Genomic DNA, 56457 nt, shown 5'->3' with positions numbered 1-56457 from the left:
GTGAGGTTGGAGACGATCTCGGGGACACCGAGTTTGCCGATCAGGGTGCCGTCGGGGTCGAAGCAGTGCAGGCCGTCGTGGGCGGCGACCCAGAGCCGTCCGGCGTTGTCCACCCGGAGGCCGTCGAAGACCCCCGCGTCACAGACGCCGAAGACCTCTCCACCAAAGAGGGTGCCGTCGTCGCGTACGTCGAAACGGCGGATGTGTTTTCCGGGGGTGTCGACGATGTAGAGGTGGCGTTCGTCGGCGGAGAAGGCCAGGCCGTTGGGACGGTCGAAGTCGTCGGCGACGACGCGCGCCCGGCTGGTGACGGGGTCGATCCGGTAGACGTGGCAGCCGTCGGTCTCACTGTCGCCCTGGTTGCCCTCGTAGTCACTGCTGATGCCGTAGTCGGGGTCGGTGAACCAGATGGAGCCGTCGGAACGCTCGACCACGTCGTTGGGGCTGTTGAACCGCCTGCCGTCGATGTGGTCGGCCAGGACGGTGATGGAGCCGTCGTGCTCGGTGCGGGTGAGGCGGCGGTTGCCCTGTTCACAGCTGATCAGGCGGCCTCGCCGGTCGACGGTGTGGCCGTTGGCGTATCCGGACGGTTGCCGGAAGACCCCGACCGCGCCGGTGGTCTCGTCCCAGCGCAGGACGCGTTCGCTGGGGATGTCGCTGAAGAGGAGGTAGCGACCCGCGGGGAAGTAGGCCGGGCCCTCGGTCCACCGGCAGCCCGTGTGAAGGCGCCGCATCCACCCGTCGCCGTTGCAACGGCGGAAACGGTCGTCCAATACCGTGAACTCTGTCTTGATACTGTCGATCATCGCGGCCTTTCGGGGGTTCACCGGTGTGCCCGGTCGTTTCCCGGGGGTGGGGTCGTCTCAGGTGGTGAACTCGTAGAGGTCGTAGGCGACCATGACCAACCGGCCGGGGGTGTCGTTCCAGCCGAGGGCGGATCCGAGCGGGCTGGTGACCTCGCGATAGCCGATGATGTCGAGTGTGGCGCCGGCGGTGCCCATCCAGAGCGCGCCCTCCTCGGTGGAGGCGAACCAGCAGGGGCCTCCGGAGTAGGCGCCCCAGATCGTGCTGAAGTTGAACGCCTGCGGTCGTCGACCGTCGACGATCAGATTGGCCTTGTCGCGCAGGGTGATCCGCCAGCTGGTCCTGTCGATCGAGTAGTACCAGAGGTTGTGGTCATCCGGCCCGACCGAGCAGTTGGCGACGAGCAGCGCGTCGCCACGGACGCTGAGGTGGTTGATGCCTCGCTGGGCCCGGGGGTTGAAGACCGTCTGCGACAGGATCCTTCCCGACGGGATCTCCACCACGGAGACGTAACCGTCCTCCGAGCCGGTGACCACCCGCGCGAGCTCGTTTGAGTCGGTCACCGTCTCGACCGAGTAGACGTCGTGCAGCCCCCACGGATTGACGGGGGTGGGGTTCCTGATGTCGACCGACCGCAGGAAGGAGAGCCTCTGGCGCCCCGGGTGATAGGTCCACACGGAGAGATGGCCTGTCGAATGCCCGACGACCAGGCTGCCGGGAGAGCCCGCCAGGACGCCCTGCCCGCCGGTGGCGACCCCGAGCGAGGCGTCGTAGGCGTAGGTCTTCGCCAGGCGCAGGTCCGACCATCTGCCGCTCGGCGAGACCCACAGCGCGATGGACCCGTCGTCGTTCGAGGTGACGATCGCCCGGCGCCCCAGGGGCGTGAGCATCCGTACCCCCTGAAAGGCCGGGCTGTTGACCGCCTCGCTGATGAGCGGGCCGGTCAGGTTGGAGGTGGTGAACCTGAAGATGGTCATCGACCCGTCCCAGCGCCCCACCGCGAAATGCTCGGAGTCCAGCCAGGCCAGGGTCTGTGCCATTTCGTAGGTGGTGCCGTTCGGGGTGATGGGCAGCGCCGTCGCGGGCACGGGGCGTGTGGGGAACCGCACCCCTCTGCGTGCGAGCTCCTCACTGGAGCGGACCACGGGAGGCGTCGGCGGGGACGTCGTTTCCACGGCCCCGGCGGCGCTCCTCGCCCTGTCGGCGAACGCCGGTGCCGCGCCGGACATCACTCCCGACGCGGCGATCCCCGACGCGACCCCCGCCGCGGTGAGGCCGCCTTTCAGAACCGATCGCCGGTGCACGTGATTTTCCTGACTTCTTTCAGAAGACTTCATGCGATATCACCTTTCGTCGGAATGCCTCTGTTGTCCTCGATGCGGTTGGGGCCTCTCAGAGCCGATCCATATCCTCACAGCCGTTCCTGTGAAACCGCGAATCATGGGGTCCGCCGGTGGGCCGCGGGAGAAATGAGGGGACTATCTGATTTTCTGGGATATCACCTGGACCAGATCCACCAGGCGAGGGCCCCAGCGAGATGCGATGTCGTCGTTGAGTGCGACGATCCTCTTGTCGCGCACCGCGGAGATTTTCTCCCATCCCGGACGGGCGGCGACGGTCGCGGCGTTCTGCCCGCAACAATTGGTGTCGGCGAGGAAGATGATGTCCGGATTCGCCGCGACGACGTTCTTGGCGGAGAGCTTGGGGTAGCCGGACCCCTCGGAGTCGAACTTGTCCGCTATGTTTCTGAGCCCGAACATGGCGTAGATCGATCCAATGAAGGTGTTGGAGGTAGCGGAGTAGTAGGTGTTGTCGAGTTCGTGATAATAACTCCGTACGGTGGCCGCCTTCGTGGTCCGCCGGACGATCTCGCCGATACGTTTCCGCATGGTCGACGCGAGTTTTTCCGCCCCCTCCTCCCGCCCGGTCTCCGCACCTATCTTCTGGATCTGCCGGTAAACGCCTTCGACGTCCTCCGGGGCCGGTTCGATCAGCACTTTGACGCCCTTCGCGGTGAGAGCGGGGCCGACGCTGTTCATGCCTGAGGCGGGAGCGCGCTCCGAGAGGATCACTATGCTGGGCCGGTAGCTCAGTATCTGATTCAGGTCCGGATTGAGACCGGAGAGCTTTGAATCCCTCCTGCTGCGGACCTCCGGCGGGTAGGTGGAGTGCTCGTCCACACCCACGACCTCGTCCCCCGCGCCGATCTGGAAGAGAATCTCCGTGGCGGAGGGGGAGAGCGAGACGATCTTCCCCGGCTTCGCCGTCGAGCAGCCGCCGGCGAGCGAGACGGCCAGAATGACGATGAGCGTGAGAACCGAGGCCGACACCCTCTTCAGGGAGGCCGCGCCGTGTGCCGAAACACCTTCGCCGGGGCCGGCGGGGGGATGGGGGGTCATTTTTTCTGCACTCCTCTCTCCGGGGTCCAGGTGAAACCAGGGGGAAGCCTCGTTTCCACGGTTATCCCTTTCGCTGATCTGAGCTGGCCGAGGGTGAGGTTCCGTGCGTCTGTCAGGTCTGCGGAGGAGAGATCCGCCTGCACCAGCGTGGCGTCCTTGAAGTTGGCCTCACTGAGGTCCGCGTTATGTAGTATCGCTCCGCTCAAATCGGTCCGGATGAATTTTCCGAGAGGGGCGGAGGCGTCCGACATCGTCGCTCCTCCGAGTTTCGCGTCGGTGAAGTCCGTACCGGGGAAACGGGCGTTCGACAGGATCGCACCCTGCAGTTGCGCCCGTATAAGTTTCGCTCTTCCGAACCGAGAGTTCGCCATCTTGGCACCGGTGAGAACGGCGTCCGTCAGGTCGGCCTTGGCAAGCACCGCGCTCTCGATCTCGGCCACGTCGAGGTTCGCTCCCACGAGCACCGCGTTGGGCAGGTTCGCCTCTGTCAGGATCGCCTTCTTGAGCTCGGAGAAGGAGAGGTCCGCCTTCGCGAGGTTCGCCTTCGCGAGGCGGGCGTAGGTCAAATCGGTGCCCACCAGGTGTGCTTTTCGGAGGTCGACCACTTCCGGCTGATCGCGTATCACCCGGCGGCCGATCACGCTCAGGGCCGCCTGCGTGTCGAGGCCGGGGTGAGTGGGAGATCCCTTCTCCGGTCCGGAGCGAAGCTCCTCCGTTTTGACGCGAACAAAGGCGCACAGGGCTTCGATGACCACCGGTTGATCACGTTCCGAGTCGCTGGCCACTCGCTCCAGGGTGTATATGCCGCTGAGCCGGACGGTGAGCGCTCGGGAGGAAAGCTGGTTCACCGCCTTGGTGAAGCGCTCTGTGATTTGACTGTCCTCCGCCTGTCTCAACTGCTCACGCGCGACTTTCACCGCGTCGGAAGAGGTCTGCACCGACCCTCCGGCGAAGATCAGGGCGCCGGCCGTCGCGAGGCCGCTTATCAGGGATCCGGTTGCGGTGAACCAGTCGAGGAACGCGCTGCGCCGGCGGTTTGACGGTGCGCCCGCCTCGTTTGGCTGAGGGGCGTCGGTGGGTGGCCCGGACTGGACTGCGGAAATAGGGCGGACGCCCGCCGGAGGCGGCTCCATTCTTCCGCGTAGAATCTGCTTAATCCGAGAAAAGGCTTTTTGGGGGGCTATGTCCACATTCTCACCGGGGGGCACCCTAGCGCATAAGATCAATTTATTTAGTTGTCTTTAATACTGGCACTTTCGGGAGCGCCTTGCGATGATGTCGAGAGTTTTCTATTTCATTTGAGGTCGTCCGAAAAGGCGGGGATCCGCTGACGTGCCGGCGTTCCCCTCCGGCGTTCCGGTCGCGGCCGGGGGCCGGGCGGCGCGCCCTCGTCCGATCGGCTATTCGACTTCCGGGCCGGGGACCGCGTAGCCCGGGACGGATGGCCAGCGGACGGTGAGCACCACCGATTCCTCTTCGGCGTACCAGGAGTGGTCGACGCCGTGTCCCCAGACCACGTAGTCGCCTCGTCTGGTCAACAGCACGCTGCGCCCCGGGAGCTCCACCCGGAAACGGCCACTGATCAGTATGAGCAGTGCGGTACGTTTCTCGCCGATGACCCATCGCGCCCGCTCATCGCCACGAGGATGCACACCCCATTTGATTTCGACGTCATCGCTGTGCCGGACGTCGTCGGCCGGCTTGAAGTGCCCGAGTAGCCAGCCGCGATCACCGGCCGCGTCCACGTCAGCGCTACCCACGTATACGTTCTCCGTCACGAACCGTGACGTTAACACGGTGCCCATCCGACCTCATCGCCTTCGCTCAGGAGGTACGGCGCCTCGGGTGACATGCCTTGTGGAGGTGGATGTGCCGTGGTGAGAACTATCTCCCGCCCTTGCGGTTCCCTGCCGGGATCAGTCAAGATCTTGCCCGTTGCGACGCGAAAGGCGGGGATTCACGTGAAACGTCTGTCTCTGGTGCTCGCGGTTGTGGTGGCGGGGGCGCTCGTTCCGGGAAAACTGCAGACGGGGGTCGGGGTCACCGGGGTCGATGTCAGCAACTGGACGGGAGAGGTCGACTGGGCGGCCGTCTCCGGAGACGGCGCCGCGTTCGCCTTCGTGCACGCCTCCGAGGGGCTGAACTACCGCAACCCTCTCTTCGCCGTCCAGTACGGCGGGGCCGCCGAGGCGGGGATGATCCGGGGCGCCTACCACTTCGCCCAGCCCCATGAGTCGGGCGGCGCGGAGCAGGCCGACTTCTTCGTCGACAACGGCGGCGGCTGGACCGCGGACGGCCAGACCCTGCCGGGCGTGCTGGACGTGGAGAACAATCCCTACCGGAACAGGAACGGTCTCAACCACTGCTACGGCCTGAATCGGCGGCAGACCATCGCCTGGGTGACCGATTTCACCCGGCGGTACCGGCTGCGGACGGGACGGGACGCGATCATCTACACCACCACGGACTGGTGGCGGACCTGTACCGGAAACTCGGCGGTCTTCGGCGGCAATCCCCTCTGGCTGGCGCGGTGGGGGGACGAGCCGGGCGAGCTTCCGGCCGGCTGGCCGCGGCAGAGCTTCTGGCAGTCCGCCGACAAGGGGGAGCTCCCCGGTGGGCAGAACAGCTTCAGCGGCACCCTGCCACAGCTCAAGATGCTCGCCCAGCCACCTCCGGAGATCGCCGCCGCGGGGAGGGCGGCAGGGAACACCTACGTCCTGACGGTCCTCAACACCGGGAAGGACCCCGCCACCGGGGTCACCGTGACCGGCAGGGTCTTCGGCGGGCAGAGAATCGCCAAGGCCGGGCCGTGGTGCCGGTCCAGTGGTACGGCGGTGCGGTGCACGATCGCGAGGCTGGCCTCGGGGGAGCGGCGCAGGCTGACGTTCGTCACCAAGCCCATCAAGCCCATCAAGGCGGGCAAACCGGGTAAATCGAGCAAGCCGGCCAGGTCATACCGTACGCGAGGTCTGACGATCAAAATCGGTACAGTGAACCTCACCATGATCCCTAAATCACGATAAATCCCCTTGGCGCCCCTAAGATCGTATTGATCATCATAAATACATAGATCGAAAGGCCTCGGCGCGCTGCTGAAGGTCGGGGTCGGCTCCTGGACGCCGTTCCTCTACCGCCCTTACCGGCCCTGGTGGGTGCAGACGGCGCTGAAGGCCCGGAAGGAGCCCCGGGTGGGCTGGGTGACCACCCATCTGCCCTTGATGATCTTTCCGCCGCCGACGGGGATGCTGCCGGTCCCGGCGAGTACGGTGGCCGCGGTCGCCTGGGCGGCCTCTGCGGGGCGTATCCACGCGGCGGCGGAGGCCACCAGGGCGGCGGTGCCCCCCGCCGGACTCCGGAAGATCATCGTGCGGCGGCTCGGAAACGGCACAGCGGTCCTCCTGGAGGACGAGGTCTCTTCAACGGACCACGTGTGGTTCATATCACAGGGAAACGGGCGCGTAGCCGTGCTCGCGAGGTCTCCGTGACGATGTTCACGCCGCAGCCGTGCCGTACCGCGTTGTCCACCAAAAGGTACGGCCCGCGCCGTCCGGCGCGGGCCGTACCTTCGACAGGTCAGGACAGTTCTGTGAGCGGGTCAGGACAGCTTCTTGGAAGCCTGATCCGCCTTGTGCTCTGCCTTGCGGCCCATCTGGTCGGCCTTGGAGTCGATCTTCGACTTGGCCTCGTCCGTCACGTCGGAGACCTTCTCCGCGCCGGCCCGCGCCTTCTCCGCCGCCCACTGCGACGCGTCGGACGCGTTCTCCTTCATCGTCTCGGCCCACTGGTCGGCGTTCTTGCGGTACAGCGCGAAGCCGGCCGCGCCGATCGCGATCCCGGTGAACAGCAGGAGCATCGGCCATTTCCGAGACCTGGCTCGCGGCGTGGGATCGATCTTGCTGGCCGCCTGTGACAGCAGCGCGCTCACCTTCGGCGCGATCTGCTCCTCGACCGAATGGGCGGCGGCGTCCAGCTTGGGCGCCGCCCACTCCCGGGCGATGAAGAGCCGGTCACCAGCCGTGCCACGGGCCTGGTGGGCCACTTCGCGGGCCTGTCCGGCCATCGGGCCGACCCGCTCGGAGGCGAGATCGGCGGCGCGGGCGACCTGAGCCCTCATGTGGCTCAGCCGTGTGTCCGGAACCACAATCACGTGGCGCTTTCTAAATAGTGCAAGAGGCACGTTAACCTCCCCAGTCGTCGGGGCCCCGTTGCCACCCCTTCCCGCTCGAAGGCGGCTCAATCATTACCGGTCGTGGGAGGATGCTAGGTGGACCGGCTACGGCCGCAGCCAGCAGAACACCATGAAACAGCACGTTGCAGAGGCTTTAGCCAGCGACCTGAAGGGGGAGCCCGATCGTGGCTGAGAAATTGATCGCCAACCTGAACACCAACCGCGGTAGCGTGAAGATACAGCTCTTTCCGGATCATGCGCCCAAGACCGTGCGCAACTTCGTCGAGCTCGCCGAGGGGACGCGCGAGTGGGTGCACCCGGAGACGGGGGAGAAGACCACCGCCAGGCTCTACGACGGCACGGTCTTCCACCGGGTCATCGACAACTTCATGATCCAGGGCGGTGACCCGCTGGGGCAGGGCATCGGCGGCCCCGGTTACAAGTTCGACGACGAGATCCACCCGGAGCTGTACTTCAACCGTCCGTACCTGTTCGCCATGGCCAACGCCGGCATCCAGGGCGGACGTGGCACCAACGGCTCGCAGTTCTTCATCACCGTGGTGCCCACGCCGCACCTGAACGGCAAGCACACCATCTTCGGCGAGGTCGTCGAGGGCCAGGACGTCATCGACGCCATCGCCAAGACCGACACCGACGCCCGTGACCGTCCCACCGACCCCGTCGTCCTGGAGTCGGTCACCGTCGAGCGCGTCCAGGGCTGATCGTTCCGGGCGGTGACCTCAGCGCGGAGGTCGCCGCCCGAGCGTGCCGTACCGTACCCGAACCTCGGCTCACCGGCGCGAATGCTCAGGATCATGAATAGGCTGGCAGTCTGTGGATAACAGCACGGTCGAAGGGGCCAGCGACACGCCATGACCACTCAGCCACCCAGCGAGTCCGAAACCGCTGCCGTTCCCACGTGTTACCGGCATCCGGGTCGTGAGACCTACGTGCGCTGCCAGCGCTGTGAGCGGCCCATCTGCCCCGACTGCATGCGTGACGCCTCGGTCGGCTTCCAGTGCCCCGAGTGCGTGGCCCAGGGCAACAGGACGGTACGACGGGCACAGGCGGTCTTCGGCGGCCGGGCGGTCACCACGCCCCGGGTCACCTGGGCCCTGCTGATCGTCAACATCCTGGCCTACGGCGCGGAGATCCTCAGCCCCGCCAGGGTGCTGGGCTACTTCATGATGGACTCCGGCTCGGTCGCCGTCGGCGAGTGGTGGCGCCTGATCAGCGGCGCCTTCCTGCACGCGCCGCCGGGCGGCAGTTTCTCGATCACCCACATCATCTTCAACATGTGGGCGCTGTACGCCATCGGCCCGGAGCTGGAGCGACGTCTCGGCTCCTCGCGCTTCCTGGCGCTCTATCTGCTCTCCGCGCTCGGCGGGTCCGTCGCGGTCTACCTGTTCGGCATCAACGCGGTGGGGGCCTCGGGGGCGATCTACGGTCTGTTCGGCGGGCTCTTCGTCGTCGCCAGGAAGCTGGGCTACGACGCCCGGGGCGTGCTCTGGCTGATCGGCATCAACGCGGTGCTCACCTTCGTGGTCCCCGGCATCAGCTGGCAGGGCCACCTGGGCGGTCTGCTGACCGGTGCCGTGGTCGCGGGGATCTTCGCCTACGCCCCGCCGAAGAACCGCGACGCGGTCCAGTGGGGAGGCTGCGTGGCGCTGCTCGTGGTGCTCGTCGCGCTGGTGGCGCTGCTGCCACCCTTCGCCTACCAGGCGTATCTCATGACCCGGGGGTGATCCACACCCTGATGCTTCCCCAGGGTGTGGATAAACGCTGTGGAAAAGCTAGCGCCAGCGGGTGGACAGCACCACGCCGAAGATGATGAAGACGAACCCGATCAGCAGGTTCCAGTTGTGCAGGGAGGCGATACCGGGCGCGGTGGGCGCGATGTAGTAGACGGCGATCCATAGGATCCCGACGATCCAGGAGGTCACCATGACCGGCGCCAGCCAGCGGGGGCTCATCTTGACCTGCTGGGACGTCTGCGGCGGCGTGTAAACCGCCTTCTTACGAGTCTTGGACTTGGGCACTGGGTTCTCCTGCGTCAACCCTGCGCGATCCGGATTGTGCGCAGGCCATGTCAGCTAGCGTAATCGCTGGTGAGCGAAGACCCGAGTAAGAATAGTCGGCACACCCCGGACATGGCGATCCCATAGGGGGCCATCACAGGGCAAACCTTGGATCAACGCCGCGATCCCTACCGGGGTGGAATGATTCATCGTCATTACCTTGAGCCCATGAGAGCCGCGCTGAGAGCTTTCGGGGAGCTGGGCGTCACAGCGGGGGTGATCCTCCTGCTCTTCTGCGCCTACCTGCTCTGGGGGACCGGCTCCTACACGGCACGGCAGCAGGCGTTGCTCCGCGAGCAGCTCCTCGTCGACCGCGAGCGGCCCCTCACCGAGCAGAGGCAGGGGCCGGCGGGGCCCGGCAGGGTCCGGCTGGGCGGGGCCCTGGCGCTGCTCAGGATCCCCAGGCTCGGCGCCGACTATCAGTACGCCGTCGTGGAGGGTGTCGGCCGGGAGCAGCTCAGGATGGGGCCCGGTCACTACCCCGGCACCGCCATGCCCGGAAAAATAGGAAATTTCGTGCTGTCTGGGCATCGGACCACCTACGCGGCGCCCTTCAACCGCATCGACGAGCTCCGCCGGGGCGACGAGATCGTGGTCGAGGCCCGCGAGGCCCGCTACACCTACCGGGTCACCGGCACGCGCGCCGTCGACCCCACCGAGCTGGACGTGGTCGCCCCCGTCCCCGGACAGCCCGGCCGCATGCCCACCGGCGCCTGGATCACGCTGTCCACCTGCCATCCGGAGTACTCGGCCGCCCAGCGGCTCATCGTCTCCGGCGAGCTGGCGAAACGCGAGGAGCGCGGCCAATGAGGACGAGGAGTTCCACCATGTACGGCTGGATCTGGCGGCTGCTTCCCGGTTCCCTCGCGGTCAGGGTTTTCGTCGCGCTGGTACTGGCCGGGCTGGCGGCGGCCGTACTCTGGTATGTCGTGTTCCCCTGGCTCGAACCCCGCGTCCCACTCGACCACGTCACCGTGACCCGATAGGTGACCCGGCAGGTGGCTCGATGAGAGTGGCCCGATGACCCGCGTCCTCGTCGTGGACAACCACGACAGCTTTGTCCACACCATCGTTCAGTATCTCCGCGAGCTGGGCGCCGCCTGTGACGTCCGCGATCGGGACCACGTCGTGGTCGGGGACACCGCCGGCTTCGACGGGGTCCTGATCAGCCCGGGGCCCGGCAGCCCGGAGGACGCCGGGGTGAGCCTCCCGCTCGTCGGCCACTGTGAGGCCCTCGGCCTGCCGCTGCTCGGCGTCTGCCTCGGCCACCAGGCCATCGCGGTCGCCCACGGTGCCACCGTGGCCCGGGCCCCCGAGCTGATGCACGGCCGTACCAGCCCGATCACCCACGACGGGCGCGGCGTCTTCGCCGGCGTGCCGTCCCCGGTGACCATGACGCGTTACCACTCGCTGGTGGTCATGCCCGAGACGGTTCCGGAGACTCTCCAGGTCACAGCGGTCAGCGACGATGGTGTGATCATGGGACTGCGGCACCGTACCGCGCCGGTGGAGGGCGTGCAGTTCCACCCCGAATCGGTGATCTCCGAATACGGCCGCCTGCTGCTCGGAAACTGGCTTGCCGGAATCGTGTAACGCCACCGCCGTCCTGGACGACTAACCAGTGAGCCCTTCCGCCACCGCCCCCGAGTGGCGGAGGGGCTCACCGCCGTGCCGTCCGCGCGGCCCCGGAGCGGAGGACCGCGCGAGAGCCCGGTGACCGGCGGTGGAGAGCCTGGAAAACGAGGAGGACCCCCACCCGTCCGGTGGGGGTCCTCCTCGTCGGGTCGGTGGCGCTCAGCCCATTTCGCCGTCACCGGGCGGGTTGTCGACGATCGGGCCGTCGGTCTCCGTCGGCTCCGGCTCGGGCTCCTCGGTGGCCGTCGGCTCCTCGGTCGGGTACGTCGGCTCCTCGGTCGGCTGCTGAGGCCGTCCGCTGGAGACGGTCAGCGTGATCGTGGTGTTCGGCTGGACCCTGGCACCCGCCCCCGGCGTCTGGTTGAGGACGATGCCCACCGGCATGTCGCTCTCCTGCTTGACGACGTTGGTCCTGAAACCCGCCTCCCGGAGCCTCTTCATGGCGTCCTGCACCGTGAGGTTGACCACACTGGGCACCTCCAGGGCCTCCGTGGGAATGTAGATCCGGACCGTACTGTCCTTGGCGGCCTTCTTGCCGGCGGCGGGATCGGTCTGGAACACCTTGCCCTGCGGGCCGCCGGACGGCTTGGTCTGCACGCTCACGTTGAAGCCCCGCTCCTTGAGCGCGGCGGTGGCCTCCTCCACGCTCATGTTGAGCACATTGGGCACCTCGACCTTCTCCGCGCCCTTGGAGACCTTGAGCGTGACCTCGCTCTTCTGCGGGACCTCGGTGCCGGCCGCCGGGTCGGTGTCGATCACCGTGTCCTTCGGCAGCTTTTCGTCGAACACCTCGACGATCTTGACCGTCAGTTTGAGGTCCTCAAGCGCCTTGGTCGCCGAGGCCACGGTCTGGGTGGCCAGCGAGGGGATCTTCACCTTCTCCCCGGCCGAGGTGTCGCCGGGCGAGCTCAGGAACATGTAGCCCACGCCGATGAAGGCGCCGATGATCAGAAGCGGAACCAGGATCCACGCGGCGGTCTTGACCGCGGTGTTGCCGTTCTGCTGCCGGCGACGGCCGCGCTCGCCCCGTCCGCCCTCCTGCCCGCCGTACTGGTAGGCGGGGACGGCGGTGGTGCGCTGGGTGGCCGGGCCGCCGGCGGCGTCCTGCTGCTGCATGGTGCGGGTGGCCGCGCCGTAGTTGTTGGCCAGCGCCATCGTCTGGGCGTCCATCGGCATACCCGACATCGCCCGCTGGATGTCGGCCCGCATCTCCCCGGCGTTCTGGTAGCGGTGCGCCGGGTCCTTGGCCATCGCCTTGAGCACGATGGCGTCGGCCCACTTGGGAATGTCGGGGTCGATCTGGGACGGCGGGATCGGGTCCTCGCGCACGTGCTGGTAGGCGATCGCGACGGGGGAGTCGCCGGTGAACGGCGGCTGCCCGGTCAGCAGCTCGTACAGCACGCAGCCGGTGGAGTAGATGTCGCTGCGGGCGTCCACCCGCTCGCCCCTGGCCTGCTCGGGAGAGAGGTACTGGGCGGTGCCGATCACCTGGGCGGTCTGTGTCATGGTCGCGGCCGAGTCGGCCATCGCGCGGGCGATGCCGAAGTCCATGACCTTCACGTCGCCGTTGCGGGTGATCATGATGTTCGCCGGTTTGATGTCCCGGTGGACGATGCCGCCGCGGTGGCTGTAGTCCAGCGCCCGCAGGATCCCGTCGACCAGCTCGGCCGCGCGTTCGGGCAGCAGCCGCCGGTCGGCGCGGAGCAGATCGCGCAGCGTGCGGCCGTCGACGTACTCCATCACGATGTACGGCACCGGCGCGCTCTCCGCCGTGTCCTCGCCCGTGTCGTAGACGGCGACGATGGACGGATGGTTCAGTGACGCGGCGGACTGCGCCTCTCGACGGAAACGGGCCTGGAAGATGTGATCCCTTGCCAGGTCCGCGCGGAGGGTCTTGATGGCGACGATCCGATCCAGCCGGATGTCTCGGGCGCGATAGACCTCGGCCATGCCGCCACGCCCGACGACGCCGTCAAGCTCGTAGCGATCGCCGAGGCGTCGGGGCTGAGTCATTTCCTGCACTGTCCCTTACCGTTCATCTTGGGTGCCGGTGAGCTCTTGGGCCACCGGTGTCCATCATCGACCCCTTGCCGCATCACGTCTCCTCGTTCGGCTGGTCCGTGTCGCCGGATGAGGGAGTGGTACTCGGTGTGAGGCTGGGTGTCGCCGACGGGGTGGTGGGCGTCGGGGTCGGAGTGGACGGACTGGGGCTGGGGCTGAGCGATGGCGACTTCGTCGGCTGGGCGCTGGGCGTGGCCGATGTGCTTACCGTAGCCGACGGCGTGGGCGTAGGGCGGAGTGACTTCGTCGGTGAGACAGGTGGTCTGGTCGTCACCGGCTTGGGCCGGCTCGGCCGGGCCGAGGGGGTCCTGCCGGCCGGGCTCACCGGTGTGACCGGTTCCCCCTGCCCGATGTCGCCGGTGCGGTCCGCCAGGTTCTGGAGCACCAGCGTGCCCAGACCGAGGGTGGCAGCGCACCCCGCGACCGCGGCGACGATCATCGTCGTCCGGCGGAGCCCGCGGCGCCGCGTGGCGCCCCGTACGGTTTCCGCCGATGCCGATGCCGATGCCGATGCCGATGCCGATGCCGATGCCGATGCCGATGCCGGGATCGGGGACATCGGGGTGATGGGGGGGATGGGGGTGATCGGGGCCGCGGGGATCGCCGGGGAGGGGCCCCGGCCCGGTCCCCCGGGCACCGCCAGGACCGGGGCGATCTCCGCGGGCCACTCGCCCGCGGGCTCCGCCCGCCACCCCGCGGGGTCGGTGAGCATGGCCAGGTCGGCGGCGTCCGCCGTGGTGAGGGAGGCGCGCAGCGCGTACGCCCTCGCCGACAGCTCCCCGGCGCCGCCCGGCCGTAGCCCGGGATCCTTCGACAGGCACGCCATGACCAGATCGCGCACCGGTCGCGGCACGTCCTCGGGCAGCGGCGGCGGGGGGTCGCCGATGTGCATGAGCGCGATCGCCACCTGCGTCTCGGCCCTGAACGGCGGGCGCCCGGCAAGGCACTCGTAGGCCACGACGCCGAGGGAGTAGATGTCGGTCGCGAAGGTCAGCCGCTCTCCGGAGGCCTGCTCGGGGCTGAGGTACTGGGCGGTGCCGAGCAGGACGCCCGTCTGGGTCACCGGCGCGGCCTCCAGCGCCCTGGCGATGCCGAAATCTGTGATCTTGATCACGCCGGCCTCGGTGACGAGCAGGTTGCCCGGCTTGATGTCCCGGTGGATGATCCCCGAACCGTGCGCGGCCCGCAGACCCCTGGCGGTCTGGTGGATCACGTCGAGGGTCACCTCGGCGCCCAGCCTGCCGTCGCGGGCCAGGATGCTCGCCAGCGACTCGCCGGGAACCAGCTCCATCACCAGGTAGGCGATGCCGTCGGCCTCGCCGTAGTCGAAGACCTGGGCGATGCCGGGGTCGGCGAGTCCCGCCGCGATCCTGGCCTCCATCCGGAACCGGTCGCGGAAGGCCGGATCGGCCGCCACATGCCGGCGCAGCAGCTTGACCGCCACCTCGCGGCCGAGCAGTTCGTCCCGGGCCCGCCAGACCTCACCCATGCCGCCCGTCGCGATCCGCCCCAGCGGGCGGTATCGGCCTCCGAGCAGGGCGGTCATCTGCCCAGCACCGCTTCCATCACGCTCTTGGCGATGGGGGCGGCGGTGTGACCGCCGGAGGCGTCGTCCCCGGCGCTGCCGGACTCGACGATGAGCGCGAGAGCGATCTTGGGGTCGTCGGCGGGGGCGAAGGAGATGAACCACGCGTGCGGGGCCTTGCCCCGGGCGGTCTCGGCGGTGCCGGTCTTGCCGCCGACGGACACCCCGGGGATCTGCGCCGCGCTCGCGGTGCCGTTGTTGACGACGTTGACCATCATCTCCTGGAGCTTGCGCGCGCTGTCCTCGCTCATCGCGGTGGAGAGCTCGGTGGGGTCGGCGCCGTCGATCTCGCCGCCCTCCGCGTCCGCGATCCTGTTCACCAGGTACGGCTTCATGACCACGCCGTTGTTGGCGATGCCCGCGGCGATCATGGCCATCTGCAGCGGTGTCATCTGGTTGCTGCGCTGCCCGATCGACGCCTGGGCGAGCGCGGCCTCGTCCTCGCGGGGGCCGAAGTCGCTGGCCGAGACCGACAGCGGGATCTCCAGCGCGTCACCGCCGATGCCGAACTTCTCGGCCTGGTCGTGCACGGCGTCGTAGCCCAGCTGCATGGCGATCTTGCCGAACGGTGTGTTGCACGACTTCTCCAGCGCGAACGACAGTGTCACCCGGCCGGAACCGCACGCCGCGCCGCCGTAGTTGGGCAGGTCGGCGCTGGTGTTGGGCAGGTCGAGGACCTGAGGGGCGTCCACCTCGGTCTGCGGGCCGACGGTGTCGTCACTCTCCAGATAGGCCGCCATGGTGACCACCTTGAAGGTCGACCCCGGAGGGTAGGTCCGTTCGATCGCCCGGTTCACCAGCGGCCGGTCCTCATCCTTGTCGAGCTTACGGTACGCCTTGTTGACGTCTTCCTTGCTCGGTTTGGAGAGCGGGTTGGGGTCGTAGGTGGGGATCGAGACCATCGCGAGGATCGCCCCGGTCTTCGGCTCGATCGCGACCAGCGCGCCCTTCTTGCCACTGGCGCCCAGCGCCCGGTAGGCGGCCTCCTGAGCCCTGGGGTTGATCGTCAGGTCGACGTTGGCGCCCTTGGACCGCTTGGCGGTGAACAGGTCGATGCTGCGCCGGATCAGCAGGTCGGCGCTGGTCCCGTTGAGCAGGCGGTTCTCCGCCCGCTCCATGTCGCGCTCGCTCTCCGGCGCGAAGAACCCGGTGACGGGCGCGTAGATCTTGCCCTCGGGGTACCGCCGCTGGAAACGGAACTTGTTGTCGCCGGTGTCGACCGACTCGGCGAGCACCTTGTTGCCCGCGGTGATCCGGCCGCGCTCGATCTCGTAGCGGGCGTAGAAGTTGCGAGGGTTGCGCGCGTCCGAGCGGAGGTCCTCCGCCCGGACGGCCTGCAGGTAGTTCACGTTGATCATGAGCAGGCCGAACATGAGCAGGCAGGCGAGGGCCGCGCGCTTGAGGGGACCGTTCATCGCTGGAACACCTGTGTCATTCCTTCGTCCTGAATGGCCTGGGGCGGCGGCCTTCTGGCCGCGTCCGACATCCGTACCAGCAGCGCGATAAGGATCCAGTTGGCCAGCAGCGCCGAACCGCCCTGGGACATGAACGGGGTGACCAGACCGGTCAGCGGGATCAGGTTGGTGACGCCGCCGACGATGATGAAGACCTGCCAGGCCAGGATGAACGACAGGCCGCCCGCCAGCAGCTTGGAGAACGGGTCGCGGGCCGCGATCGCGGTGCGCAGGCCGCGCTCCACCAGCAGGGCGTAGACCATCAGCAGGGCCATCAGCCCGGTCAGGCCGAGCTCCTCACCGGTGGCGGCGAAGATGAAGTCGGAGAAGGCCAGCGGGACCTTCTCGGGGTGCCCCTGGCCGAGGCCGGTGCCGAGCACGCCGCCCTGTCCCATGCCGAACAGGCCCTGCAGGAGCTGGTAGCTGCCGCCGGGCTTGTCGTAGAGGAGGGGGTCCTCGGGGTTCAGGTAGACCGTGAAGCGGTCCTGCACGTGGGTGAAGACCATCCCGGCCAGGATCGCGCCGCCGACGAAGAGCAGGATGCCGATCAGCACCCACGAGGTGCGCTGGGTGGCGATGTAGAGCATCGCGATGAACGTGCCGAAGATCAGCAGCGAGGAGCCGAGGTCCTTCTGCAGGACCAGCACGCCCAGGCTGAAACCCCAGGTGATGAGGACCGGGCCGAGGTCGCGGGCGCGGGGCAGGTCGATGAAGAGCAGCCGTCGCCCCGCCAGCGCCAGCACGTCGCGCTTGGCGACGAGGTAACCGGCGAAGAAGACGACCAGCGCGAGCTTGGCGAACTCGGCCGGTTGGAGGGTGGCGCCGCCCACCCCGATCCAGATGCGGGCGCCGTTGATCTCCTTGCCGAGGAAGGGCAGCAGCGGCGAGATCAGCAGGGCCAGGCCGACCGCGCCGGCGGTGTAGGTCAGACGCTGCAGCGCGCGGTGGTCGCGCAGCACGATCAGCGTCACGGAGAACAGCACGACCCCGACGCCGGTCCACAGCAGCTGGTTGCTGGCCGACGCCCCCGGCAGGGGGGCCGACTCCAGCCGGTAGATGACCACCAGCCCGAGGCCGTTGACCAGGGTGACCAGCGGGAGGATCAGCGGGTCCGCCCAGGGGGCGAACCTCGCCAGCACCAGGTAGGCGGCCAGCATGAGCCCGCCCAGGCCGAGGCCGTAGGTGAGCATGCCCGCGGGAACCTGTTTGTCGATCGCCAGCCCCACGTTGGCGTACGCGCCCATGACGATCACGACCGCGAAGGCGAGCATCGCCAACTGGGCCACCCGCCGTTTGGCGGGCAGGGGGACGGGCTCGGCGCTTGGGGTGCTCATGTGTCTACTTTGTAGGTTCCGGGGTCGCGGTGCCGGTCGGTTGAGGGGGCTGCTTGTCTTTCCCGTCGGGTTTCTGCGCGGGGGTCTTCAGTTCGGCGATCTTCTTCAGACCGGCCTCGACGCTCAGGACGGGGATGCCGTCGCGGACCTGCCCCTGCTGGAACGCGCCAAGGTCCGAGACCGACTCCGTGGTGCTCCGGGCGACGTTGAAGAGCTCGAAGGGACCGAGATTGGTTTTCACGCCCTGGAAAACCACTATCTCATCACCTTTCGCCCCCACAAAATATTGATCTTCGAGCCACTGGTTCCCGAAATACCACCCTAGGCCGCCACCGACGAGGACGACGCCCCCCACGGAGATCAGAAGCGGCCACAGCCGGCGGCGTCTGGCCGGCCGCCCCGTGGCCCTGGCGACCGGCCCCTGGAGTTCGTCGTCCGCGATGACGGGTTGCGGCATGGTGACCGCGCCCGCGTGCCCCGCCGGGGCGCCCGATGGCTGGGAGACCGTCCGGGTCGACCCCGCGGCGCCCACCACGGCCGCCTCGAAGGGGAGGGCGGCCGTCTCGTCCACCTCCAGGACGTCGGCGAGCACGCAGGTGATGTTGTCGGGGCCGCCGCCCTGGTTGGCCAGATCGATGAGTGTGCGGACCACGGCCTCGGGGTCGTCGATCGTGGAGAGCGTCTGGTGCATCGCCTCGGCGGTGACCACCCCCGACAGCCCGTCGGAGCAGAGCAGGTAGCGGTCGCCTATCTGCGCCTCGCGCAGGGACAGGTCGGGCTCGACCTCGCCGCTGCCGTCGAGCGCCCGCAGCAGGATCGACCGCTGCGGGTGGGTGGCGGCCTCCTCCTGGGTGATCCGGCCGTCGTCCACCAGGGACTGCACGAGGGTGTGGTCGTGGGTGATCTGGTAGAGCTCCCCGGCGCGCAGCAGGTACGCGCGCGAGTCGCCGACGTGGACCAGCGCCACCCTCGTCCCGGACCAGAGCATGGCGGTCAGGGTGGTGCCCATGCCCTTGAGGCCGGGGTCGCGCCCCACCATCTGGTGCAGGCGGCGATTGGCGTCGCGGACCGCGGCCTCGATGGCGCTGAGCAGGTCGGCTCCGGCTGTGTCCTCGTCGAGTGAGGACATCGCGGCGATGGCGACCGAGCTGGCCACCTCACCGTGTGCGTGACCGCCCATGCCGTCCGCGACGGCGAGCAGGCGGCCGCTGGCGTACGCCGAGTCCTCGTTGCCTTCGCGGAGGAGGCCGACGTCGGAGCGGGCGGCGTAACGGAGTGCGATGGTCATTTGCGCAATTCGATGACGGTCTTGCCGATGCGGATCGGAACACCGATCGGCACCGGCGTCGGACGGGTGACTTTAGAGCGGTCGAGGTATGTTCCGTTGGTAGAACCGAGATCTTCCACGATCCACTGACCGTCCTGGGGGAAGAGCCGGGCGTGCCGGCTGGATGCGTAGTCGTCGCTGACCACCAGCGTGGCGTCGGTCGCCCGGCCGATGGTGATGGGCGTCTCCGAGAGGGTAATGGTGGTGCCTTGCAGGGGGCCACCGGTGACGACCATCTGCCGGGGCTCCCCCTTTCTGGATTTGGCCGCGGGTTTGACGGGCTTGGGACCTTTACGGGCGGGGACGGCCGGGGCGGTACGGGATCCGAACAAGTCTGTCCGGATCACGCCGACCGCGGCAATCACGAAGAACCACAGCACCGCTAGGAACGCCAGGCGGATCAGCAGTAGCGTGAGCTCGGACATGGACCGTTTGTTTACCTTTAATCGCGCCGGAAAACCAGAGTCGTCCGCCCCAGCGTCACACGAGTGCCGTTCTGGAGCTCGACCTGGCGGACCGGCTGGCCGTTGACGAAGGTGCCGTTCGTGGAGCCGAGGTCGACGAGCATGACCTGTGGACCCTCCACCCGCAGCTCGGCGTGGTGCCGGGAGACTCCCGGGTCGACCAGCCGTAGATCACAGTCGGTGCCCCTGCCGAGCAGCGTCACCGGTGTGGTCAGGTCGTAGGACCGCTGCCCCTGCGGGTCGTCCTGGGTCGAGACCAGCAGCCGTGGACGGCCTCCGAAGGCGTGTGGCTTGGCCGCCGGCACGTCGCTCACCGGCTGGCGGATCTCGTCCTGCTCGACCGTCGCCCCGCGGATCACGCCGGAGCGGATCCTGAAGAGGCCGACCGCCAGGTCCTCCGCGATCTCAAAGCGCACCCGCACCGGTCCCACGAAGGAGTAGCCCTGTTCCTTGGCGTACTCCCTGGCGAGGTTGGCCAGCTCGTGGCCGATGCTGTCCGCGTAGACCGTGAGGCGGTCGTTGTCCGTCATGGACAGCTCGACCACGAAGTCGTTCGGCACGAGCGTGCGCCCCTGCGCGACGATCGCCGCCCTCTCGTCCATCTCCCGCTGAACCGCGCTGGCCACCTCGACCGGCTGAAGGTCGGATTTGAACGCCCGCGCAAAGGCCCCCTCAACCAGACCTTCGAGCCTTCGCTCGAAGCGCTGAAGGACTCCCACCGGGTCCCTCCCTTCTTCAGTCTGTGTAGGTCACGGCCGCTTGGGGCTTGCTCCTCGCTCTCTCGCACCCAGCTACTCCGCTCCGCGTCTAGGAGGATCGTATCCGGGTTCGTGGGCATCGGCTGATCCGTGCTAATCTTTCGAGCGCACCCAACAAGGGCGGGTGGCGGAACGGCAGACGCGCACGGTTCAGGTCCGTGTGTCCGAAAGGACGTGAGGGTTCAAATCCCTCCTCGCCCACTCATCGTGAGCCCTGGTCGCGCGCAGACGCACCGGGGCTCTGTCGTTTCCCCGAATATTTCGGATAATTCGGACGCCGCAGGGGTCGCGCGAGGTTCCGGCGCGGCATGGCCGATCGTCGGTCACGCTGGGCGTCCGCTCCGCCGTGGACCGGTCTCGGCCGCCGGGTCCCGGCTTCCCCGCCGGTGCGGTGGATCTCCGGGTTCGGATTCTCGCGAGAGATCGGTTCCCGGACGCCTGCCCGGCGGGCGGGCTCCCGGCCGCCGGTTACGCTGACAGAGAAACCGGGGCGGAAGGGGGTCCTCCCCTCCCGCCCCGCACGTCTCATCCGTCCAGCGCCTGGCGTCTGGCGAGGGCACGGACGTCCAGCAGCTCGCCGAGCAGGTCGGTGAGGCTCACCATGCCGACCACCGTGCCGACCACCTCGCCGTCACCCCCGGCGCCCCTGTCACTCCCGTCACTCCCGTCACTCCCGGCGCTCCCGCCGATGTCGTCGACGTCGGTGACGAGACCCACGTGGGCGTGGGCGTCCTGCAGGACGGAGACGGCCTCGGGGATCGTGGTGTCCCTCCGCAGCCGGGGCAGCGGACGGGCCAGCTCCGCCGGGCTCGCCCCCGGCCGGACCAGCGCGTCCCTGACGTGCAGCACGCCCAGGACGTCGCTCGGCCTGCCCGAGTTGACCAGCAGGCGCAGGTGCCCGCTGTCGGCGGCGGCCCTGCGCACCTGGGCCTCGCTGGCGTCCCCTGACACGCAGGTGACCTGCCCGATGGGCAGCATCAGCCGCTCGACCGGCTGCTGGTGCACCCGCAGCGCCCGGGTGAGCAGGTCGTGCTCGTCGCGGTCGAGCAGGCCCATCCGGCCCGACTCCCCGACCAGCATGGCCAGCTGGACCGGGGTCCTGGTGGTCGCCAGCTCGTCCCTGGGGTGCACGCCGAACAGCCCCAGCACCGCGTTGGTCAGGCCGTTGAGCGTGGCCAGCACCGGCCGGACCACCCAGGTGAAGCCGCGGAACGGCAGGGCCAGGCCCATCGCCGCGATCTCCGGGTGGGTGAGCGCCCAGGACTTGGGAGCCATCTCACCGACCACCATGTGCAGGAAGGTGACCAGCGCCAGCGCGATCACCAGCGAGACGGGGATCCGCAGCGACTCGGGCGCGCCGACCGCCGCGAAGACCGGCTCCAGCAGGTGCTCGATGGCCGGTTCGGTCACCATGCCCAGGCCGAGGGAGCAGAGCGTGATGCCGAGCTGAGCCCCGGCCAGCATCAGGGACAGCTCCCTGCCGCCGCGTACCGCGGCGCGGGCGGCGATCCGGGTCAGCCGCCCGCCCCGGCCCGCCAGCTCCTCCAGGCGGTGCCTGCGGGCCGAGATGACCGCGAACTCGGCGGCGACGAAGAAGGCGTTGCCGATCAGCAGGGCCACGCCCAGCAGCAGGGCTCCGGTCGTGCTCATCGTCCGTTCACCACGCTCCGCGCGGTCATCGCCGACTCCTTCTCCTCGTCCGGGCTCTCCTGGCCGGTCGCGGGAAGTGCCAGCCGTACCCACTCGGGGACCCTGCGGTGCACCGACAGCACGGTCAGCACCGCGTCCGCCTCGTCCTCGCCGTCGTTTTCGAGGGGGTCGGTCTCCAGGGTCAGCGTGACGGTGACCCGGTCGTCCGGCTCGGCCATCCTGCCGAGGGTGGCGAGGACCAGGCCGGCGACGGTGTCGTAGTCGTCGCTCTCGGGGAGCGACAGCTTCGTGGCACGCTCTATCTCGTCGAGCCTGAGCGTGCCGGGCAGGTCCCAGGTGCCGTCGTCGTTGGCGACGACCCCGGCGGGCTCCGGGTCGTTCTCGTCGATCAGCTCACCGACGAGTTCCTCCGCGAGGTCCTCGATGGTGACCACGCCGGCGAGGCCGCCGTACTCGTCGATGACGCACGCCAGGTCGTCGTGGGCGGCGCGCATCCGCTCCAGCACGACCGGCAGCGGCAGCGAGTCGGGCACCAGCAGCGCCGGGCGGGTGATCTGCTCCAGCGGGCCGTCGGTCAGGCCGGACCTGAGCAGCTCCCGCACGCCGGTGACGCCGACCACGTCCTCGCCGTCGTCGTCGCAGAGCACCGGGTAGCGGGAGTGGCCGTGCTGGCGGATGGCGCCGAGCAGGTCGGAGATCGGGCGCTCGGCGCGGAGCAGCACCACGCGGGGGCGCGGCACCATGACGTCCTCGGCGGTACGGTCGCCGAACTCCAGCGCGCGCTCCAGCAGCTCCGACAGCCTCGGGGGCAGGTCGCCGGCGGTGGCCGAGTCGGAGATGATCCGGGACAGCTCCTCGGGGCTCGCGCCGTGCTCGATCTCCTCCACCGGCTCGACGCCCACCCGGCGCAGCAGCCCGGTGGCCGCCGAGTCGAACAGGCGGATGATCGGACCCGCGACCTTGAGGTAGAGGATGGTCGAGCGGGACAGGAACTTGGCCACCGGTTCCGGGCGGGCGATGCCCAGGTTCTTGGGGGCGAGCTCGCCCAGCACCATCTGGATGACGGTGGCGATCGCGACGGCCAGTGCCACCGCGACGCCCGGCACCGCCGCGCCGGGTACTCCGGCCGACTCCAGCAGGGGGCGGATCACCGTGGCGATGGCGGGCTCGGAGATGAAGCCGACCAGCAGGGCGGTGACGGTGATACCGAGTTGCGCGCCCGACAGCATGAACGACAGACGCCCCGTCACCTCCAGCACCCGTACGGCCGCCGCGTCACCGGCGTCGGCCTGCTCACGCAGCACACCCCGGTCGGCGGCCACGAAGGCGAACTCCTGGGCGACGAAATAGCCGGTGGCGAGAGTGAGGAGAAGTACGGCCAGCAGGCCGAGAGCCGTGTTCACCGGGCGGCTCTCCCGGTCGGGTCAGTGGCTCCCGTGCGTTCGCACGGGCAGGTACTCCACGGGTCCGGAGTGGACACGATCATCCTTTCGGGCAGAGGTCGTCCTCTACCGTAACGATCCACGTGGGGGTCGATGTTTCCAGAACGGCCGACCGCCCCAATATTGGTTGGTACGCACCTATCTGTGTACTTTTCCCGGGGAAAACCTGGCGGACACCTCTACGGGCGACGGAACCACGACGTAGCGTCGATAATGACGGTCTCATTGTGAGTTCGAGAGGTGGCGGGGATACGACGTGGGTGACTGGACGGAAGACGACGATCGCACCCGCGCGCTGCGGTCGCCCACCCCGGGACCCGTCCCGTCGCGTGCGGCCGGACAGCCCTCCCACCCCGTGCGGGGCCGGGAGCGGCCCGCCGGCGAACCGTTCGCCGGGGAGCAGCCGGGTGAGGCGCGTCCCCGGGGGAGTTCGCGGGTCTACGGCAAGCCCAGGGAGGGGTCCCGCCCCGTCAAGCCGCTGCCCGGTTCGGCCCCCCGGTCCGCTGGATCCCCCGGCGGGCCGTCCGGCCCCTCGGGCGGCCCCCCGGGAGACAGAGGAGGGTTCCGGATGCCGAGCTGGCGGCCGAAGCGGCCCGGACGGCTGGCGGTGCGGATTCTCATCGGGCTGGTGGTCGTCCTGCTGGTGCTCGCCGTCGGCGGATACTTCGTGATCAACTCGCGGATGAAACGGATCGACGCCCTCGGCGAGTACGAGGGCCGCCCCGCCGACACCCCGGGCACGAACTGGCTGCTGGTCGGCTCCGACAGCCGGGCCGGTCTGACCAAGGCGCAGCGCAGGAAGTTCGCCACCGGCCAGGCCGTCGGCCGCAGGACCGACACGATGATGCTGCTGCACATCCCCGACAGCGGCGGCCGGCCGACCCTGGTCAGCCTCCCGCGCGACTCCTACGTGCCGATCGACGGCCACGGCCGCGGCAAGCTGAACGCCGCCTACGCCTTCCAGGACGGCGGCCCCAAGCTGCTCGCCAAGACCGTGGAGAAGGTCACCGGGCTCCGGATCGACCACTACATGGAGATCGGCTTCGGCGGCTTCGTGGGCATCGTGGACGCCATCGGCGGTGTCGAGATCGACGTCAAGCAGGACATCAAGGACCGTAAGGCCGGTATCAACCTGAAGAAGGGCAAGCAGGTGCTGGACGGCGGCACGGCCCTCGGCTACGTCCGCACCCGCGCCACCGGCGCCATCCCCGACTTCGAGCGGACCCAGCGCCAGCGCCAGTTCTTCTCGGCCGTGGTGAAGAAGGCCGCCAGCCCGGGGGTTCTGATCAACCCCTTCCGCTCCGTCCCGCTCGCCCTGAGCGCCACCGACTCGGTGGCGGTCGGCGAGGAGAGCGGCGCGCTCAACCTGCTCTCCCTCGGTCTGGCCATGGGGGACAACCCGGTGACCACCGTCGTCCCGGTCGGCTCCCTGCCGACCATCAACGGCGAGGCCGTCGTGCAGTGGGACCGTGCCAAGGCCCTGCGCATGTTCGAGGCCCTGGCCCAGGACAGACCGGTCCCCCCGGACGTCCTCGGCAAGTAGCCGTCCCGGCCGCCCCGCAGCCCGGAGGAGGGGGGCCGGCCCCGGCCTGCGCGCCGCCCGAGGCGCTCCCCGTCCCGCCGTGCGCGGGGAGGGGAGCGCGGGCATTCTGGTCAGAACCAGGGACCCGCCCCTGTCCCGCCGTGCGAGGGGAGGGGGCTCAGCCGGACGAGATGCTGCCCGCGACGGCTCCGGCCATCACCGCGGTCATGACGGCGGCGTTGACGGCGGCGATCGCCTTGGCGACGGCCTCACCGGCCCATTCGCCCTCGGTGATCTCCTTGATGCGCTCCTTGCTCGCGCCGGGGAACGCCTTGCGGTCGATCTTGGCCGCGTGCAGGACGGCGATCAGCACGGCGACCCGCTCGTCGGGCTCGGCCCCCGACAGCACGCTCTGGACGCGCTCGCGGATGCCCTGCTCGACGCTCGGATCGCGCTCCGGGTAGCGGGTGCTGGGGAAGACGCCGAGGATCTTGCGCTGCTCCTCGCCGAGCACCCCCCGTCCGGCCAGCCCGGACAGCAGGCGCTTGCGGAGCTTGGACGAGTGGAGCCGCTGCACCCACCAGTCGGGCTTGCGCTTCTTGGGATCCGCGGCGATCCGGGCGAGCGTGGCGTCCAGCTCCTCGTCTCCGAGGGGTGTGGGATCCAGGACGGTGACCTTCTTGCCGGCCAGGTCGATCCTGCCGTTGATGGCCAGCTCAGCCAGGAGGGAGCCGCCGAGCGCGGCGTCCAGCTCGGACGAGCCGACCAGTTGCCTGCCCTCGACCTCGCTGTAGGCGAGCAGCAGGACTTCCTCGGCGATGATGGTCGTCATCGCTCGACCCTATGTCGTGAGCGCTCGCGCGGCGCGGGTACTCGGGTAGGTCGGTGAGGCGTGGCCACCATGGGCCTTGAGAGAATGGTCCGTCATGAGCGTCTCCAAGGAACTCCACGCCATCGGCCGCCCCCTCGTCGACGTCCAGCTGGCTCATCCGACGGTGGCGGGCATCGCGAGGGGAGACCTGCCGGAGCCGGTGTTCCGATCGTGGCTGGAGCAGGACTACCTGTTCCTGCTGGACTACGTGCGGGTCTTCTCCCGGCTGGCCTGGCAGGCCCCCGACGGCCATCTGGGTGACCTGGTCGACCTGGCCCACGCCACCTTTCACGAGGAGCTGAACCTGCACCGCTCGCTGTCGGCCGAGTTCGGCGCCGACCTGGGCGGGGTGAGGAAGGGGCCGGCCTGCGCGGCCTACACCTCGTTCCTGCTCGACTCGGCGGCCGACTACGCCGACGGTCTGGCCGCGCTCTACCCCTGTATGTGGGGCTATTCCACCCTCGGCCGGGTTCTCGCCGAGAACCCCCCGGCCGAGCCGCGCTACCGGGCCTGGGTCGACACCTACGCCGCCCCGGGGTTCGCCGAGCTGACCGAGCGCATCGCCGTGATGATCGACGAGGCAGCCCCCGACCCCGCCCGGGCCGCCAAGCTGTTCGGCGAGGGAATGGCCCACGAGATCGCCTTCTGGGACGTGCCCTGACCCGGTCCCGCCCGGGTCCCCGGCTCTGCCGAGCCCCGGCCCACCGCGGTTCCGCCTACTGAGCCCACGGCGGCAGGATGGTCCGGCCGCCCTGGGCCGCCTTGATCCCGGCCGAGGTGCACACGGTGCCCTCGGCCCGCTCGGTCCGGGAGTCGTTGCGGAGCGAGAACGGGGTGTCCGGCGCGACGATCAGCGCGTCTCCCGCCCCGGCCACGTGCTCCACGCCGCCGAGGGTGCCCACGATCCGTCCGGACCGGACGACGAACACCTCCTCGCGATCCACGGTGTGCTCCTTGCCCGCCGCGCCGGGGGCCATGTCGAACGACCAGACGGCCAGTTGCGAGGAGCCTCGCGAGGGCACGGCCAGTGAGCGCAGGGTGATGCCGTCCATCTCGAAGGCCGGGGCGCCTGCCAGATCCGCGGTGGTCATGGACCCTCCAAATAGTAAATCTGATTGACTGTCCATCAAAAGGTAAACCATGTTGTCTTTATCGTCAACGGGGAGGCCGGGGAGGCGCGCTGACGGTTCCGGACCGGTGGCCGCTTGCGGACGGGGCGGGGGCGATCGGGCCGCTCCGTGCGCCGTCCACCGGTGGACTTGGAAGAATGGGGCCATGACTGTTCCTGAGGTGGAAGTACACGCGGTGCCTGAAGGCGCGTTCCTGCTCGACGTGCGCGAGGACGGCGAGTGGCGGGCCGGGCACGCGCCCGGGGCCGTCCACATTCCGCTCGGCGAGTTGCAGGCCCGGGTCGCCGAGGTTCCCAAGGACGCGCCGGTCTACGTGGTCTGCCGCAGCGGGGGCCGTTCGGCGAACGCCGCCGCCTGGCTCAACCACGTCGGCCGGGACGCGATCAACATCGGCGGCGGCATGCGGTCGTGGCACTTCGCGGGCCGGCCCATGGTGGGCGAAAACGGCCAGGATCCCTTCGTCGCCTGAGGAATATCTCGTCACATGGGCGACGCCTTGCCAAAAAAGGAATAAGTGACATAATCCTGACGAATTGTCTACCGCGGGAGCTCGGGCGGAACCGGGCTGAGAGGGCGGAACCACGCGGAGGGCCGACAGGGCCTCACTCGTGACGCGCCGCCGACCGCATGAACCTGTCCGGGTAATGCCGGCGTAGGGAGCGCGTCATGACGCCCGACGTCATCGATTCCAAGCATGCCGAGGCCCCCCTCACCCTCGACCAGGCCCCGCCGAAGACCCTGGGCACGCTCGACCAGGGCGCGTTCTGGGCCAACCTGGGGGTCAGCCTCCTCGGATTCTCCTTCGCGCTCTTCCTGATCAACCCACTGGGCGACGACAATCCGCTCACCCTCACCGCGGCGCTGGTCGCCGCCCTCGTCGGCAGCCTCGTCGGCACCGCGATGGTCGGCCTCGCCGCGGTGCCCGGAGTGCAGACCGGCAGGCCCGCGATGGTGCTGCTCCGCGGGCTGTTCGGCGCGAGGCTCTCCTACGTCCCGACCGTGCTCAACATCATCCAGATGATCGGCTGGGGCGCGTTCGAGCTCTGGGTCATCGCGATGGGCGCACAGGCGATCTTCGGACGGTCCGTCCCCTACGCGGTCTGGGCGATCGCGGCCGGGGCGCTGACGACGGCGCTCACCATCTACCCGCTGGGGGTCATCAGGCTGCTCCGGCGGTTCGTCACGGCCGGCGTGATCGTGTCGATGGCCTGGTTCGCGGTGGTCTTCCTGCGCGACACCCCCGTCCAGACCGGTGGCTCCTGGGACGCCTTCGCCCCGGCCGTGGACTTCGTGATCGCCCTGTCGGTCTCCTGGGTGCCGGTCGCGGCGGACTACGCCAGGCACTCGCGTTCCAGCCGCGCGGCCTTCACCGGCATCGTCGGCGGCTACACCGTCGCCCAGGTGGCCTGCCTGGCCGTGGGCGTCTACGCGGTGGCGCTCGCCGGTCACGGCGCGGTGCAGAGCCAGCCGACCGCGGTGTTCGCGCCGTTCGTCGCGGCTCCGCTCGGCGCGCTGTTCTTCGGCATCCTCGTGCTGCGCGAGACCGACCAGTCGTTCGCGAACGTCTACTCCACGGCGATGTCGCTGCAGAACCTCATGCCGAGGGTGGACCGCCGCGTCTTCTCCGTGGCCATCGGCGTGCTGACCACGGGCGTCGCCCTCGTCGTGGACGTGAACTCCTACGGCGCCTTCCTCAGCATCATCGGCGCGGTGTTCGTGCCGATGCTCGGCGTGCTGGCCGTCGACTACTTCCTGCTCGGCCGTGGCAGGAACTGGGACACCTCCCAGAACGCCCCCTCCCGCCGGCTCATGGTGATCCCGTGGGCGCTCGGCTTCGCCACCTGGTGGCTGCTCGCCGCCCCCTCCCAGGTGGCCTGGTGGGCGGCGATCTGGAACGGTGTCAGGCAGGCCGTGCACTTCACCCCGCAGCCGTGGATGAGCGCGGCCGTGGGCGCCTTCCTCGTCGCCGGCCTGGTCACGCTCGTCCTGGGGGCGTTCCGCCGCCGGTAGCCCCGGGCAGGGCGGCCGGGTCTCGGCCCGGTCACCGGGTGCCGGGGGAGGAGTTCCCGGTGGCCCCCTCGACCCGCAGCAGCCGCTCCTTGGCGGTCGCGCCTCCCGCGTAACCGCCGAGGACGGCCTCGCTCTCCACCACCCGGTGGCAGGGCACGATCACACAGACCGGGTTGCTGCCCAGCGCGTTGCCGACCGCCCGCAGCGCCCTCGGCCTGCCGATCCGCTCGGCGATCTCGCGGTAGGTGGTCACCGTCCCGTACGGCACCGCCAGCATCATCTGCAGCACGGTCCTGGCGAACGAGGTCGCCATCTGCAGGTCGACCGTGGTGGTGAAGGCGCGGAGCCTGCCGGAGAAGTAGGCGTCCAGTTCCCGGCGGACCGGGTCGAGCCGCCGGGGATCCGGCCCGATGAACGAGCCGATCTCCCTGCTGACCCGCTCGAACACGACGTTCTCGTCCTCGTAGCTGCAGGCCACCACGCCCCGGTGCGTCACCGCGAGGACCAGCCGTCCCACCGGTCCTTCGAGTGTGCCGAAGGCGATGTCGGGATGGGTTTTCCCTATGTAGGTGGGCGAGGTCACCCGTAGCAGTGCGTCGAGGTCGCCGGATGACATGGCCCCACCCTTCCGTGTCCAGGCGTGTGGTGACCGCAGCGTATCGGACGGATCCCTCAGGTGAGTGTCAGCACATGCGGACGAAGTGCCAAGATCAGGCCGGTTGACACGGCACTATGGGTGTGTGGGTGACGACAGAGCCGATGGTGACGAGGGCATCGCCCGTGCGGTCGTCGCCGGTGCGCCCAACGCGATGGTCGTCTTCGACCGTGATCAGGCGGTGCTGGTGTGGAACCCCGCGGCCGAACGCCTCTTCGGCTGGTCGGCCGACGAACTGCTCGGCCGTCGCGCCCCGGTGGTTCCCGAGGAGCTGACGGCCGAGCACAACGCGGTCCTGGAACGTGTCCGCACCGGCGGCCGGGTCTCGCTGCGGACCAAGCGGTTCCGCAGGGACGGCAGCCTGCTCGACGTGCGGGTGGACACCGGCGCTCTGCGCTCGGAGGCCGGGGTGCTGCTCGGCTACGTCAGCGTCTATCACCTGGTCCAGGACGACGAGTCCGCCCAGGACCGGGTCGTCCGGCGGGCGCGGCTCGTCCGCAGGCTCACCGACGTGGTCGCCGACATCAACGCCGCGCGGGAGCTGCCCGCCGTGCTCGACCGGATCGCGGCCAGCCTCACCGAGCTGACCGGGGCCGACGCGGGCGGTTTCGTGCTCATCGAGGGGGACCGGCTCCGGCTCGTGGCCAGCCATCGGCTTCCCGAGTCGCTGCGCGACTCCACCGGCGACATGCGCACCAGCCTGGTCGGCAAACTGCTGCGCACCGGCAGGACCGTGATGCTGGAGACCGGCAACCAGGCCCGGCTGGACGAGCTGGTCTGGTCACAGCTTCCCGGCCTGCACACCATCGCGCTCGGCCTCGCCGCGGTGGGCGGGCGGCCGTACGGCGCGCTGTACGCCCTGTTCGCCAAGCACAAGGCCGGTCACGTGGAGCTCGAACTGCTCGAACTCCTCGCCGGCCACGCCGGGATCGCCGTGGGCAACGCCATGGCCTACCAGGAGGCCGTACGGCAGCGCGCCCACGAGCGGGCGGTGTTCGACGCCAGCGCGGACGGCATAGCGGTCCTCGACGGCCAGGGCCGGGTCATCCAGTGGAACCCGTCGGCCACCGAGCTGACCGGTTTCGCCGCGACCGAGGTGATCGGCGGGCCGCCGCCGTTCCAGCTGCCGGAGCCGGGTGACAAGCTCACCCTTCAGCTTCCCTCCGGCGCCTGGCTGGACGTGCTCTGCGCCGAGATCGTGGAGACCGGTGAGATCGTGGTGGACTTCCGCGACATCACCCGGGCCAAGGAACTGGAGGAGGCCAAGGACCTCTTCCTGGCCACCACCAGTCATGAGCTGCGCACCCCGATCACCGTGGTCCGGGGGTTCGCCGGCACGCTCGACGCGCGCTGGGACAACATGACCGACACCGAGCGCCGCTCGGCCGTGCACATCATCGCCGAGCGGGCGCGCTCCCTCGGTCAGCTCATGGACAACCTGCTGCTGGGCTCGCACGCGGGGGCGGGGGAGCTGACCCTCAAGATCGAGGGTCTTGACCTCGGCGAGCTGCTCCGGGCCGCCACGCTGGGTCTGCACGATCTATCTGATTTGCACACAGTTGAGGTGAAAGTAGCCCAAAACCTACCCCCGGTCTCCGGAGACGCTCTGGCCACCGATATCGTGCTGGGCCAGTTGCTGGAGAACGCGTTCAAATATTCACCGGACGGTGGCCTGATCAAGGTCGAGGCGTGGCCGGAAGGTGACTGGGTGGTGGTGGTCGTGGACGACGAGGGTGTGGGCATAGCTCCGGCGAGCCGGGAGCGCATCTTCGAGCGCTTCGTCCAGGTCGACAGCGGCGACCGCCGCCGGTTCGGCGGTGTCGGTCTCGGGCTGTACATCGTGCGCAGCCTGGTCCGCGCCCAGGGCGGGGAGGTGTCGGCGCACCCCCGTCCTGGAGGCGGTACCCGGATGCGATTGCTTCTGCGTATCGCCGACACGCCGGGGGCTCTTACCTGACCGACACGCCGAACCGGTAACGAGCCGGTAACGGATGAGCTGATCTATTGTCGAATGTACACAAGCTGTAATCGGCGTTCGGTTTCTAAGGCTATCTAACGGGGCATTTCGGTCGTACTGGGGTGTGTTCCTCAGGGGGAACAGGGATACGGGGAGGTGAGTGCGTCGAGCGTCGTGTTGTTGCCGTATGCACCGTCCAGCGTCGCTGTCGCACGCCAACGCCTCTGCTCTGACCTGCAGGAATGGGGTGTCTACGAGACCGCTATAGACGACGCGGTCCTCGTGGTGAGCGAACTGCTGAGCAACGCGCTCCGGCATGCGCATCCGTTGCCGTCCGGTCAGATCAGAGTGGCGTGGCGGTGGACCGACGAACATGTCGAGGTTGCGGTGAGTGACGGTGGCGCCGCCACCGAACCGCGCGCCGGACGGCCCACGCTCTCCTCGCTGGGAGGCCGGGGGCTCGGCATCGTCGAGTATCTGGCCACCAGTTGGGGTGTCAAGCACGAGGGGGAGATCACCACGGTCTGGGCGGTGGTCACCGCCCTCGGCACGGTGAGTGACGGTCATGTCTCCATCCCCGAGCCCGCCCTGCGGGAGTGCGGATAGCCGGTTCCGGCGCGGGGTGCGACGACTGCGCGCCTCCGCCTCACCTGGCTCCGCCTCCCCGGGGAGACAGACTCCGCCCCGCCTCACCCGGCCCGGGTGAGGCGGGGCGAGCCGCCTCCTACCTCCGCCCCACCGCTACGACGGCGAAGCGACGGCGGTCTCTCACCGCGTGCCGGCGTGTCACACGATCTGGATGGCGACGACCTTCGGAGGGCGGTTCGGGAAGGTGATGTCGTGCCAGCGATCGATCCTCACCGAGTCGCCGTTGGCGTCGTAGTAGATCAGGTCGTTGTTGCCCGTGGAGATCCGGTCGACCCACCATCCGCCGAAGTCGGTCTTTCCGCCGTTGGCGTAGCAGTCGACGCTCTGGCGGCCGCCCAGGTGCGACCAGATCTTCAGGAAGTTCTCACCGCCAACGCATTGGACGTGGTCGATGGCGAAGGCGGTGCCGGCCGGGATGGTGACGGTGAAGGCGGCGGTCGCGGCGAGTGCCACGGCCATGGAACGGATGTTCTTCTTGCTCTTCGAGATCACAGACTCTCCTCCTGCGGAGACCGGCGCGCACGGCCCCGGCCCTGTTGGTGACGTCGCGTCCTGACGAAACGGTGCTTCGCCGGGCCGGCGGACGGCCGGCTGCGCACCGGAGCGGCCCCTCGCGGCCGCGCCTTTCCGTGACACGATCGGACGGACCGGTAACTCAAAGTAATACCACTCTTCGTTCGGCCGGCGCTCCGAACACGAACTGTCGGGCTGTGGCATCACCCGATCGTGGCGCTCACGCGCGGCCAACGAGCCGTGTGCCCCTGACGAAGGACTACTAAATCGGCATCAAGCCGCCCGGCGGCGAGCCCGATCACCTCTGCCGTAACCTCCAGCGGAGCATTCGCCGGGAACGTCCCCAGCATCCGGGCCGCGCCTCACCGCGCCGCCCACCTCAGCTCCGTCGCCGCCCGCCGCCGCCGAATAGCCGGACGGAGAGCGTCTGGAGGGCGAGCACCGTGCTCACTTGGCGAACTTGCCCGCGATCGTGACCGCGGCGACGACCACGAAGGCCACGATCGCCAGCACGAACAGGAACTTGAAGAGCCCGAACAGCGCGGGCAGCACGAGCCCGAAAACCACGTAGAGCGCGAGGATGACGCCCAGTACTGCCATCACGATACGACCCATGCAGCCACCGTACGTCGGGCGGCGGTCCGATGAGAACCGGCACGATAACGATCTAGCCCCTACTGAAGGGGCAAAGGTGCGGAAACCGGTCCGTTCCGGGCTTACCGTGGAGGCCATGAGCGCGCGGATTCTGCTGGTCGAGCACGACCCGACGGTGGCCGAGGTCGTGGCCGGTTACCTGGAGCGCGACGGTCACCTGGTGGAATGCGTCCGAGACGGCGCCGGCGCGCTCAGTAGCGCGCTGGCCGGCCCGCCCGATCTGCTGGTGCTCGACCTGATGCTGCCGGAGACGGACGGGCTCCAGATCTGCCGGAGGCTCCGGGAACACCGGCCGATTCCGGTGATCATGCTGACCACCCTGGGCGAGGAGATCGACCGGGTCGCCGGCCTGGAGGTCGGCGCCGACGACTACGTCGTCAAACCGTTCAGCCCCCGCGAGCTGGCCCTGCGGGTGCAGTCCGTGCTGCGGCGCGCGCGGGGCGTCTCGGCGCCGACCGGCACCGGCGTGCTCAGGGACGGTGACCTGACGGTCGACGTCGGCGCCCACCGGGTACGGCTCGCCGAGACCGAGATCACGCTGACCGTCCGTGAGTTCGACCTGCTGACCTATCTGATGGACAACCCCCGCCAGGCCTTCAGCCGCTCAGCCCTGCTGGAACAGGTCTGGGGCTGGTCCTTCGGCGACTCCTCCACGGTGACCGTCCACGTCCGCCGGCTCCGGGAGAAGATCGAGCCCGATCCGGCCGTCCCCCGGCGCATCGTCACGGTGTGGGGTGTCGGCTACCGCTACGAACCCTTGGACTGATCGGCGCCGTCGACGGTCAGGAACCGCGGGGCAGGGTCCGCAGGGCCGGGATCTCGCTCTCCGGCCGGGCCGGGGCGGTGGACTCCGGCCCGGCCGGGGCGGTGAGCTCGGACCGGGCCGGAGCGGCGATGAGCGCCCCGGCCGCCTCCGAGCCCCCGTCGTCTCCGCTGTCCAGGTGATCCCCGTGGTCGGGCTCGACGTGCTGGCAGGAGGCCGGGGCCCTCGGCGCGCCGAAGGACTCGACCATGGTGCGGAAGGTCGGGCACGGCCACCGCCACATGCAACTGCGGCAGCGCAGGATAGGGCGGGCCGCGTCGCTGGTGATGCCGCCCGCGTCCCGGGGCTGGTGCAGGTCGAGGAGCCTGATCCCGAGTGCGGCGAAGCCGAGCAGCTCCTCCCGCGCGCTTTCGAGGAAGTCGAGGTCCTCGCTCGCCAGCCGGGTTCTGATCGGGACATACCCCTCGTGGTTCACCAGGCCGCGCAGAGAGTTGGCCGCGTCCTGCCACGACGTGGCCTTCTCGGTGCGAGTGATCATGGACTCCAGGTGCTCCCGGAGCCGCTGCCGCTGGGGATCCTCAGGAAGATCGGTGTTCATCGGTGCGTTCGGGCCCGTTTCTACTCAACGGCCGCCACTGTCGTAGCGCAGGGACGGTCGGGAGAGTCCGGGTCTCCCCCTTTCCGGCCAAGCCGGTGTCGCTCAGAGTCAAGTTTCGCGCACTCAGGGTTTCCATGAGACCCAAACGGGGGACAAAGGCCCGACGACTCGGGTTAGGCGAGAGAACGTGACCAGTGGCCTTCGCGCCGCTAGTGTGCCCGCTGTGGAGCTAAAAGTCTCAACTCGATCTCATGTCGGGCACACCGTCATGACCATCGTCGGCGAAATCGACCTGTACACCGCTCCTGGCCTGCAGGCCGAGTTCGCTCGCCTGCTTCAGGAGAGCCCGACCACCTATGTGGTCATCGACATGTCCGGGGTGGAGTTCTGCGACTCCACCGGTATGAACGTGCTGCTCTCGGCGCTCAAGCGCCTGCGAGAGCGTGGCGGAACCCTGGAGCTGGCGGCCCCCCGGCCGGCCGTGCGCAAGATTCTCCAGGTCACCGGTCTTGACTCGGTGTTCACCGTGCACGACGCGGTGCCCGAGAAGCTGCTGACGGCCAAGCCGCAAGTATGACCGGGACAGCGGTGATCATCCCGGCCAAGGATGAGGCGGATCGGATCGGCGCCACCGTGGCCGCGGCCCTGGCGCTCTCCGGCGTGGACCTCGTCATGGTCGTGGACGACGGCTCGACCGACCAGACCGGCCGGGTGGCCAAGGCCGCCGGGGCGCGGGTCGTACGGCACAGCCGGAACCGCGGCAAGGCCGCCGCCATGGAGAGCGGTGCGGAGGCCGTCCGCCTGCTCGACGACGAGACGCCCAGGCACCTGCTCTTTTTGGACGCGGACCTGGGGGAGACCGCGCGCGCGGCGGAACCCCTGATCAAGCCGGTCGTGGCGGGCGAGGCGGACATGACCGTCGCCGTGTTCGTCACCCGGGTGAAGCTGGGCGGTCACGGGTTCGTGGTGAAGCTGGCCCGCCAGGGCGTTGAGCGTGCCACCGGCTGGACGCCCACCCAGCCGCTCAACGGCCAGCGCTGTCTGACCAGGGCCGCCTTCGAGGCGGCGCGGCCCCTGGCCCACGGCTTCGGTGTGGAGACGGCCCTCACGATCGACCTGCTCCGCAGGGGGTTTCGCGTGCGGGAGGTCGAGGTGGAGATGGCCCACCGGGCCACCGGCACCGACTGGAGGGCCCAGCTCCACCGGGCCAGGCAGTTCCGCGACGTCGCCAGGGCGCTGCTGGCCCGCAGGTAGGCCCGGCGCGCTCCGGTCCACCGGGCCTCGCCCCGTCGGTCCACCGGGCTCTCGTCGCGTTCCGGCGGACGGTCGCGTGACTTCTCCGGCGTCCGTCACCGGTCCGTGTCCCGCCGTCCCGGGCACCTGGCCGGATGTGCTGGAATTTGCGGGTGACTCGGGAATCTTCGGTTGTCGGTGGTAGGCGGGTTCCCGGGCGTGACACGCCGCGGTGGTTCGACGTCGCCGGGTTCGCCGCCATCGGGCTCTCCGCCGGGCTGACGGTCCTGATCGGACTGCTGGGGCCCTCGGCCATGGTGCCGGGACCGCCCGGCCCGTCCTGGCAGCCGCCCTACTCGCTGGGCGTGCGCCCCGGCGCCCATCTGGTGATCGCCATGGCCGCGGCCGCGATCGTGCTGGGCGCGGCGGGGCTGGCCGCGGCCCTGCGGTCCCGGTGGAGGCCGGACCCGCGGCTGCTGCTCGCGGCCGGCTGCGCGACGGCGGCGGTGCTCGCCCTCCTGCCGCCCTCGGGCTCGGCCGACCACCTGAACTACGCCGCCTACGGCCGCCTGATCACGCTCGGTCATGACCCCTACGCCCTCACGCCCGCGGCGCTGCCCGGTGATCCCGTGGTCGGCGCCGTGGAGGAGTGGGCCGGTGTGACCAGCGTCTACGGCCCGGTGGCGACCGCCGTACAGGCGCTGGCGAGCCTGGCCGGAGGTGACTCGGCCAGGCTGACGGTCTTCGTGATGGCGCTGGTCAACGCCGCGGCGTTCATCGGGACCGCGCTGCTGCTGCACCGGTTCACCCGGGGGGACGCGGACCTGCGGGGGCGGGCGGCGCTGCTCTGGACGGTCAACCCGCTGATGATCTACCACCTGGCCGCCGGGATGCACGTGGACACCCTGGCCGTCGCGTGCATGGTCGCGGCGCTCGCGACCCGAGGTGCCGCGTCAGGGCTGCTGCTCGGGGTGGGGATCGGGGTGAAGCTCAACGCCGGGCTCGTCGCGCTCGGCCCGGCGTGGGAGCTGCGCCGCTCGCCGGGCAGGCTCGCCGTGGTGGCGGGGACCGCGACCGCCACCGTGCTGGTGATCTACGGCCTGGCCGGGCCGCACGTCCTCGACCAGGTCTCCGCGACCAGCAGGAAGGTCTCGTTCGGCACGCCCTGGCACCTGGTCAAGGTCGGGCTCCAGGAGACGCTCGGGCCCGGCGCCTACTCGGCCTGGATCCAGGCCGGCTCCCTGCTCCTCATGGTCGTCCTGGCCTGGCTGACGCTCAGGATCCTGCCGGAGGACACGGCCCCGGCGGTCGCCGGGACGATAGTGGTCGCCTGGCTGTTCGCCGCGCCGTACGCGCTGCCCTGGTACGACGGGCTGGCCTTCGCGCTGCTGGCCATGGCCTCCTGGCCGGCGCTGGAGGGCTTCATGGTGGCCAGGGTGGCGATCTTGTCCATGGGCTACCTTCCGGCCAGGGAGGCGCTCCGCCCGGAGGACCTGCTCTGGATGAGGACCGTCGTCAGGGAGCGGGTGGTGCCGTGGTCCCTGCTGGCTCTGACGCTCGTGCTGCTCTGCTGGGCGGTGAGAGCCGGAGCGCGCGCACGCACGCGGACAGTGTCAGGGGTACCGCGACCGTGAGCGCCATCGCCGGGATCGCGATGCCGGAGTCGTTCATCAGGAAGCCGATCAGCGCGCAGGTCAGCGTGCCGATCAGCCCGGCGCGCAGCGGCGGTGCGAGCGTGTAGGCCCGGTCGAGCGCGGAGGCGCCCCAGCGGGACGGGCGGTCGAGCACCAGGAAGAGGAAGGCCAGCGCGACCAGCGAGAGCAGGGTCAGCGACCAGTTCCCGACGGTGACGCCGACCATCGCCCCGAACTTGCGGGAGATCACCGTCCAGGCCTCGCCGTCCAGCACCTGCTGGACGAACGAGCCCAGGTGGGTGCGCTGGGCGGCCGGTTTGAGCCAGTCGGTCACCGCGATCGCCCCGATCAGCAGGACGCCGGCCAGTCCGACCAGGCCGAGCCTGACGGGTGAGACCCGGCCGCCGGAGAGCAGGATCCAGAAGACGGCCAGCCCGACGAGGAACGCCGGGACCCCGCCGAAGTCGGCGCCCCACGCGGGCCAGCCGTCGGCGAACACCGCGAGCCCGCCGTACAGCACGCAGACCGTGAGCGCGAGCCCGCGCCGTCCCCGGGAGATCAGCCACTGGGCGATCCCGGCCAGGGCCAGGATCGTCCCGGCCGAGTAGACGGCGAAGGCGATGTTGCTGAAGCCGTAGAAACGGCCGCCGGTGACGGGCTCGTAGCCGGTGACCGCGTTCACCTGGAGCGTGGAGCCGGTCATCACGTCGACCAGCAGGGCCAGTGAGGTGATCCCGGCCACCACGGTCAGCGGGCCGAGGACGTGTGTCCTCCAGGGGCCGGCGAAGGCGAGGGCGGCGACCGCGCAGGCGATGCCGAGGATGGTCCCGACCACCGTGACCATCGGCGCGGGCAGCGTCCACCACGGCACGAGCTGTGCCAGGAACGTGGCGACCGCGATCGCCCCGCTCACCACGGCGACCCCCCTGGCGGCCTTCAGCGCCCGCTCACCGCCCCAGCCCCGCCGGATCGCGACGGCGGCCAGAAGGTAGAACAGGAGCTGCACGGTCACGAAGACCGTGAAGAACGGCCCCTGCACCCTGCGCAGCACCTGGCTGGCCAGATCCTTGTCGGCCAGGTCGCGCACCACGTCGGCGGTCGGCCTCCCGTCCGGTCCGGCGCTCAGCCACGGGTGGCCGACGACGCTCCTGGGCGTGTCCAGGCCGAGCAGGCCGAGCGCGGTGGCGGTCAGGTCGGTGTTGGTGACCAGCCCGTCCTGCCGGGTGGAGACGGTGGTCAGATAGCCGTGCGGGTACGGCGCGCCGCCGGGAGACGGGCCGGACGCGATCGCCACGTGCAGGCGGGCCGAGGAGGTGCTGTCGGACAGCCCGCCGAGCAGGACCGTGGTCGCCGGCGGGAGCCGGTCGAGCAGCGCGCCCACCCGCCGGTCGGCGGTCGCCACCGCCTCCCGCCTGGCCGGTCCGGTCGCCGCGGTCTCGTCCGTGGCGCGTCCGGTGGGGGTGGCCTTCTGCCCGGCCGTTCCGGCCGGGGCGCCGTTTCCCTCTGGGGCCGTCCCGGTCCACGCCTCGGTGAGGTCCGCGACCTCCGCCACGACCAGCCGGTACGGTGCCAGGTCGCCGAGCTCCTCGACACTCGCCGCATATTTACCGATTTTTCCGGACTTGTTGGCGGCGGCGAGTGCGGCTCCCGGCCCCGCCGCGGCCACCTTCCCCCCGGCGTCCGCCACGAGCTGCCCCAGCTGCCCGAGCACCGGCCTGTAAGAGGTCTGGACGGTGTTGAAGGTCACCAGCTCGGACCAGCCGGGCACGCTCGCCCCGCCGTCCGGCGCCGGCGTCGGCTCCGCCGACGGCGCGCAGCTCGATCCCGGGGCGCCCGCCCGCTGCCCGGCCGAGACGGTCAGCCAGCCCGCGGCCGGACAGGTGATGCCCCGATCCGGCAGCGGCACCGCCCGGGTGGACATCGACGCGGCACCGCCACGGTCCACGAGCCTCCACAGGTTCGGCGTCCGCGCGCGGTCCAGGTCGCTCCACTCCAGCCCGGGCACCCCGACCACCACGACCCCGGCGGGAAGCGCCCTCACCGCCGACGCGCCGGCCGTACCGGCTCCAAGGGGCCCGGTGAACCCCACCATCCCGGACAGCAGCAGGAGAACGGCGACCAGGACGGTGATCGGCACGGCGCGGCTTGGAGACACCCGGCCGGCCCCGCCCCCGCCCCGCCCCGCGATGCCCCTGCCCCGGGCCGGTGCCGTGACGGTCCCGGCGGCTTGAACGTCGGCCGGTCCTTCGGCGGTCTGGTGTACGGCCCGATAGTCGCCGTGCGCCGAACCCATCCGGTTCCCCCGTATCCGTACCTGTTGGCGGCCGTTTCCTCCAGGCCCACGGTAACCTGCCTGGTCGTGAGGACCAGCGAGGCGACCACGACCAGGCGGCCACCATGGATGTGGCTGCTCGCGCTGCTGATCGTCGTGGCGGCCGTCGCCCCGCTGGTGCTCCAGTGGCTGAGCAACGCCGACGACCAGCGCCTGGTCGACCTGGATGTGTACCGTACCGGTGGCCAGGCACTCCTGCGGGGGCAGCCGGTCTACGACTTCGTGACCCCCGCGCCCCAGCTCCTGCCGTTCACCTACCCGCCGATCGCGGCGATGCTGGCCACGCCGCTGGCGATGATGTCCTGGCCGCTCGCGCAGTGGGTCTGGACGGCCGGCGTCTTCGCGGCGCTGGCGGTCGCCGTCGGCTACGGCTTCCGCGCCGTGTCCGGCCGGGCGGCCGGGCCGTACCCGGATGAGACGCCGAGCGGGGCGACGAGCGGGGCGAGCGGTCTCCGGCTGCCGCTGCTGTTCGCGTTCCTGATGGTCGCGTGCACGTACCTGATGCCGATCAGGGACCAGGTCCGCTTCGGTCAGGTGGACATCCTGCTGGTGGCGCTCTGCCTCGCCGACTGCGTGGCCCGCAGGCCGGTCTGGCCGCGTGGCACGCTGATCGGCCTGGCCGTCGCGGTCAAGCTCACCCCGGGCGTCTTCCTGATCCATCTGCTCATCACCGGCTTCGGTCCCGGAGCCCGGGAGGAGCAGCGCAGGACCCTCTTCATGGCGGCCTTCACCGCCGCCCTGCTCACCCTGCTGCCGTTCCTGGTCATCCCCGGCGACGCCGCCGACTTCTGGTTCCGCGCGCTGTTCGACCCCGAACGGCTCGGCGCCAACGCGGCCACCACCAACCAGTCCATGCGCGGCATGCTCATCCGGCTCTACCTGCCCGACCAGCCGACCGCCCTGATCTGGCTGGCGCTGGTCGCGGTGGTCGGCTGGTACGGCTTCCGCCACGCGCGGGGGGCGCTGCTCGACGGGCACCCGGTGGCGGCGACGGCGCTGGTCGGCCTGATGGCCGTGCTGCTGTCGCCGGTGGCCTGGATCCACCACCTGGCCTGGGTGGTAGTGGTCCTCGGCGCCCTGGCCGGCGACGGGCGCGACCCGGTACGGCTCCGGGTCGCCGCGGGGGTCTGGCTCTACTACGTGCTGCCGATCCCCTGGTGGGGGGTGGCGATCAAGGCGGCCGAGGTCCCGGTGCTCAGCCCGGTGCTGGGCAAGATCGTGCAGAACGGGTTCGGGCTGGGCGCGCTCGCCCTGGTCTGGCTGCTCGGGGTGTGGCTGCCGCGTCGCCGGGAGGCCTTCCGGGCGCTCCCCGATCGGGCGCTCTCCTGACCGGTCGCCCCCCACGCTCCCTCGGTCGGTGGGGGAGCTGTCCGAATATGGAGTTCAGTGCACACTTTCGGACAGGCGCCGGATAACCTGTGGTCATGCCCAGACTCGCCTACCTGGGACCGGAGGGCACCTTCACCGAGGAGGCCCTGCGGCTCCTGGCACCCCACGCCGAGCGCCTGCCCAGCGCGAACGTCAGCGCGGCGCTGGACGCCGCCCGGCAGGGTGAGGCCGACGGCGCCGTCGTCCCGCTGGAGAACTCGCTCGAAGGCGCCATCACCACCACCCTGGACGAGCTCGCCTGGGGCGAGCCGCTGCTCATCACCGCCGAGCTGCTGCTCCCCGTCGAGTTCTCGCTGCTGGCGCGGCAGGACACCCGCGTCGGTGACATCAAGCGGATCTTCACCCATCCGGCCGCCGTCACCCAGTGCCGCAACTTCATCGCCCGCGAGCTGCCCGACGCCGTGGTGGTCGCGGCCCCGTCGACCGCGGCGGCGGCGCAGGAGGTCGCCCTGCCGGGCTCGCCGTACGACGCGGCCATCGCCGCGCGCATCGCGGGGGAGAACTACGGCCTGGTCGAGCTGCTCGCCAACGTCGGCGACCGCTCGGACACCGTGACCCGCTTCGTCCAGGTGTCGCGTCCCGGCCCGCTGCCCGAGCCCACCGGCTCCGACCGCACCTCCCTGGTCGCCTTCCTCAACGACGACCACCCGGGCGCGCTGCTGGAGATGCTCACCGAGTTCTCCGTGCGCGGCGTCAACCTGACCCGCATCGAGTCGCGGCCCACCGGCGACGGCATCGGTCACTACTTCTTCCACTTCGACTTCGAGGGTCACGTGGCCGACGCCAGGGTCGGCGAGGCCGTCTCCGGGCTCCACCGGATCTGCTCCGACGTGCGTTTCCTGGGGAGCTATCCGCGCGCCGACGGCCTGTCGCCGCAGGTCAAGCGTGGTACGGCCGACGACGACTTCACCGAGGCCGCGCAGTGGCTCTCCAGGGTCCGCGCCGGCCGGGTCTGATCCGGAGTGCCGCGGGGCACGGGGGCGGCGGGGCACGGGGGCGGCGAGGCGTGGGCGAGATGAGGCCCAGGAAGGCTCAAGGCGAGGAGCCGCGAGCTCGGCCCTTCGGGGCCGAGAAGCCGACGCGGCTTATTGGGGGCGCGGGCCCGAGCCGTACGTCGGTAGCCTTGTTCCGTGATTGACCTGCGTACCCTTCGTGAGGATCCCGACCGGCTACGGGCGTCGCAGCGTGCCCGCGGTGAGGACGACTCTGTCGTCGAAACGCTGCTCGACCTCGACGAGCGGCGGCGCGGCGCGCTGAGCCGCTTCGAGACGCTACGCGCCGAGCAGAAGAGCATCGGCAAGTCGGTGTCCCGTGCCTCGGGGGACGACAAGGCCGCCCTGCTCGACCGGGCGAAGGACCTCTCCGCGCAGGTCAAGTCGGCGGAGGCGGAGGCGGAGAAGCTCGGCGCCGAGCTCGACGACCTGCTGTACACGGTGCCCAACCTCGTCGAGGAGGGCGCTCCGCCCGGTGGCGAGGACGACTACGTGGTGATCGAGGAGGTCGGCGAGAAGCCGGTCTTCGACTTCGAGCCCAGAGACCACCTGGAGCTCGGCGAGCTGCTCGGCGCGATCGACACGGAGCGCGGTGCGAAGGTCTCGGGCTCGCGGTTCTTCTTCCTGACGGGCGTCGGCGCCCGGCTCCAGCTCGGGCTGCTCAACATGGCCATGCAGCAGGCGATCGAGGCGGGTTTCGTCCCGATGATCACTCCGGTCCTGGTGAAGCCGGAGTCGATGAGGGGCACCGGCTTCCTCGGCGCGCACGCCAGTGAGATTTATCACCTGCCCGAGGACGACCTGTTCCTGGTCGGCACGAGTGAGGTGCCGATGGCCGCCTACCACGCCGACGAGATCCTCGACGGCTCGGCGCTGCCGTACCGCTACGCCGGATGGTCCTCCTGCTTCCGCCGCGAGGCGGGCTCCTACGGCAAGGACACCCGGGGCATCATCCGGGTCCACCAGTTCGACAAGGTGGAGATGTTCTCCTACTGCCGTCCCGAGGACGCCCACGAGGAGCACCGCAGGCTGCTCGACTGGGAGCGGGAGATGCTCGCCAAGGTCGAGTTGCCCTACCGGATCATCGACACCGCCGCGGGCGACCTCGGCACCAGCGCCGCGCGGAAGTTCGACTGTGAGGCGTGGGTGCCCACCCAGGGGCGGTACCGCGAGCTCACCTCGACCTCCAACTGCACCGACTTCCAGGCCCGCCGGCTCGCCGTGCGCTTCCGCGACTCCGGCGGCAAGCCCCGGCACGTGGCCACGTTGAACGGCACCCTGGCCACCACCCGCTGGATCGTCGCCATCCTGGAGAACCACCAGCGGGCCGACGGCTCCGTCGTGGTCCCCAAGGCCCTGCGCCCCTTCGTCGGCCTCGACGTCCTCGAACCCGTCAAGTAGGTCCCCCGCGGCCCTCCGGGGCGGTCTGGGAGACGGCGGGGCCCCGGTCGCGACGGCCGGGGCCCCGCCGTCGTCGTTTCGAGGGGCACTCCGGCGAGGCCCGTTCCGCGGCCCGTTTCATGGCGGCCCCGGATTCCGCGCGGCCACCGCGGGCACTCGGGCCCGCGCCTTGAGCCCGCGCCTTGAGCCGGCCGGCGGCGCCGCGGGCGTCCACAGCCCCACAGGGGATCGGGGAATGGGTGTCGGCACTTTCTTCCGCCAAAGCCGTGCGCGGCGCTCATGGTCGATCTGAAGCGCGATCAGGGTCATCGGGGTCGGCCGGAAGGCGGTGAGGGGAGGGGGCCCGCTGGGAGAGGCGGTCCGTAAGACCGGAAGAGGCGGCGTGTCAGGAGAGACGGGCGTGCCGGGGGCGACGGCCGGCCGGAAAAGGAGAAGGGCGAGGTTCGCGTTAAGCGAACCCCGCCCTCCCCCCTAGCAGAGGTCTATGCGTCAGACGGCGCGGACCTGCGAGGCCTGCGGGCCCTTCTGGCCCTGCGTGATCTCGAACTCGACCCTCTGGCCGTCTTCCAGGCTGCGGTAGCCATTGCCCTGGATCTCGGAGAAGTGCACGAACACATCCGGTGCACCGCCGTCCGGTGCGATGAAGCCGAAGCCCTTTTCAGCGTTGAACCACTTGACGGTTCCCTGAGCCATTAAAGCTCTCCCTCAGGATTTGAAACTTTGGGATTCACACCTCGTGAACCCCATGTGTCGTACAGCGGGCCCCGGGGTGGTTCAGTCAAACTGGTTTTCACAACGGGATTCAGCTAATACAACGCCACCACATCTAACACTATCCGGCGCCACTGTGTTCCCGCCATGAGGAAGATTCCTTCGAGACGGATCCCGAGGACGGCGCCTCCCGCATCACAGGGCAGACTGGACCCTGTTATGGGAAGCCCCCGACTCGTCGCCACCGATCTCGACGGTACCGCTCTGCGCTCCGACGGAACCGTCTCACCCCGGACCGTGGCCGCCTTCGCCCTGGTGGAGAGCGCCGGAGCCACGCTGGTCTTCGTGACCGGCCGTCCACCCAGGTGGATGCGCACGGTGGCGGCGGCCGTACGTCATCAGGGGCTGGCCATCTGCGCGAACGGCGCGCTCGTCTACGACCTGCATACCGAACAGATCGTGAAATCGCACCTGATCGCTATAGATGTGCTTGAAGAGGTGGTCGGACGGCTCCGTGAGAAGGTTCCCGACCTTGCGTTCTCTGTGGAGTACGAAGGCGGATTCGCGCACGAATCGGACTTTCGTCTCGGCAGCTGGGACAGTGGTATCACCACCGGATTCCACGTCGAGTACGTCGAGACCGCCGCGCTCCTCTCACGGCCCTGTGCCAAGCTGCTGGCCCTGCACCCCGGGATGGACCCCGACCTTCTCCAGGAGACGGTCCACGGGCTGGTCGGCGACCTCGTCACCCCCACCCACTCCAGTGGGCAGGCGCTCATCGAGATGAGCGCCCACGGTGTGACGAAGGCCTCGGCGCTGGCCAGGCTCGCCGAGATACGGGACGTCGGGTCCACCGAGGTGATCGCCTTCGGGGACATGCCGAACGACCTGCCCATGCTCCGGTGGGCCGGCACCTCCTACGCCGTCGCCAACGCCCACACGGAGGTGCTGGCCGCGGTTGATCACGTGACCGCGGCCAACGACGACGACGGCGTCGCCATGGTGCTGGAGGGCCTCTACCGGCGGTGACCCGGGCCTTGCCGACCGTCCGGCGAGCCTTACCGAGACTGTCCGACGGCGACCCCGGGTCTTACCGGCCATCGGCGGTGACTTCGAGCCTCACCGGCGACCGGAGGTGACTCCAGGGCCGACCCGCGGCGCCCCGAGGTCGCACGGCCGGCCTCAGGTCACAGGTAAGGGCCCGAGCTGCTCTGCTGGTGGCCCTCCTGCAGTGACACCCCACCGGGCAGCGCCCTGCGCATGTTCTCCAGCTGGGCGCGAGCCGCCATCTGCTGGGCGAAAAGCGTGGTCTGGATCCCGTGGAACAGTCCTTCGAGCCAGCCGACCAGCTGCGCGTGGGCCACCCGTAGCTCGGCGTCACTGGGCGGGGCGCCGCTGCTGTCATCGGTGAAGGGGAGCGACAGCCGCTCCAGCTCGTCAACCAGCTCGGGCGCCAGGCCGTCCTCAAGCTCCTTGATGGAACTTTGATGGATCTCCTTGAGCCGCTTACGGCTGGCATCGTCCAGCGGGGCGGCCCGGACCTCTTCGAGGAGCTGGCGGATCATGCTGCCGATGCGCATGACCTTGGCCGGCTGCTCGACCAGGTCGGCGACCGACCGCCCTTCGCCTTCCTCATCGCCCTGGATGCCCGGGGGGCCCACGACCACTACATGCGGAGTGCTCTCCTCAGCGTTCATAGCCCTCAACCTACTAGCAGGATTTTCCCGATGTGCTCCCCGGACTCCAGGATCCGGTGCGCTTCCGCGGCTTGGTCCATCGGCACCCGGGCGTGGATCACCGGGCGGATGGCGCCGGCGTCGACCAGAGGCCAGACGTTCCGCACGACGCCGCGCACGATGACCCCCTTCTCGTCGACCGGCCTCGGACGTAGCGTGGTCCCGTGCACCGAGGCCCGCTTGGTGAGAAGAGCCCCCAGGTCCAGTTCGCCCTTGGAGCCGCCCTGCATGCCGATCACGACCAGCCGGCCTCCGGTCTTGAGGGCCCGCACGTTCTCCGGCAGGTATCGCCCGCCGATGATGTCGAGGATCACATCGGCCCCGACCTTCTCCGCGAAGTCCCCGTCGTGATAGTCGATCCCCTCGTCCGCGCCCAGTTCGAGACAGCGGGCGATCTTCTCGGCCGACCCCGCCGTGACGACCACGCGCGAGCCGAACGCCTTCGCGAGCTGTACGGCCAGCGTGCCGATCCCGCTGGCACCGCCGTGAACGAGGAGCGTCTCGCCCTTCCTGAGCCGTCCGATCATGAACACGTTGGACCAGACCGTGCACGCCGCCTCGGGCAGCCCGGCCGCCTCGACCAGGTCCACACCGTCCGGCACACGCATGACCTGTTGCCAGGGCACGGCGACCCTCTCGGCGTAGCCGCCGCCGGCCAGCAGGGCGCACACCCGGTCGCCCGGCTTGAAGTCCTCCACGTCCGAACCCACCGCGGCGACCACGCCGGAGCACTCCAGCCCCGGGTACGGCGAGGCCCCGGGAGGCGGGTGGTAGAACCCCTGCCTCTGCAGTACGTCGGCCCGATTGACCGCGGACGCGGCCACGTCGACAAGGACCTCGTCCGGCCCCGGCACGGGGTCGGGAACCTCCCGCCAGGCGAGGACGTCGGGTCCGCCAGGCTTATCGATCACGATGGCGTGCATGTGTCCAAAGCTAGTCCAAAGCCGTCCACCGGAGATCAACTTGGTGGTTGCCCGCATTGATGAGAACACAGGGCGTTAACCTGCTATGTGTTTGCTGCCCCTTTACACCCATCCCGAGGGGGAACACGGTGGCAAGACACGATCGTGAGGAATCTCTCGAAGAACAGCTTGCCTGGCTCGACGCCATCAAGGAACAGGAGGAGGCGCCCGTCGTCGCGGTAAAGAGCACCGCGGTGGACGACGCCGTCATTTCGCCATATCCGAAGGACCCCTGGAGCCTGGTTCCGGCCGAGCCCGACGCCCTGTCGTCAGCGCTGTTCCGCACGGCCGCCGACCCCTCCTACGCCCCTGTGGGAACGTTCGCGACCGCCCTGGCCGACTCACCGGCCGAGGACGCCGACGCGGCCGACTGGATGAACGCCTCCGGCCCGGCGGGCGCCTTCACCGTGCCTCCGGCGCCCCCGGCCGGCGCGTTCCCCGCGCGGGACGACGACGGCTTTCTCGCTCCGCTCAAACCGCTACCCCGTCAGGAGGCGGATGACGTCGGTGGCCGTGCCACGGGCGGGATCACCCGGCCCGAGGGCCGTACGCCGCGCCCGGAGCCCGAACACGAGCCGTTCCACGGCCTGTTCGAGCAGTCCCGCCGACCCGCCGATCCGGCGGAGACCTTCCCCCTGACCAATGTCGAGTCACACGCTCCCGGCCTCGAACCCTTCAAACCGGCGACCCCGGAGGCCGAGGCGTTCGCGTTCGACAGCACCGACTCCGACCGCGATCGCCTCACGTCCGAAGGGAACGACCCCGACCGGGACAGGCCCGGACCGGCGGGAGACGGCCTTGATCACGAGAGGTTCGGGTCGGGAGGCGACGCCGAACATGAGGGGTTCGAGGCCGGAGGCGGCTCCGATCAGGGCCGGTTCGGGGCGGAGGACGACTTCGGTCGCGACCGATCCGGAGTGGACGGCGACTCCGGGCACGACCGACCTGGAGTGGACGGCGACTCCGGGCACGACGGGGTTGGGCCGGGGAGCGACTCCGATGATCGATTCCGGTCGGTCGAGAAGGATCGTGACCGATTCACGCCCGAGGCCGGTGGGGAACCGGTCCGCGAGGAGCTCACCTTCGGCGGTGCCGGGCAGGAACACGGCCACTTCGCCGCCGCCGGCGGCGGCGCCGGGTACGACCATGACGAGGCTGAGCAGGACCGTGACCGGGCGGTGTTCAAGGCCGCCGACTCCAGGGCCGCAGACCCGTCCCGCTCGTCTCAGCCTGGCGCCGGGCGTGCCGAGCCGGAGGCCGCAGAGGCATTCCGGGCGCCCGAATCCTTCGGTGCCGACGTGCCGAAACCGGCTACGCCGTCGGAACGTTCCTCGTCCGGAGCGTCCGGAGCGTCCGGAGCGTCCGGAGCGTCCGGGACTTCGGGGGCTTCCGGGTCCGCTACGCCCCCCCAGACCCTCGGGGCGTTCGGTTCGGTACCCTCCGGCGACTCGGCCTTTGGCCGAGAGTCGGCTTTCGGTCGAAACTGGGACAATCCATTCGCTCCGGACCGGGACACCTCACCCACCTCCGAGCGGGGCACGCCTTTCGCCACCGGTCCGAACCAACCCCTCATCCCCGCCGACGGCAGACCCTTCGCCTCCGGCACCCCCGGACCATCCGGTACCTCCGGCCGAACATCCGGTATCCCCGGCACCTCCGGCCGAACGTCCGGCGCATCCGGTAGCTCCGGTACGGACAGGCACTCCACCCCCGAACGGGACTCGGCCGCCACCACCGGCCTCTCCGATCGGGAAACGCCTGTCGCCCCCGGCCGGGACGGAACCGAACCGGTGCGGGAGCCGTACCAGGCGAGGCGCCGCCACTCGGCTCCGCCGCCCGCCTTCAGCGCCCCCTCCCGGCAGCAGATCTCGGGTGCCAGGCCGTCGGCCGACAGCCTGGACCCCGAATCGCTGCTCAGGGGGCGTCGCAACGCACCCTCCGGAGGCTGGCGCAAGCTGATCTACAAGGCGTCGGCTGGTCTGATCAAACCAGGCGAATCCCCAGAGGTCCGCCGCCGCCGCGAACTGGTCGGCCGGGCCCGCACCCCCGTCGCCACGGGCCACCACCGGGTCGCCGTACTCAGCCTGAAGGGCGGTGTCGGAAAGACCACCACCACGGTCGGCCTGGGCGCCACCCTTGCCCAGGCCCGAGGTGACAGGGTCATCGCGGTCGACGCCAACCCCGACCGGGGCACCCTGTCGGACAAGTTGGAGCTCGAAACGTCCGCCACCGTCCGAGACCTGCTCAACGAGCGCCGGCAGATCAAGCGCTACGTCGACATCCGGGCCTTCACCTCGCAGGCTCCGTCCCGCCTGGAGATCCTCGCCTCCGACCGCGACCCGTCGGTGTCCGAGGCGTTCAGCGCGTCCGACTACCAGGCGGTGGCCCAGGTCCTGGAGAACTTCTACTCGATCTGCATCACCGACTGCGGAACGGGCCTGCTGCACTCGGCCATGTCCGGCGTTCTCGGACTGGCCGACCAGCTCGTCCTGGTGAGCTCACCGTCCGTGGACGGCGCCCGCGCCGCCTCGGCAACCCTGGACTGGCTGGAAGCCCACCAGTACGAGGAACTCGTCCGTTCGGCCACGGTGGTGCTCTGCAGCGTCCGCCCCAGGTCGAAGTCCACCGTGGACCTCGACCGCCTGGAAGCCCACTTCGCGGCCCGCTGCCGCGCCGTGATCCGCATCCCCTACGACCCCCACCTGGAGGAAGGCGCTGAGATGGAGCTGGACAGGCTCCACCCGGCGACCCGTGAGTCCTACCTTCGCCTGGCCGCGTCCGTAGGCGACGGCTTCGCCACGCAGTACCCCTGAGCCGGTACGGCGGACGCCTCGCCCCCAGCGGAGGCGAGGCGTCCGCCGAGTCCCGGACGCGTCCGGGGCGGTGAGGGACTAAAGTGCAATCCGACACGTTCTCGAAGCGCGTCACCCAGGAGAGCTCGCCTAGTGGACGATGGCGGCGGTCTTGAAAACCGCTAGGGCCGGTGACGGTCCTCGTGGGTTCGAATCCCACGCTCTCCGCTCACCTCACGAAACGGCGCCTGACCAGGGGTTTCCCCTCGGCGGGGCGCCGTTGATCGTTTCGGGGGTGCGCAGCCGTACGCCACCGTGAGCACCCCTCGGCCGGTGTTCGCGGGATATACGCGGGATGGATCTTGAGTTGTTTCCCCAGGTCGCGCCCGCAAAACGAAGGGGCCCCGCGACGAACGGGACCCCTTGAGCGTACGTGTGATCATGCTGCGAGCGCGTCGTCTATTCGCCGGTTGGCGACCTCCGCGCCCCCGTCGATGCACTGGGCGTAGACCTTGAGTAGTACATCCATTCCGTGCCCCGCTCGCTCGGCCACCTCGGGGGCGGCCACACCCGCGTTGAGCTAGAGCGAGACGGCCGCGTGCCTCAGGTCGTACGGCCGTACGGCCAGAGGGGACACCTGCTGCTCGGGGGTCAACGCCAGGAACCGGGCTGCCTTCCACGTCTCGCAGTATGTCCCGATGGAGATCACTCCGCCGCGCGAGGTCTGGGACAGTCGGCCGTTTTCGTGAATGCCGAACTCCTCAATGTGCTCCCTCAGGCTGGTGACCAGCTCGGGCGGGACGGGCACCGGACGCCCCTCGTCCTCGGCCCGGCGCTTCAGGCCCCGATCGTCGTGAGCCTCTCCGCTGTCAGTCCACTTCTTGTTGGCCTGTGGCTTGGACCTGGCCAGGACGAGCCGTTCCCACCCGACCGTCGGAAGGTGGCAGTCCTGCTTACGGGGTGCAAGGTCGTTCGTCCGGTGGGGCGCTCCACCTTTCGCCCCTCACCCCGGCCCGCTTCTCCTCTGGGTGGGACGACGGCGACGGGACGATCTGGTGTCGGTGCGACGGCCTTAACTCGACACTCGACCTCGCATCTGGTAATAGCTTTGTGTCACAATTCTTCGGGTTAGCCACCAGAAGGCCCAGAGGTCAACAGTTTGCCCGAAGAGGACTTGAACTCCACGCTTCACTTTTTGCTCAATGGCAAGACTCCACGCTGGAGACAGAAGGAGACGCAGGAGCAAGGCGAGATCAGGGAACAGCGCTCCCAGCAGGTCAGATCAAAGCGAGCCGAAATGGAAGAAGCGCTTCGTGGCTGGGGATACAACTATCGCGAGCGCGACAAGAAGTTGCGGGGAACGCCGAAGCGGCCTGCGCAACAGGACAACAAAAAGACGTATCTCCGATTCGCGCACTACATAGACGCGGATGTCGACTGGTCATCGACCGATCTGGATCGGGAGCAGGTGATCGCCAGTTGGAGAAATTTCGTCGGGGACGACGTGAACCTCGCCGTCGAATGGCGTGATGCAGGAGTTCCCTATCTAGCCATTGGCAAGATCGAAGGTTTCCTCGCCGAGGGCTTCTCCGCTGATGATCTCCACACACAAGTCCACGGGAAGACGGTCTTGGAACATCTGCTCGCAGGGAATTCGGTCCGCTGGTGTGCTGCCGCCCTGCAGATGAGACGAGCCGGACAGGTCTGAACAGTAGTGGTGCTGTCGACCAACGCCATAAACTGATTCGGACGCCGCTGAAAATCTTTTAGGGACCTGCAGATAAGAAGGTCAGGCCGTGCCATTCGCGTGCCAGTAAGGCCGGAGAACAAGGGGGAATCGCGGGGGACTCACGGATAGAGTGAGCCTTTTTCAACCTGAAGTCGCAGGTCATGGCCTGTTACGAGGTGCGATGTCTGATCGACAAGTAGAGAAGCCCCTGGTAGAAGGGTTGTCGACCAAGATCAACCATCACGCCAGAGGCTCGTGTGCTTTTCTATCGTGCTGCGCTGCCGTTGTCACGCCGGACCTTGACCTATCCGGCAGGCGTGATCCGCCGTCACCGCAAGGCGATCGGTTCGCCGTGGCGACGGCTCGGTCCCGGCCGGCAGGCCCTGCTCGTCCTGGTCCACCTGCGTAAAGGGGAGACGTTCGCCGAACTCGCCGCTGGATTCGGCGTCGGTACGGCCACCGCCCGGCGCTACGTCGGTGAGACCGTCGCCCTGCTCGCCCGGCGTTCTCCCCGTTTGGACCAGGTGTCGCGCGCGGCCAAGCGCGCCGGATACGCCTTCGTGATCATGAACGGCACGCTCATCCCGATCGACCGGGTGGCCGCCGACCGGCCGTACCACTCCGGCAAACACCAGCGGCACGGCATGAACATTCAGGTCGTGGCCGCCCTGGATGGCACGCCGCTGTGGATGTCGGGCTCGCCGCCGGGATCGGTGCACGACCTCACGGCCGCCCGGGTCTGGGGGGCGTTCGCTGTCTGGAGGTCGCCGGGCTGATCACGTCGGCGGACAAGGGCTACGTCGGCGCAGGTCAGCGGGTGCTGTACAAGGGAGGGAATAAGCCGACCTCGCAGAAGCCGGCCAACTCTGCTCACGCCAGACTCCGCGGACGCTGCGCTGCTGCCCTCTTCGGGCAGGTCAGCTCGTCAAAGCCATCTGTGTCCTGCAGATGCGCGAAGCAGGATGAAAAAGGCTCAGTCTGGCTGATTGTCTATCTTGCTGTGTGCGGAAATTTGATTCAGCCCTTGCTGATCAAACCGTCAGGTTAGCAGTACCGGGTCGGGGCGTCGTTGAATGGGAAGGTAACGTTGGGGCCATACACCCATCCCTCGATGGTGTAATACCAGAGGTTACCGGCACTATTAATGTACCTGCAGTAGGCCACCGCCCACCCCTGCTTGGTTGTCTGGTAGCCGCTGCAAGCGGCGGAGGGGCCATTGCGGAACCACGTGCCCACGTCGTAGTGCGCGTTCCCAGGAGGACCAGTGAAAGAGGCGTCCCAGCAACTCGCCGCGACCAAAAAATCAGACGCAGGCTCGGGCTGGGGCGTGGAGGCTGCAGAAGCGGTTCCGGTCAAGCCGGTGGCCGCGAAAGCGGCAACAGCTAGAGCGGGCAAAAGAGTACGCATTTTGCTGATTCTCACGGCTTCTCCTAGTGGATCAACAGGCCTTGGCGCTAGGTCATGACCGAGTGCGATACTCAGCACCGGTCATCACCTCCCATGACCTCGCGGGCGACTAGGCCGATCGGATTCGAGCGACCCTGATTGAGCAGGCAAGCGTGAGGTCAAAACGCTAGATTGTGACCTTTACTCTTTTTCTGCTTAATCATCAAATACTTTGCAAGTATTGCATGACAAATTGAAAATAGACAATCGGCCTTTGCTGTGATGTATGTCACGTTTAGCCCTTCCGGAAAAAGAGGATAATGAATGGTTACTAAAAAACTTCTGATAGCACAAGACTGATAACGGAAGGCGAAGTTGGCAGATCATCCGCTTTGTCAAGCATCAAGTGAGGCTCGACAGTGAGCTCTCTCATACCTGGTAGCGGTCCCGCTGGTCACAGCATGATCGTGAGGCTGACGCTCGCCTGACGACATAGAGAAACCCCCGCTAGACGGGTTGATCATCACAATCACGTCCGTCACATCTAGCGTTCCTGGTTCAACGCGCCCCCGCCCCCTGAACTACCGGTGGTCTGTTAAATCCGAACGTAGAGGTTGAGGACGTGTCCGGTTCTGACGGCGGCAAGTAGGCACTGAAGTTCAGGGGGCGGGGGCGCGTTGAACCAGGCACGCTAGTAGCGCTGGAGCCGTATCCAGGGGATGAGCCAGCCGCGCACGTGGCGCAACGCTGACGGCCAAGACGGCCGGAGATCGACCTGCGCTCGTACGGCAGACCGATGCCCTACCCCCGCTATCGGCGTCCGGCTCAGTTCTTGTTCACCTACCTGGGGCGGCGTCTGGGACAGCAAGCGGTGCGTGCCGAGCTTCATCGCGCCGCTCAAGAGGCCGGGCTCGGTCACATCACCTCCACCAGCTCCGGCATACCTACGCCACCGCTCTGGTGAACGCCGGAGTCTCGCTGCAAGCACTGATGGCGCTGCTGGGGCACATGTCCGCCGAGATGGGCCTGCGCTACGGACGACTATTCGACACCACCATCCGCGCCGAATACGAGCGCGCCCTCGACCTGGCCAAACAGCAGGCCCGAATCCCGGCTACCGGCCGCATCAGCCTGCCTCTGGCCGATATCACCGGCGGAGCGGGCTGGAAGGACACCCCGCTGATCAAGTCCAGGATATCCGGCGGGTCTGTCTCCGCGCGCTGGCCCAGGGCGCCTGCACCTACGCCAACATTTGCGAGCACTGCCCCAGCTTCCACGCTGAACCCAGCTCACCGCCCATCCTCTCCGCTCAGCGCGTTGATGCCGAAGCTCTCGCCCATGACGCCGAGAATCGGGGCTGGATCACCGAAGCCGAACGGCACCGCCGACTCATCACCCGACTCGATAACCTGATCAGCGAGGCCCAAACCGGATGAACAGCAGCAACACCCTCAACCGGGTCGAGAGAGCCCGCGCCCGACTCCACCACGACGGCCACCTCGTCACCTTCACCGCTGTCGCTGCCCTCACCGGACTCGGCCGCACCACCCTCTACCGCAACCTCACCCTCCGGGCCGTCATCGACGAGCACCGGCACCGCACCACCACCAGTGGGACCCTCGCCGGCCTCACCGCCGAGATCGCCACTCTCCGAGCCGCTCTCGATGCCATCGCTGCCCGCGTCCGGCATCACGAAGAACAACTCCGTCGGCTCACCGCCCGCACGAACTGAAAGCGTGAACCGGCCAACACCAGAACGCGAGATCATTAGCCGGATAAGCACTGGACAGCGCGGTGGCTGAGTCGTTCAATGCCACACTCAAGGTCGAGTCCGTCCGTCGGTATCGTTTCGCCACCCGGGCCGAGGCTCGGGTGAGGATCGCCACTTGGATCGCCGATTTCTACAACACCCGCCGCCGGCACAGCGCCGCCGATGGGTTACCGCCGATCACCTACGAACAGCAGATCACGGCTGTCCGAGCGGCTATCACGGCGAGACGTCAGCAGCTCATCGCCGCATAGAAAAGTCTCCACGGTTTCAGGGGATTGCCAATCTCGCAATTCCGGCATATGGGATGCATGGTTATCTAACGGTCATGAATCACGCATGATGATCTAACTTCCGAGCTTCAGTCTCAGTAATGTGGTTTGGCTGCACAGCCAAGGGGATGAACGACGGCGGGAATCGGCGAACGTCCATGGACATCGCGATCGCAGGTCAGAGCATCAGGCCTTGATCAAATTGACTTCTTAATCACCGCGCTTGTCACGGCTGGCGGGCGTTCGCAGCACTGCTGGCAGAGCATGGTCCAAATGCTTGTCAAGACACTGAGGATATTGCTGAAGCGCCCCGTTATGGCCCCCTTAAGTGCTCTTGTTGTGCTCTCATCCTGGCGTTTGGATCCAGGAAGGGGGTCTTCTGTGGTGTGTCACAAGCGGCGGGTGCCAGACGCCTCACCCGTGCTGCCGCCTGTTCTGCCCGGCCTGGTCCTCTCGTAGTGCGCAGGGCATCGACCTGTGCTGTCCGCCAAGAGAAGGAGTCGTGACCTTGACTGCGCTGACCTACACCATCCTCACCGACCCGACATCCCTGGAAGCGTCAGTGGACGGGCGGTCTCCGTCCACGGGGACGGTGTATCTGATGGTCACCAACACCAGACGGACGGTGCCCTGGTTGAGGATCGAGGTGAAGATACCCGTCGGTGACGGCGCCGGCCACCTCACCCGGGACATCAGCACGATCAAGCCGAAGGGCGAGTACACCGACACCCAGTCGGGCCCCCAGGCGGCCACCCAGCCGGTGATTGTCCAGCCGCAAGGCGCCAACGTCTTCCAGGTCACCCCCCAGAGCGGTCGCATAGAAGGTTTCGCGTCTGGTGACTACATGGTGCTGACACTGGAGAACGTCACCGTCGCTCCCACCGCCGGGGTGGCCGTGCTGATGGTGACCGAGATCATCAAAACCAGTAAAGGGTGGCAGACCAGCTACGCGGCGGTGCCGGTGGTGAAGGCCGCGGCCAAGGAGATTCCGGCGCCGCGCGACTTCCGCCCGGACAAGGCCATGCTGGACGCCGGAGAAAACCTCACGCTGAGCTGGGATGGGTCCGACGACTTCAGCTACGAGATCCGGTTCCCCGGCGGGCACGCGGCCATCGCCCGGGGTACGCATACCTGGTCGCCGGCCGAAGCCCCGAAACGGGCTACCACCTACATCTTGGTCGCCACCGACCCCACCACTCAGAAGCAGCACTTTCTCACCACGACCGTTCAGGTGCGCTATCCCGTCCTGGAAACCCTGACCGTCACGACCGGCATCGACACCCCCTGGGTCCAGGGGACGGCGAACAAGGGGCGCGTCACCTTCACCGGCACAGGGGTGGAGATCTTCAACAACTCCGGCGGGCAGGGGACCGTGACGGCTGACAGGGCCGATCTCAATGGTGTGAACACCGAATGGGTGCAGGGGAGAGGTGCTGACGACGGGAAGATCAGTTTCCCCAAGGACGGACTCGACATCCGTCAGGGGAGCGGAACATGGGGAACCGTGCACGCCGATAGGGCTGATCTCAATGGCATCAACACCGAATGGGTGCAGGGGAGAGGTGCTGACGACGGGAAGATCAGTTTCCCCAAGGACGGACTCGACATCCGTCAGGGGAGCGGAACATGGGGAACCGTAC

Annotated in this window: 54 protein-coding genes, 2 tRNA genes, 1 pseudogene and 1 riboswitch (1 of these 58 only partly in view); of the genes and pseudogenes, 29 read left to right on the top strand and 28 right to left on the bottom strand. The window is 68.8% G+C overall.

All coding sequences use genetic code 11. The features are described 5' to 3' along the window. From ABZ194_RS22020 to ABZ194_RS22000, 5 genes are all read right to left on the bottom strand, one after another. On the bottom strand, positions 1–806 hold the 5' portion of the coding sequence (locus tag ABZ194_RS22020) for an SMP-30/gluconolactonase/LRE family protein (protein ID WP_355598863.1). Its footprint begins 94 nt before the window's first position; 806 of the gene's 900 nt are visible here — the first part of the coding sequence; its start codon is at positions 804–806; its stop codon lies beyond the left edge, outside the window. A 57-nt stretch (positions 807–863) separates the two neighbouring features. Next, entirely contained in the window at positions 864–2108 is a 1245-nt protein-coding gene (locus ABZ194_RS22015) for a WD40 repeat domain-containing protein (protein WP_355598862.1), read from the bottom strand. A 174-nt stretch (positions 2109–2282) separates the two neighbouring features. After that, positions 2283–3203, bottom strand: coding sequence for an ABC transporter substrate-binding protein (locus ABZ194_RS22010; RefSeq protein ID WP_355598861.1), 921 nt, complete (start codon positions 3201–3203; stop codon positions 2283–2285). Further along, positions 3200–4393, bottom strand: a complete 1194-nt coding sequence (locus ABZ194_RS22005) for a pentapeptide repeat-containing protein (RefSeq protein WP_355598860.1) — start codon at positions 4391–4393, stop codon at positions 3200–3202. The genes ABZ194_RS22010 and ABZ194_RS22005 overlap by 4 nt, the downstream gene beginning before the upstream one ends. Before the next feature lie 210 nt (positions 4394–4603). Beyond that, on the bottom strand, positions 4604–5008 hold the full coding sequence (locus ABZ194_RS22000) for a signal peptidase I (protein WP_355598859.1): 405 nt from the start codon (positions 5006–5008) through the stop codon (positions 4604–4606). 156 nt (positions 5009–5164) lie between these two features. Between ABZ194_RS22000 and ABZ194_RS21995 the strand changes: the two genes are divergently transcribed. Then, complete coding sequence (locus tag ABZ194_RS21995) at positions 5165–6226, top strand: GH25 family lysozyme (protein ID WP_355598858.1); 1062 nt, start codon at positions 5165–5167, stop codon at positions 6224–6226. Positions 6227–6339: 113 nt separating this feature from the next. On the opposite strand, the gene ABZ194_RS21990 is transcribed toward ABZ194_RS21995, so the two are convergent. Together ABZ194_RS21990 and ABZ194_RS21985 are read right to left on the bottom strand one after the other, a co-directional pair. Beyond that, positions 6340–6591, bottom strand: a complete 252-nt coding sequence (locus ABZ194_RS21990) for a hypothetical protein (RefSeq protein WP_355598857.1) — start codon at positions 6589–6591, stop codon at positions 6340–6342. A 207-nt stretch (positions 6592–6798) separates the two neighbouring features. After that, the gene (locus tag ABZ194_RS21985; protein ID WP_355598856.1) at positions 6799–7350 is read right to left on the bottom strand and encodes a hypothetical protein; all 552 of its coding nucleotides are present in this window, start codon (positions 7348–7350) and stop codon (positions 6799–6801) included. 206 nt (positions 7351–7556) lie between these two features. Between ABZ194_RS21985 and ABZ194_RS21980 the strand changes: the two genes are divergently transcribed. Together ABZ194_RS21980 and ABZ194_RS21975 are read left to right on the top strand one after the other, a co-directional pair. Next, the gene (locus tag ABZ194_RS21980; protein ID WP_355598855.1) at positions 7557–8093 is read left to right on the top strand and encodes a peptidylprolyl isomerase; all 537 of its coding nucleotides are present in this window, start codon (positions 7557–7559) and stop codon (positions 8091–8093) included. Between the two features lie 150 nt (positions 8094–8243). Continuing rightward, entirely contained in the window at positions 8244–9116 is an 873-nt protein-coding gene (locus ABZ194_RS21975) for a rhomboid family intramembrane serine protease (protein WP_355598854.1), read from the top strand. A 48-nt stretch (positions 9117–9164) separates the two neighbouring features. Here ABZ194_RS21975 and ABZ194_RS21970 read toward each other — a convergent pair whose 3' ends face one another. Then, positions 9165–9410 (bottom strand): cell division protein CrgA, encoded by a 246-nt coding sequence (locus ABZ194_RS21970; protein WP_355598853.1) that lies wholly within the window; start codon positions 9408–9410, stop codon positions 9165–9167. 207 nt (positions 9411–9617) lie between these two features. Between ABZ194_RS21970 and ABZ194_RS21965 the strand changes: the two genes are divergently transcribed. From ABZ194_RS21965 to ABZ194_RS21955, 3 genes are read left to right on the top strand one after another with little or no spacing between them, the layout of a single operon-like run. After that, on the top strand, positions 9618–10259 hold the full coding sequence (locus ABZ194_RS21965; protein ID WP_355598852.1) for a class E sortase: 642 nt from the start codon (positions 9618–9620) through the stop codon (positions 10257–10259). Continuing rightward, the gene (locus tag ABZ194_RS21960; protein ID WP_355598851.1) at positions 10256–10435 is read left to right on the top strand and encodes a hypothetical protein; all 180 of its coding nucleotides are present in this window, start codon (positions 10256–10258) and stop codon (positions 10433–10435) included. The genes ABZ194_RS21965 and ABZ194_RS21960 overlap by 4 nt, the downstream gene beginning before the upstream one ends. A gap of 34 nt (positions 10436–10469) precedes the next feature. Further along, complete coding sequence (locus tag ABZ194_RS21955) at positions 10470–11042, top strand: gamma-glutamyl-gamma-aminobutyrate hydrolase family protein (protein ID WP_355598850.1); 573 nt, start codon at positions 10470–10472, stop codon at positions 11040–11042. A 201-nt stretch (positions 11043–11243) separates the two neighbouring features. On the opposite strand, the gene pknB is transcribed toward ABZ194_RS21955, so the two are convergent. The 7 genes from pknB to ABZ194_RS21920 form a co-directional block, all read right to left on the bottom strand. Further along, complete coding sequence (pknB, locus tag ABZ194_RS21950; RefSeq protein ID WP_355598849.1) at positions 11244–13097, bottom strand: Stk1 family PASTA domain-containing Ser/Thr kinase; 1854 nt, start codon at positions 13095–13097, stop codon at positions 11244–11246. An 82-nt stretch (positions 13098–13179) separates the two neighbouring features. Then, entirely contained in the window at positions 13180–14691 is a 1512-nt protein-coding gene (locus ABZ194_RS21945; RefSeq protein ID WP_355598848.1) for a serine/threonine-protein kinase, read from the bottom strand. Further along, complete coding sequence (locus tag ABZ194_RS21940; protein ID WP_355598847.1) at positions 14688–16145, bottom strand: penicillin-binding protein 2; 1458 nt, start codon at positions 16143–16145, stop codon at positions 14688–14690. The genes ABZ194_RS21945 and ABZ194_RS21940 overlap by 4 nt, the downstream gene beginning before the upstream one ends. After that, a complete protein-coding gene (locus ABZ194_RS21935; RefSeq protein WP_355598846.1) occupies positions 16142–17518 on the bottom strand; it encodes an FtsW/RodA/SpoVE family cell cycle protein in 1377 nt (458 codons plus the stop codon). The genes ABZ194_RS21940 and ABZ194_RS21935 overlap by 4 nt, the downstream gene beginning before the upstream one ends. A gap of 4 nt (positions 17519–17522) precedes the next feature. Further along, positions 17523–18806, bottom strand: a complete 1284-nt coding sequence (locus tag ABZ194_RS21930) for a Stp1/IreP family PP2C-type Ser/Thr phosphatase (protein WP_355598845.1) — start codon at positions 18804–18806, stop codon at positions 17523–17525. Beyond that, the gene (locus ABZ194_RS21925; protein WP_355598844.1) at positions 18803–19270 is read right to left on the bottom strand and encodes an FHA domain-containing protein; all 468 of its coding nucleotides are present in this window, start codon (positions 19268–19270) and stop codon (positions 18803–18805) included. Before ABZ194_RS21925 ends, ABZ194_RS21930 begins: the two co-directional genes overlap by 4 nt. Positions 19271–19287: 17 nt before the next feature. Next, positions 19288–20028, bottom strand: coding sequence for a DUF3662 and FHA domain-containing protein (locus ABZ194_RS21920; protein ID WP_355598843.1), 741 nt, complete (start codon positions 20026–20028; stop codon positions 19288–19290). 157 nt (positions 20029–20185) lie between these two features. Here ABZ194_RS21920 and ABZ194_RS21915 point away from each other — a divergent pair. After that, positions 20186–20268 (top strand) — tRNA-Leu (locus tag ABZ194_RS21915). A 324-nt stretch (positions 20269–20592) separates the two neighbouring features. Here the strand turns inward: ABZ194_RS21915 and ABZ194_RS21910 are convergent. Together ABZ194_RS21910 and ABZ194_RS21905 are read right to left on the bottom strand one after the other, a co-directional pair. Then, complete coding sequence (locus tag ABZ194_RS21910; RefSeq protein ID WP_355598842.1) at positions 20593–21717, bottom strand: hemolysin family protein; 1125 nt, start codon at positions 21715–21717, stop codon at positions 20593–20595. Next, positions 21714–23120: a hemolysin family protein gene (locus tag ABZ194_RS21905; RefSeq protein WP_355598841.1), complete on the bottom strand. Its 1407-nt coding sequence runs from the start codon at positions 23118–23120 to the stop codon at positions 21714–21716. Before ABZ194_RS21905 ends, ABZ194_RS21910 begins: the two co-directional genes overlap by 4 nt. 295 nt (positions 23121–23415) lie before the next feature. Here ABZ194_RS21905 and ABZ194_RS21900 point away from each other — a divergent pair, with 295 nt between their 5' ends. Continuing rightward, on the top strand, positions 23416–24702 hold the full coding sequence (locus ABZ194_RS21900; RefSeq protein WP_355598840.1) for an LCP family protein: 1287 nt from the start codon (positions 23416–23418) through the stop codon (positions 24700–24702). Positions 24703–24859: 157 nt separating this feature from the next. Here ABZ194_RS21900 and ABZ194_RS21895 read toward each other — a convergent pair whose 3' ends face one another. After that, complete coding sequence (locus ABZ194_RS21895; RefSeq protein WP_355598839.1) at positions 24860–25513, bottom strand: GPP34 family phosphoprotein; 654 nt, start codon at positions 25511–25513, stop codon at positions 24860–24862. Between the two features lie 94 nt (positions 25514–25607). On the opposite strand from ABZ194_RS21895, the gene ABZ194_RS21890 reads away from it, so the two are divergent. Next, positions 25608–26213: a TenA family protein gene (locus tag ABZ194_RS21890; RefSeq protein WP_355598838.1), complete on the top strand. Its 606-nt coding sequence runs from the start codon at positions 25608–25610 to the stop codon at positions 26211–26213. Between the two features lie 55 nt (positions 26214–26268). Here ABZ194_RS21890 and ABZ194_RS21885 read toward each other — a convergent pair whose 3' ends face one another. Next, positions 26269–26643, bottom strand: a complete 375-nt coding sequence (locus ABZ194_RS21885; RefSeq protein ID WP_355598837.1) for a cupin domain-containing protein — start codon at positions 26641–26643, stop codon at positions 26269–26271. A 184-nt stretch (positions 26644–26827) separates the two neighbouring features. On the opposite strand from ABZ194_RS21885, the gene ABZ194_RS21880 reads away from it, so the two are divergent. Together ABZ194_RS21880 and ABZ194_RS21875 are read left to right on the top strand one after the other, a co-directional pair. After that, a complete protein-coding gene (locus ABZ194_RS21880) occupies positions 26828–27151 on the top strand; it encodes a rhodanese-like domain-containing protein (RefSeq protein ID WP_355598836.1) in 324 nt (107 codons plus the stop codon). 63 nt (positions 27152–27214) lie between these two features. Then, a riboswitch (TPP riboswitch) is annotated at positions 27215–27358 on the top strand. Then, entirely contained in the window at positions 27349–28692 is a 1344-nt protein-coding gene (locus tag ABZ194_RS21875; protein ID WP_355598835.1) for a cytosine permease, read from the top strand. (Overlaps the previous riboswitch by 10 nt.) Positions 28693–28723: 31 nt before the next feature. Here the strand turns inward: ABZ194_RS21875 and ABZ194_RS21870 are convergent, their stop codons facing one another. Continuing rightward, on the bottom strand, positions 28724–29308 hold the full coding sequence (locus tag ABZ194_RS21870; RefSeq protein WP_355598834.1) for a methylated-DNA--[protein]-cysteine S-methyltransferase: 585 nt from the start codon (positions 29306–29308) through the stop codon (positions 28724–28726). A gap of 124 nt (positions 29309–29432) precedes the next feature. Between ABZ194_RS21870 and ABZ194_RS21865 the strand changes: the two genes are divergently transcribed. Both ABZ194_RS21865 and ABZ194_RS21860 read left to right on the top strand, forming a co-directional pair. Next, positions 29433–31304 carry a PAS domain S-box protein gene (locus ABZ194_RS21865; protein ID WP_355598833.1) on the top strand — a complete coding sequence of 624 codons (1872 nt, stop codon included), beginning with the start codon at positions 29433–29435 and terminating at the stop codon, positions 31302–31304. A 156-nt stretch (positions 31305–31460) separates the two neighbouring features. Then, a complete protein-coding gene (locus ABZ194_RS21860) occupies positions 31461–31910 on the top strand; it encodes an ATP-binding protein (protein ID WP_355598832.1) in 450 nt (149 codons plus the stop codon). Between the two features lie 180 nt (positions 31911–32090). Here the strand turns inward: ABZ194_RS21860 and ABZ194_RS21855 are convergent, their stop codons facing one another. Both ABZ194_RS21855 and ABZ194_RS21850 read right to left on the bottom strand, forming a co-directional pair. Next, positions 32091–32444, bottom strand: a complete 354-nt coding sequence (locus tag ABZ194_RS21855) for a beta/gamma crystallin domain-containing protein (protein ID WP_355598831.1) — start codon at positions 32442–32444, stop codon at positions 32091–32093. Positions 32445–32912: 468 nt separating this feature from the next. Further along, positions 32913–33080 (bottom strand): hypothetical protein, encoded by a 168-nt coding sequence (locus ABZ194_RS21850; protein WP_355598830.1) that lies wholly within the window; start codon positions 33078–33080, stop codon positions 32913–32915. Positions 33081–33195: 115 nt separating this feature from the next. Between ABZ194_RS21850 and ABZ194_RS21845 the strand changes: the two genes are divergently transcribed. Then, positions 33196–33885, top strand: a complete 690-nt coding sequence (locus tag ABZ194_RS21845; protein WP_355598829.1) for a response regulator transcription factor — start codon at positions 33196–33198, stop codon at positions 33883–33885. 16 nt (positions 33886–33901) lie between these two features. On the opposite strand, the gene ABZ194_RS21840 is transcribed toward ABZ194_RS21845, so the two are convergent. Next, the gene (locus ABZ194_RS21840; RefSeq protein ID WP_355598828.1) at positions 33902–34480 is read right to left on the bottom strand and encodes a hypothetical protein; all 579 of its coding nucleotides are present in this window, start codon (positions 34478–34480) and stop codon (positions 33902–33904) included. Positions 34481–34703: 223 nt separating this feature from the next. On the opposite strand from ABZ194_RS21840, the gene ABZ194_RS21835 reads away from it, so the two are divergent. The 3 genes from ABZ194_RS21835 (at position 34704) to ABZ194_RS21825 (ending at position 37347) form a co-directional block, all read left to right on the top strand. Further along, positions 34704–35057: an STAS domain-containing protein gene (locus ABZ194_RS21835; RefSeq protein ID WP_355598827.1), complete on the top strand. Its 354-nt coding sequence runs from the start codon at positions 34704–34706 to the stop codon at positions 35055–35057. Then, positions 35054–35734: a glycosyltransferase family 2 protein gene (locus ABZ194_RS21830; RefSeq protein WP_355598826.1), complete on the top strand. Its 681-nt coding sequence runs from the start codon at positions 35054–35056 to the stop codon at positions 35732–35734. Before ABZ194_RS21835 ends, ABZ194_RS21830 begins: the two co-directional genes overlap by 4 nt. 152 nt (positions 35735–35886) lie before the next feature. Further along, a complete protein-coding gene (locus ABZ194_RS21825; protein WP_355598825.1) occupies positions 35887–37347 on the top strand; it encodes a hypothetical protein in 1461 nt (486 codons plus the stop codon). Here ABZ194_RS21825 and ABZ194_RS21820 read toward each other — a convergent pair. Further along, positions 37229–39640 carry a hypothetical protein gene (locus tag ABZ194_RS21820; RefSeq protein WP_355598824.1) on the bottom strand — a complete coding sequence of 804 codons (2412 nt, stop codon included), beginning with the start codon at positions 39638–39640 and terminating at the stop codon, positions 37229–37231. The two genes, ABZ194_RS21825 and ABZ194_RS21820, sit on opposite strands and share 119 nt — an antisense overlap. 66 nt (positions 39641–39706) lie before the next feature. Between ABZ194_RS21820 and ABZ194_RS21815 the strand changes: the two genes are divergently transcribed. From ABZ194_RS21815 to serS, 3 genes are all read left to right on the top strand, one after another. Continuing rightward, the gene (locus ABZ194_RS21815; RefSeq protein WP_355598823.1) at positions 39707–41008 is read left to right on the top strand and encodes a glycosyltransferase 87 family protein; all 1302 of its coding nucleotides are present in this window, start codon (positions 39707–39709) and stop codon (positions 41006–41008) included. Positions 41009–41103: 95 nt separating this feature from the next. Further along, positions 41104–42024, top strand: coding sequence for a prephenate dehydratase (pheA, locus tag ABZ194_RS21810; RefSeq protein ID WP_355598822.1), 921 nt, complete (start codon positions 41104–41106; stop codon positions 42022–42024). 174 nt (positions 42025–42198) lie between these two features. After that, positions 42199–43461, top strand: coding sequence for a serine--tRNA ligase (serS, locus tag ABZ194_RS21805; protein WP_355598821.1), 1263 nt, complete (start codon positions 42199–42201; stop codon positions 43459–43461). Between the two features lie 489 nt (positions 43462–43950). Here serS and ABZ194_RS21800 read toward each other — a convergent pair whose 3' ends face one another. After that, positions 43951–44154: a cold-shock protein gene (locus tag ABZ194_RS21800; RefSeq protein ID WP_012886943.1), complete on the bottom strand. Its 204-nt coding sequence runs from the start codon at positions 44152–44154 to the stop codon at positions 43951–43953. A 237-nt stretch (positions 44155–44391) separates the two neighbouring features. Between ABZ194_RS21800 and ABZ194_RS21795 the strand changes: the two genes are divergently transcribed. Next, positions 44392–45201 (top strand): HAD family hydrolase, encoded by an 810-nt coding sequence (locus ABZ194_RS21795; RefSeq protein WP_355598820.1) that lies wholly within the window; start codon positions 44392–44394, stop codon positions 45199–45201. Positions 45202–45359: 158 nt separating this feature from the next. Here ABZ194_RS21795 and ABZ194_RS21790 read toward each other — a convergent pair whose 3' ends face one another. After that, entirely contained in the window at positions 45360–45869 is a 510-nt protein-coding gene (locus tag ABZ194_RS21790; RefSeq protein WP_355598819.1) for a bacterial proteasome activator family protein, read from the bottom strand. Between the two features lie 5 nt (positions 45870–45874). Continuing rightward, positions 45875–46831, bottom strand: a complete 957-nt coding sequence (locus ABZ194_RS21785) for an NAD(P)H-quinone oxidoreductase (RefSeq protein ID WP_355598818.1) — start codon at positions 46829–46831, stop codon at positions 45875–45877. A gap of 128 nt (positions 46832–46959) precedes the next feature. Here ABZ194_RS21785 and ABZ194_RS21780 point away from each other — a divergent pair, with 128 nt between their 5' ends. After that, positions 46960–49683, top strand: coding sequence for an AAA family ATPase (locus ABZ194_RS21780; RefSeq protein WP_355598817.1), 2724 nt, complete (start codon positions 46960–46962; stop codon positions 49681–49683). A gap of 118 nt (positions 49684–49801) precedes the next feature. Then, positions 49802–49890: transfer RNA gene (locus ABZ194_RS21775), tRNA-Ser, on the top strand. 352 nt (positions 49891–50242) lie between these two features. Here ABZ194_RS21775 and ABZ194_RS21770 read toward each other — a convergent pair. After that, entirely contained in the window at positions 50243–50470 is a 228-nt protein-coding gene (locus ABZ194_RS21770; protein WP_355598816.1) for a hypothetical protein, read from the bottom strand. Between the two features lie 351 nt (positions 50471–50821). Here ABZ194_RS21770 and ABZ194_RS21765 point away from each other — a divergent pair, with 351 nt between their 5' ends. The 6 genes and pseudogenes from ABZ194_RS21765 to ABZ194_RS21740 all read left to right on the top strand — a co-directional run. Beyond that, positions 50822–51370, top strand: coding sequence for a hypothetical protein (locus tag ABZ194_RS21765; protein ID WP_355598815.1), 549 nt, complete (start codon positions 50822–50824; stop codon positions 51368–51370). Positions 51371–51648: 278 nt separating this feature from the next. Next, positions 51649–52357: pseudogene (locus ABZ194_RS21760) on the top strand (transposase family protein). 1167 nt (positions 52358–53524) lie between these two features. Further along, positions 53525–54190 (top strand): tyrosine-type recombinase/integrase, encoded by a 666-nt coding sequence (locus ABZ194_RS21755; protein WP_355598878.1) that lies wholly within the window; start codon positions 53525–53527, stop codon positions 54188–54190. A 19-nt stretch (positions 54191–54209) separates the two neighbouring features. Further along, on the top strand, positions 54210–54509 hold the full coding sequence (locus ABZ194_RS21750) for a hypothetical protein (protein ID WP_355598814.1): 300 nt from the start codon (positions 54210–54212) through the stop codon (positions 54507–54509). Positions 54510–54571: 62 nt separating this feature from the next. After that, positions 54572–54799: an integrase core domain-containing protein gene (locus ABZ194_RS21745; protein ID WP_355598813.1), complete on the top strand. Its 228-nt coding sequence runs from the start codon at positions 54572–54574 to the stop codon at positions 54797–54799. A gap of 526 nt (positions 54800–55325) precedes the next feature. Next, positions 55326–56457: hypothetical protein (locus tag ABZ194_RS21740; RefSeq protein ID WP_355598812.1), on the top strand; the 1132-nt coding region annotated here is incomplete at its 3' end.

The sequence above is a fragment of the Streptosporangium sp. NPDC006007 genome (genome assembly GCF_040614315.1).
Taxonomy (GTDB): domain Bacteria; phylum Actinomycetota; class Actinomycetes; order Streptosporangiales; family Streptosporangiaceae; genus Streptosporangium.
This window is presented reverse-complemented; position numbering and strand designations above follow the sequence as displayed.

Coding starts and splice junctions, on each gene's coding strand:
- ABZ194_RS22010 (WP_355598861.1), bottom strand. CDS start 3,203: ATGACCCCCCATCCCCCCGCCGGCCCCGGCGAAGGTGTTTCGGCACAC.
- ABZ194_RS22000 (WP_355598859.1), bottom strand. CDS start 5,008: ATGGGCACCGTGTTAACGTCACGGTTCGTGACGGAGAACGTATACGTG.
- ABZ194_RS21975 (WP_355598854.1), top strand. CDS start 8,244: ATGACCACTCAGCCACCCAGCGAGTCCGAAACCGCTGCCGTTCCCACG.
- ABZ194_RS21965 (WP_355598852.1), top strand. CDS start 9,618: ATGAGAGCCGCGCTGAGAGCTTTCGGGGAGCTGGGCGTCACAGCGGGG.
- ABZ194_RS21960 (WP_355598851.1), top strand. CDS start 10,256: ATGAGGACGAGGAGTTCCACCATGTACGGCTGGATCTGGCGGCTGCTT.
- ABZ194_RS21955 (WP_355598850.1), top strand. CDS start 10,470: ATGACCCGCGTCCTCGTCGTGGACAACCACGACAGCTTTGTCCACACC.
- pknB (WP_355598849.1), bottom strand. CDS start 13,097: ATGACTCAGCCCCGACGCCTCGGCGATCGCTACGAGCTTGACGGCGTC.
- ABZ194_RS21945 (WP_355598848.1), bottom strand. CDS start 14,691: ATGACCGCCCTGCTCGGAGGCCGATACCGCCCGCTGGGGCGGATCGCG.
- ABZ194_RS21940 (WP_355598847.1), bottom strand. CDS start 16,145: ATGAACGGTCCCCTCAAGCGCGCGGCCCTCGCCTGCCTGCTCATGTTC.
- ABZ194_RS21935 (WP_355598846.1), bottom strand. CDS start 17,518: ATGAGCACCCCAAGCGCCGAGCCCGTCCCCCTGCCCGCCAAACGGCGG.
- ABZ194_RS21930 (WP_355598845.1), bottom strand. CDS start 18,806: ATGACCATCGCACTCCGTTACGCCGCCCGCTCCGACGTCGGCCTCCTC.
- ABZ194_RS21925 (WP_355598844.1), bottom strand. CDS start 19,270: ATGTCCGAGCTCACGCTACTGCTGATCCGCCTGGCGTTCCTAGCGGTG.
- ABZ194_RS21910 (WP_355598842.1), bottom strand. CDS start 21,717: ATGAGCACGACCGGAGCCCTGCTGCTGGGCGTGGCCCTGCTGATCGGC.
- ABZ194_RS21895 (WP_355598839.1), bottom strand. CDS start 25,513: ATGACGACCATCATCGCCGAGGAAGTCCTGCTGCTCGCCTACAGCGAG.
- ABZ194_RS21890 (WP_355598838.1), top strand. CDS start 25,608: ATGAGCGTCTCCAAGGAACTCCACGCCATCGGCCGCCCCCTCGTCGAC.
- ABZ194_RS21885 (WP_355598837.1), bottom strand. CDS start 26,643: ATGACCACCGCGGATCTGGCAGGCGCCCCGGCCTTCGAGATGGACGGC.
- ABZ194_RS21880 (WP_355598836.1), top strand. CDS start 26,828: ATGACTGTTCCTGAGGTGGAAGTACACGCGGTGCCTGAAGGCGCGTTC.
- ABZ194_RS21875 (WP_355598835.1), top strand. CDS start 27,349: ATGACGCCCGACGTCATCGATTCCAAGCATGCCGAGGCCCCCCTCACC.
- ABZ194_RS21870 (WP_355598834.1), bottom strand. CDS start 29,308: ATGTCATCCGGCGACCTCGACGCACTGCTACGGGTGACCTCGCCCACC.
- ABZ194_RS21850 (WP_355598830.1), bottom strand. CDS start 33,080: ATGGGTCGTATCGTGATGGCAGTACTGGGCGTCATCCTCGCGCTCTAC.
- ABZ194_RS21845 (WP_355598829.1), top strand. CDS start 33,196: ATGAGCGCGCGGATTCTGCTGGTCGAGCACGACCCGACGGTGGCCGAG.
- ABZ194_RS21840 (WP_355598828.1), bottom strand. CDS start 34,480: ATGAACACCGATCTTCCTGAGGATCCCCAGCGGCAGCGGCTCCGGGAG.
- ABZ194_RS21830 (WP_355598826.1), top strand. CDS start 35,054: ATGACCGGGACAGCGGTGATCATCCCGGCCAAGGATGAGGCGGATCGG.
- ABZ194_RS21820 (WP_355598824.1), bottom strand. CDS start 39,640: ATGGGTTCGGCGCACGGCGACTATCGGGCCGTACACCAGACCGCCGAA.
- pheA (WP_355598822.1), top strand. CDS start 41,104: ATGCCCAGACTCGCCTACCTGGGACCGGAGGGCACCTTCACCGAGGAG.
- ABZ194_RS21800 (WP_012886943.1), bottom strand. CDS start 44,154: ATGGCTCAGGGAACCGTCAAGTGGTTCAACGCTGAAAAGGGCTTCGGC.
- ABZ194_RS21795 (WP_355598820.1), top strand. CDS start 44,392: ATGGGAAGCCCCCGACTCGTCGCCACCGATCTCGACGGTACCGCTCTG.
- ABZ194_RS21790 (WP_355598819.1), bottom strand. CDS start 45,869: ATGAACGCTGAGGAGAGCACTCCGCATGTAGTGGTCGTGGGCCCCCCG.
- ABZ194_RS21785 (WP_355598818.1), bottom strand. CDS start 46,831: ATGCACGCCATCGTGATCGATAAGCCTGGCGGACCCGACGTCCTCGCC.
- ABZ194_RS21750 (WP_355598814.1), top strand. CDS start 54,210: ATGAACAGCAGCAACACCCTCAACCGGGTCGAGAGAGCCCGCGCCCGA.